This is a genomic window from Aliiroseovarius sp. ABM4_368, from assembly GCF_056161205.1.
The window spans coordinates 224,270-280,653 of sequence record NZ_JBSWYR010000003.1 but is presented as its reverse complement, the minus strand read 5'-3'; the positions used below and the strand labels follow the sequence as shown (position 1 = coordinate 280,653).

Sequence of the window (56,384 nt, the reverse complement as noted above, 5' to 3'; positions counted from 1 at the left end):
TCGCCTGCTGACCCGTCTGGGCTGCGAAGTGGTCGTGGCCAAGGGGATGGGCTGTTGTGGCGCGCTGACCCACCACATGGGTAAAGAAACCGAAAGCCACCGACAGGCAGCAGCAAACATCAACGCATGGATGCGCGAGAAACGCGGCGATGGGCTGGACGCGATTGTGATCAACACCTCTGGTTGCGGCACCACGGTGAAGGATTACGGCTTCATGTTCCGAAATGATCCGCTGGCGGACGACGCGGCAGCGGTGTCCGGCATGGCGATGGACATAAGCGAATTGTTGATGACGCTGGATGTACCTGCGGCGGAAATGGGTCAGCGCGTGGCCTATCACTCGGCGTGCAGCTTGCAGCACGGCCAGCAGGTGAAAACCCACCCGAAAACCCTGTTGAAACAAGCTGGGTTCGAGGTCGTTGAACCTGCCGATCCGCATCTCTGCTGCGGCTCAGCTGGGACGTATAACCTGATGCAGCCCGAGATCTCGAAAGAACTGAAGAAGCGCAAAGTGGCCAATCTGGAAGCCAAAACGCCACAGATCATCGCGGCGGGCAATATTGGTTGTATGATGCAAATCGGGTCGGGCACTGGTATCCCCGTGGTGCATACGGTCGAGCTGTTGGATTGGGCCACCGGCGGGCCGAAGCCTCGGAAATTGTCCGCGCAGACCTAAAATACCTTTTGCTTGCCCCTTTTTTCGCCTTAAATATGTGTCAGAGGGTGGATTAACCGCCCCGATAAGGCAGTTGAGCATGAAGCGAGTTATTACACTTTTGGTGGCAGCCGTGTGGCTGGCCGGGCCGTTGGGGGCTTCCGACCCTTCGCCGTTGCGCACCCTGATGACAGGGGATGACAGCAAGGGCTGGGAAGGTGTGGGGCGTGTGGACGTGGGCCGGGGCAGCTTTTGCACTGGGTCACTGATCGACGAAAACCTTGTTCTGACGGCGGCGCATTGCCTGTATGATCGCGACAGCGGTGAGCGGTTCAAACTGTCCGAGATCCAGTTCCTGGCTGGTTGGCGCGGCGGGCGGGCGACGGCCTATCGTGGGGTGCGGCGCGCCGTAGTGCACCCAGATTACAAGTTCGATCCGAACAAGAATGCCAAGTACATCGCCAAAGATCTGGCGCTGCTTGAGTTGGACACACCTATCCGCAACATATCGGTTAAGCCGTTCAAGACTTTCTCGCGCCCGCGCAAAGGGGCCGAGGTCGGCGTCGTGTCTTACGCGCACGACCGCACCGACAGCCCGGCCATTCAGGAAACCTGTAAGGTGCTGGCGCGCCAAAGCGGGTCTTTGGTACTCAGCTGCACGGTGGATTTCGGATCGTCTGGCGCGCCGGTCTTCGTGCTTGAGGACGGAGAACCGCGCATCGTGTCGGTGATCTCGGCCAAGGCGTCGGTGCGCGATATTCCGGTGTCTTTGGGGACGGACTTGGAAACCCCTCTTGCCGAAATGTACGAGATGTTGGCGAATGATGACGGCGTATTCACGCGGGTTGAAGCGGTAAATACCCCGAAGGTGCGTCAGTTCGGAACGGGTGCAGCGGGCCCCGGAGGGGCGAAGTTCGTGCGTCCGTAACCATCAGATTCTATGAAGTATATTCGTGCCCTTCTGACCCTCTTGTTGTTCGCGACCCAACCTGCCACTGCACAGGAGAGTAGCGGGATGAAGCGCCTGACCCTGCGCAGCGACCTTCTGGGGTTCGAAGCGGTTGGGCGGTTGGATATGCCCGGCGGTTTCTGCTCGGGCGCTTTGATTGCCAGCGATTTGGTTCTGACGGCAGCTCATTGCATCGAGGACGCAGTGGCGAAGGGATCGCTGGACGGTGTGCGTTTCTTTGCAGGTCTGCGGGACGGAGAGTTTGTCGAGGCCAGCGCTGCGAAACTGGCCGTGATGCATCCGAAATACGACACCGGTCCGAACCCGGATTTCCGCAACATCCAATACGACATCGGGCTGGTCGTCCTGAAATCTCCGATCTCGACCGCCACGGCGGCCCCGTTCGCCGTCGAAAGCCTGGCACGCAACGAAAGCCAGATTTCAATCGTCAGCTATGCGCGCGGCCGGGCCGAGGCTTTGTCCCGCGAGGGTCGCTGTTCGGTGATCGACCGCGACCGTGACCTGATCGTGTTTGACTGCGATATCTATTTCGGATCCTCGGGCGCACCGGTGTTCAATACCTCGGGGCGACGGCCGCGGATCGTGTCTGTGGTGTCCGCCGTGACCAAATATCGTGGGAAGAAAGCCGGGCTTGGTATGATGCTGCCTGCACGTCTGGCCGAGGTCAAACAGGCGCTGCGTGCGGGGCGGGGCGTGGTCGGCGGCGCGCCGGTTGAATCGCGCCGTATCGGCGTAGGGGATCGCAGCGGATCGGGCGCGCGGTTTGTTAAACCTTAAGGTCTTGAACCCGCCAAAACCTTACATATCTCTATTCCACGGATGCCGCCGGGCGGGTCCGTAGATCGCCTGTCCCCTATGGGAAGGCCCCACATATGTCGCTTTGTGAAAGGACACCCAATGCGTAATTTTGATATGTCGCCCCTGTACCGTGCCACCGTTGGCTTTGACCAGATTGCAGACCTGATGGACCGGGTTCTGACCAATGATGTCAGCCGCGACAGCTATCCCCCGTATAATATCGAGAAAACCGACGAAGACGCTTGGCGCATCTCGGTTGCTGTGGCTGGGTTCACCGAAGACGAACTGTCGGTCGAGCTGCGTGACAAAGCGTTGTTCGTCTCGGCCAAGAAAGCCGCGGAGGACGAACGCACCTATCTGCACCGTGGCATCGCGACACGTGCGTTCGAACGTCGCTTCCATCTGGCCGATCACGTCCGTGTCTCGGGCGCGACCCATGAGAACGGCATGCTGCATATCGACCTGATCCGCGAAGTGCCAGAGGCGCTGAAACCGCGTCGGATCGAGATTGCTGGTAAGAATGACGTCGAAGCCAAGGCCATCGAAGCCTGATCTGACACCTCAGATGTACCGAAGGGCGCGGAGCTTTCCGCGCCCTTTTTGTATCAGGTCGCTTGGCGTCGTTCCTGTTCCAACAACCAGAAGCTGGCCGCCAGAATGACCGCCGTACCGACCCACATGGACCCGGTGGGCAGGAAGCCAAAGACGGCGAACCCCAGCAGCACGTTGAACACCAGTTTCAGGTGGTCAAATGGTTGAAGGAACGCCGCATCCGCCATCGCATAGGCGCGGGCGAGCACGTGTTGGGCAAAGGCCGTCAGAAGCCCGGCGCCGACCACCAGCCATATGGCGTTCGGGGGCAGGGCGAACCCGGTGCCAAGCGCCAGACCCGCGTTGATCGGGCTGAGCAGCAGCAGCAGGTAAATGGTGATCGTTTCGGTGCTGTCGCGATGGGTCAGGAATTTCGTCACGACCGAGCTTGCCGCCCACAGTGCGGCTGCCCCCACTGGAAGAAGGGCGGCCAGTTGGAAGCGATCCGACCACGGTTCCAATATGATCGCCCCGCCGATGATGCCCAGAACAACGGCGCCCCAACGATGGATGGACACATGCTCGCGCAAGACCAGCCCCGCGCCGAGTGTCACAAAGAACGGTGACAGCAGGATCAGCGCTATCGCCTGCCAGATCGGCACATGGGCCAGTCCCAGCGTCCAAAGCTGTACGCCACCCGCTGCCAAGGCGACCCGCAGCACGTGTAGCCACACCTGCCCGGTTTTCATCACCGCCGCGCGGTGGCGAAACACCCATGGTAGGTAAAAACCAAGCGCAATCAGATATTGCCAGAAGGTTACGGCAGGGGCCGACGCGCCCTTGCCCATGGTTGCCGATTGCAACCCGGTATTGACCAGCGCAAATGTAGCGCCTGCCAAAACCATAAGCCCCGCCGCGCGGGCAGGTTGAGTAAGATAAGTTGACTGAGTCATGCGAGTTGTCCTTTCTTCCTTACGCAATGACCCAAGGCAGAAGGACAGGGCACACGGATCCCGTGTACCCTAACCCATTCTCTTCCATCCGGACTGTAACCGTCGGCTCTGGAGTCGCACCAGATCTGCTGTCACCCCCCAAAGGGGGCCGCTCGCGGGCTTGAAACGCATAACGCTCCTTTACCGCCGGTGGGGAATTCCGCCCCGCCCTGAGAATGTCACTGCCCCGGTTGGGGCAGCGTCGAGGAAAGTAGGGTGGGGGAGGGGGAGGGTCAAGAGTGTCGCGCCTTTGCTCCTGAAACTTGCTTGGATGCCAGCAATGGTTTTTTGTGGTGTATGGGCGCTGATCGTTCGCAAATGAACTTGAGCTAGGTCACAGAAGTTGAGCACAAATCCAAACGAAGACAGAAAACTGCGCGACGCAGTGATAGGCATGGTTGCTGTGTGCATTTCGCTTCCGCTTATCACTCTAGATTTTCTTCGCGTGATCGAGCCTTTCAGCTTGGATTTCCTGTTAAACGCACTAGGCGTGTCGCAGGGATGGAGTATGATCCTCACCGTACTTGTGTATTCCATTGGCGTTGCGACAGTGATTGAGCTGATCTGGCCAAGATCTGGGCGCAAGTCAAAGAACCCTGATCCGTAAAAAGACACGAGGGAGCCGAAGCCCCCTCGCGTTGGATGCCAAGCACCCTTACTTGGACAGGCTTTCCGCAAGGCGTATCAAGGTGACGGCCTCGGCGCGATAGCCATAGGGGTCGTCGCCTTTGGCACCATTGGCCAAGGCGATCGCGTCAGCATAGCTCCAGTCGCCCAGATACTTATCCTCGCGCAGCAATTGGCCAAAGCCTGCGATGGCGGCCGCAAACCTTTGCTCTGGGTTCGCATCAAACGCGCCTGCGACAATCGGTGTTTCGATCAGCGTGCTGGTATCTTCACCCGGCTGTTTATAGCGCAGCTTCAGGAAGCCCAGTTCGTCACTGTCTGTGGCATCCGGCGCGGGCGCATAGCGCAACGCGTCGGTCAGTACGGCGTCCGACCCGACGGGCGTCACCTCGTAAATTGCGGTGACTTGGTGACCGGCCCCAATCTCGCCTGCATCAACCTTGTCGTTGTTGAAATCCTCGCGCGCCAAGGCGCGGGTTTCATAGCCGATCAGGCGGTATTCAGCGACTTGAGCGGGATTGAACTCGACTTGAATTTTTACATCATTCGCTAGCGGGAACAACGCGCCGGACAGCTGGTCCACCAGCACTTTTCGCGCTTCCCCAAGCGTGTCTATATAAGCCGCCTGACCATTGCCGTTCTGTGCTAGCGCCTGCATCGTCGCGTCATCCAGATTGTCGCGCCCAAAGCCGAGGACGGAAAGATAGGTGCCGCTGTCGCGTTTCTTCTCGATGAAATCCTTCAACTGTTCGGGGTCATGAATGCCCACGTTGAAATCGCCATCGGTGGCCAGAAGCACCCGCCCCACATCGCCGTCGTCATACATCTGTTCAGCCACCTGATAGGCCAGCGCGATCCCTTCCGCGCCCGCGGTTGAGCCTCCGGCCCCCAAGCGGTCCAAGGCGGACAGGATTTTCGTGCGCTCGGCGGCTTTCGTCGGCTCAAGCACCTGACCCGCGCTGCCCGCATAGGCTACGATTGCGACCTCGTCCTCGGGGCGCAGTTCGGACAGCATCAGACGCAGGCTTTGCTTCAAGAGCGGCAGCTTGTCGGCGTCTGACATCGACCCGGATGTGTCGATCAGGAAGACGAGATTCAGGGGCGGGCGTTCGGTGACCTCTTGCCCTTGAATGCCGATCTGTACCAACTGCGTTCCGGCGTTCCACGGGGTTTGCATCGTCGTGACGGTCGGCGCAAAGGGATGCGGGCCGTCGGGGGCGGGGTAGGCGTAGGGGAAATAGTTCACCATTTCCTCGATCCGCACCGCGTCGGGGTTCGGCATATAGCCCGATTTCAGATCACGCCGAACAACTGCATAGCTGGCCGTGTCCACGTCGATAGAGAAGGTCGAGACTGGCTCTTCCGACGTGATTTTTAGGGGCGAGGGGGCTTCGTTGGCGTATTCTTCGCCGCCCGCGTCACCGGGCATCGGCAAGATCGATATTTCCTCTTCAAAGATCATGCGGTCCGAATCCGCAAATGACGACGCATCGGCCTCCATCAAAGGTTCCGCAACGACAGGCGGGGCGGGTTGCCCGGCTTGCGCGCGCAATTCAGAAGAGCTGTCTATGCGGGTGCGCGCAGTATGATCGGCGACTTTGCCCAACGTTTTTGGGGCAGGCGTCGCGACAATCCCTTGATCGACCAACGTATCGTCCACGGGCTGTGCAGGGATCACTGTCACGTCCGGCATTTCCACCTGATCGACATTCGGCACCATCACCAAAACCGTAAAACCAACGGCAACCATCGCCGTGGTGGCGGTTAGCCCACCGCGTGTGTTCAAAGCACTCAACATTTTCGAAACTCCTTTTCCAATCACCCCAAACGTTGGGGCCTCGGAAATAGGACGTGCGTCAGACCGCGATCCTTGGAGGTTGTCGAAGTTTTTCATGGCCAGCGCCAGATCGGCCTCTTTTTGCGAGGCGTCCGGGGTGGGCGGGGCCGCGCGCAGGGCGGCTTTCAGATCGTCCAGATCATCGCTCATATCGCGTCCTCCTCGGCCCGCATGGCTCGCAGGCGGTTCTTTACTTCGGACATGCGCCAGGCAATCGTGCCTTCTGACAGGCCCAGAATTTGCCCGGCTTCAGCCTGCGTCAGGTCTTCGCCCAGAACCAGTGCAACAGTGTCGCGCAGGTCCTCGGGCAAGGCGGCCATGGCTTGGGTAAGCCAATCCTGCGCCTCGGCGTCCTCGCGGATGGCTTCGCGCCGGTTCACTTCCCAATCGCCCCAACCATCGGCTGCTTTCGCGCGTGTGGCACTGCGGCGGCGGCGATCATGGGCGGCGTTCACGGCGACGCGATACAGCCAAGTGGTGAACCGCGCATCCCCGCGAAATCCTTGCAGTTTTGCTGGCAGGGCTGCGCAAATATCCTGTGTCAGATCCTCGGCATCGGCACGGTTGCCCGTCAAGCGAAACGTGAAAGCGAACAGCCGATCATAATGGCGCGACAGCAAGGCAGCAAAAGCAGCCCTGTCCCCTGTCGCCGCCGCTGCGGCCAGTTCCTCGTCCTGATGCGTCATCATCTTCACATAGAGTAAGACGCGCCTCAAAGGTCAATCCTTGGAAGCGGGCAAACAAAAAATAAGAGGGGACCAAAGCCCCCTCTTACATACCAGATTTGAGGTGTTGATCAGTTCACCTTGGCATCGTCGATCTTGCCGATGTTGAAGAACATCGTCTCGCCGGAATGGTCGTCTACACCGTCATTGTCGGTCGACACCCAAGCGGTGCCATCAGCCGCGATGGCCAGACCTTCGATCTTGTCCAGAACGTAGCCTCCGGTCGCGGTCAGGTCGGGCAACAGGTCGCGCACTTCTTCTTTGGAAACGACCGGAAGCTCACCGCCAAGGTACGCAGGGACCATGTCAGCAGCCGGAATGCGATAGATCTTTTTGGTCACGGCGCGGTGGTCGTGCTGGTTGTCGCGCTCGACCACATAGAAGTAATCGCCGTGGGCCACGATTTCCGACAGTCCAACCCAACCGGTGGCTGGCTCGGCTTTGGGATAGTGCACGGCGCCCCATTCCTTGGTCTCAAGGTTATAGGCGACCAGCTTCACGTGGTTCTTCGGGTCGTCATTCCATTCGCGCTGCACGGCCATCCACAGGGTGTCGCCCACCTTGGTGATGCCCTCAAAGCCAAAGCGTTTCTCGACCGCGGCAAGCTCCGGCGGGATGCCGATCTCGCCCTTCAGGTTCTTGATCGAGCCGTCTGCCTGCACGTGATAGATCGCGTGCGGGATCAGGCGTTCGGTGCGACCTTCCGAGGCGACGTAGAAGCCACCTTTGCCGTCCAGCGTGATGCCTTCAAGGTCCAGCTTTTGCGCAGGCGCGCCGTTGCGGGTGATGCGGATCACGTCAGTGATGCGGGCAGGGGTGGTGTTTGTGTCGATCTTGAAGATCGAGGGCTGGAAGCCATAGAAGCTGTCCGAAACTGCCCAGACAATGCCGCCTTCGTCAGAAACCATGCCCGAAATAGCGCCCCAGCCGATCAGTTCGTCCGCGCCAGCCGAGGTCAGCATTGGATAGCTGGCAGGGGCGTCCTGAAGCTCGTAGACCATGACATGCGCACGCGCGCCGCCATCTTCAATCAGATCTGATTCGTTGGCCGACACCAACAGGTTGCGTTCTGGGATGGTCACATAGCCTTCCGGCCCAACGCCCGAGGGCAGCAGCTGTTTCAATACCGGATTGGCCAGATCTGCGACGTCATAGACGCCCACGATCGAGCCGCGCTCGGACCCGACAAAGGCCAGGTCCATGTCGCCATAAGTGGCAGCGGTCACGCTTTCGGGCTCGACGCCTTTGGCATCCGATCGCTTGTCAGGATAATGGCCGATCTGCACGATGGCGCGCTCGAAATCGGTGCCGTTTTCGTACACAACGGTGCCGTCTTGATGGAAGATCGTCCAACCGCGTGACCCGCCCTCGTAATCGCCTTCGTTGGCGGTTGCGAAGTGGTCATTATCCAGCCATTTCACTGCGTCGGGCTCGCGTTTGCGACCCTGCTGGCTTTCGGTGAAGATCAGCGCGCCGCGCTCATCCGTTGCGTCGATGCCTTCCAGATCAACTGCCCCGGCCGAGAAGTGGCTCAGCAGCTCACCATCTTTCGAGACAACCGCGATGTGGTTGTTTTCCTGCATGGTGACGACGATCTCGCCTTCAGCGTTGATGTCGACGAATTCGGGCTCGGGGTCAGACGGGGCCACTTCGGCCAGACCGGTCAGGTCGACGCGGGTGATGCCGCCACAATCCAGCATGCCGTTTTTCAGTGACGCCAGAACCAGATCGCCAGCCGGACCTTGCGGGATAATGCCGTCATTCAAGTCTTCGTCACGTTCGTTTTCGATGGCGACGGCGATGAAGCTGCCGTCTTTTGCCTTGGCGACACTGTCAGGCTGACCGCCCAGATCGCAGGATGCCAGCACTTCACCTGACGCCACGTCGATGGCGTTCAACATACCCGACGGCGCGGTGTAGCTTTCCGAGGTGTTCACACCAACAAACGCGGTTTGCCCGATCACGGCGACCGAGGTTGGCTCGCCTGGCAGTGTGATATTGCCCAATGGTTTTGGGTTGGCAGGGTCAGTAATGTCGATGCGGCCCAAAACGCCCAGCGGGCTATCGGTGTAAACCAGCGTCATGCCGTCGGCGGTGACGTCGATGATCTCGGGGCTGGTTTCGCGTTTGGTGTCTTCGCCTTCAGCCATGTTCATGACGACAGGGAAAGAGGCGATACGGTTAAAGTTCTTCTCAGCCTGTGCGGTGCCCGCGCAAAGCGCAATGGCAGAGGTCAGGCAAAGGGTGCGATGCAGCATGGGATGCTCCTGTCAGTTTGGTCCCGGACATCATCGCGATGGGTGTAATGCGAGTTTGACAGTTTTGTTAAAGAAACATGACAATTGAAACGCAAAAGGGAGGGGCGAACCCCTCCCTTTCCTGAATGCAGGTCGAAATCAGACCGACATGCAGATGTATTTCATCTCGAGGAAGTCCTCGATCCCGTGGCGCGAGCCTTCGCGGCCAAGGCCCGACTGTTTCACACCGCCGAACGGTGCAGTCTCGGTCGAGATGATGCCCGTGTTCACGCCGACGATGCCGTATTCCAGCGCCTCCGCTACTTTGTAAACGCGGCTTAGGTTGTTGGCATAGAAGTACGAAGCCAGACCAAAGATCGTGTCATTGGCCTGCTCGATTACGTCATCTTCATCCTTGAACTTAAACAGCGGCGCCATCGGGCCGAAGGTCTCGTCCGTGGCGACGTCCATGTCGCGGGTCGCGTTGGTGATGATGGTTGGTTCGAAGAACAACCCGCCCATCTCGTGCTCTTTGCCGCCAAGGATCACCTCGCCACCCTTCGATGTCGCGTCGGCTACATGCTCGCGCACTTTCTTAACTGCGGCGTCCGAGATCAGCGGACCAAGCGCGATACCTTCGTTCAAACCGTCGCCGACGGGCAGGGCGGAAACAGCTTTGGCGAAGCGTTTGGCGAATTCGTCATAGACGCCTTCCTGCACATAGATCCGGTTGGCGCAGACGCAGGTCTGGCCGTTGTTGCGGAACTTACAGGCAATCGCGCCTTCGACGGCAGCGTCCAGATCGGCGTCGTCAAAGACGATGAAGGGCGCGTTGCCGCCCAATTCCATCGAGCATTTCAGGACCTGATCCGCGGCCTGACGCAGCAGGATACGGCCCACATTTGTCGAGCCGGTGAAGGTCAGTTTGCGTACCAGAGTGTTTTCGCAGAACTCTTTCCCGATCTCGGATGCGTTCGAGCTTGGAACGACGTTAAAGACGCCTGCGGGGATGCCTGCGCGTTCGGCCAATACGGCCAGAGCGGTTGCGGATAGCGGCGTCAATTCGGCCGGGCGACCAACAAATCCACAACCCGCAGCGATCGCAGGGCCACATTTGCGGGTGATCATCGCGTTCGGGAAGTTCCACGGCGTGATCGAGGCGACAACGCCGATCGGCTGGCGGATTACCATCAAGCGCTTGTCGGGCTGGTGGCCAGGGATGGTTTCACCATAAATGCGTTTGGCTTCTTCGCCGAACCATTCGATGAAGCTGGCGCCATAGGCAATTTCACCCATGGCTTCGGCCAAGGGTTTGCCCATTTCTGCGGTCAGGATGATCGCCAGATCGCCCTGATTTTCCATCATCAGTTCAAACCACTTGCGCATGATGTTGGCGCGGTCCTTGGCAGTGCGCTTGGCCCATTCGCGACCCGCTTTGTCGGCAGCTTCGATGGCCACGGCCACTTCTTCACGCGACAAATCTGCCACTTGGGCAATCACGTTGCCGCGCGCAGGGTTGGTGACGTCGAACGTCGCGCCGTCTTTGGCATCCACCCATTCGCCATTCACATAGGCGCGGGTTTCGACCAGCGACGGGTCTTTCAGAAGTTTCTTCAGCTCGGTGGCGTTTGCGGCCATGTCATGTCTCCCAAGTTGAGTCTTGCCAGATGAGTAATGCACAATCGTAATTAGTTAACAAGGCAAATAACTTTGAGGGGTGTGAATCCCTGCTTCGACTCGGGCATAGCCCAAAGATGCGTGAAATTCATCCTGTTTGGCGACTGGATTTGATCATTTTTTAGAACTGGCTGTATAGGACTGTCGTTCCGACACAACTTTCTTCCAGAAAGACGAATGCGGGCAGATAGGCCACCCGCATCCTTTCCATCTGGCGCAAGGATCAGCGCCCAAAATCTTCCAGCCCGCGATGGTCGATTGTTTCCAAAACGGATTTCATCACCTCGACATCTGCGCCCGAGGCCTGGATCAAGATCCGCCCATCTACGATGCCCGACAGCTCGCCATCTTGGTTCAGGTATTTCAGACGTCCAACACGTTCCAGCTTGATGCCCATAAGGCTTGCGTTTGACATCATGCCCGACAGCGCGCCGACCATGGGATTGTCTGCCATGATGGTGATGGTAAAGCTGTCGTCGCCATTGCTATAGGTCGCCTCGGACCCGGACCCACCGCCGAAAATCGCCATGCCCGCGTTGATGTCACCCGATATTTCGCGCGTCCAGCCATCGGGTGCTTCGGGCAGAAACTTCACCAGATCGGCGGTCTTCATTTCCTGCATCAACTGCTTGGCATATTCCAGCTCTTCCAGCGCATAGGACAGATCACCTTCCTCATAGGCTTCCAGCGCGGATTTCAGCGTGTCCGAGACCTCGTCCGCAAAGGCAAATCCCGGCGTCAAAAGCGTGGCGGCAAGCGCCAAAGTACGAAAATAGGACATGCGTCCCTCCTTATCGAAATGAGCCGAAGCCCGTCATGAAAACTTGTCCGCCCAGGTGGGCAAGGTGTCCCCCGGATGGGCGCGCGCGGCAATGACCCCACGGGCCACGGCGCGGGCCAGACAGGTGGCGGCGGCATGGCCAAGGCGCAGCGCGTCAAAGCCGGGGTCAGACAAGGCCACCTGCCCGGTGGCCGCTGCAAAGATCAGATCGCCGTCAAAGGGCGTGTGGCTGGGGTGGATCGCGCGTGCCATGCCGTCATGGGCGGCAGTGGCCAGCCGCGTGGCCTGCGCCTGATCCAAATCCGCATCGGTCGCGATGATGGCGATGGTGGTGTTTTCACCCAAATTCGCCTCGGGGCGGGGCTCGATGCTGGGATCATGTTGCCCCATGCCGCGCCCGCCGAACTCGTCCCCCATTTCCCACGGAGCGGCCCAAAACTCTGGCCCGTCACCCATCGTCACAGATCCCAAAGCGTTCACAGCGACCAATGCCCCCACAGTCACGCCATTGTCCAACACCAGCGATGCCGACCCCAGCCCGCCTTTCAGCTCAGCGGTGGTGGCTCCGAACCCGGCGCCGTGACTGCCGATCAGAAAGTCATCCGATGCCGCCGCATAGGCCGCACGTCCCAAACCCTTATAGGGGTTCTGCGCCCAACCTTTGTCGCCGCCGTTCAACAGGTCAAACAGGATCGCGCCGGACACAATTGGCACATGCTGATCGCCCACCTGAAACCCGCGCCCTTCCTCTCGCAGCGCATCCGCCACGCCGGACGCGGCATCCAGCCCAAATGCCGACCCGCCAGACAACACCAACGCGTCCACTTGCTGAACCAGCTTGTCCGGGGCCAGCAAATCCGTCTCGCGCGTGCCGGGCGCGCCGCCCATCACATGCACGCCCGCAGTGAAGGGCGCATCGCCGACCAGCACCGTCGCCCCGGTCTTGATCACGGCATCATCGGCATTACCCACGCGCAGTCCCGCGACATCAGTGATCAGGTTCTTCGGTCCCGGTTTCATACGACCCTCATTTTCTTGTCATAAATACCTCACGGGGGTCCGGGGGTGTGAAACCCCCGGCGCTCAGATACAGCGCCCGCCATCCACTTCCATCGCCACGCCCGTCACCATGCTCGCCTCGTCCGAGCACAGGAAACAGGCCGCATTGCCCATATCTTCGGGCGTAGAAAACCGCCCGATGGGAATGGTCGAGACAAACTTCTCGCGCATCTCGGGTGTATTCTCGCCCATGAAGCTGGACAAAAGCGGCGTTTCTCCCGCCACCGGACAGATCGCGTTCACCCGCACCCCATGCGGGGCAAGTTCGACCGCCATGGTCTTGGTCGCGGTGATCATCCAACCTTTCGATGCGTTGTACCAGTTCAGGTTCGGTCGCGGACTGAGGCCAGCGGTCGAGGCCACATTCAACACCGCCCCAGTTCCGGCCGCCTTCATACCGGGCACGAAATAACGGGCGGTCAGATAGACGGATTTGGCATTCACAGCCAAGACGCGGTCAAACTCGCCCTCGTCGACCTCTTCCAGCGGCTTGGGCAGATGGGTGATGCCGGCGTTGTTCACGACGATGTCCACATGGCCCCAAAGCTCATGCGCCGCGCGGGCCATCTGCGCCACGCTGTCGCCCGAGGACACATCCACATGATGCGCCACCCCATCGACTTCGGCAGCCACTTCGCGGGCCAGCTCGTCATTTAGATCGGCCACCATCACCCGCGCGCCCTCGGCGGCCAACTTGCGAACGATCCCGGCACCAAAGCCCGATGCCCCGCCAGTTATGATGGCTGTTTTGTTGTGAAGCCGCATAGTCATCTCCTGATTGCAGGGTCAGATTGCGCCCAATTCGGCCCGCGCGCAAGTCAGGCGCGTGTGACCTGCCACTCGATTTCCGACAGGCCCGCAAACCGCGCGAAGCGCCCCAGTTCAGCGTCGAGCTTCGTATACCGCGCGGCACCCCAACGCGTGCCGGGTTCCGGCCAGAAACCGATGACGGACAACTCACCTGTTTTGCGATCCGCCTTCAACTCGATCCGGCCCACAAAACGATCCCCTTCTAGCAGCGGATAGACGTAGTACCCCCAACGGCGTTTGTCTCTCGGGATAAACATTTCGTTGCGATAGTCAAAGCCAAAAAGTTTCTCGAGCCGCGCTCGGTCACGGATGGCTGGGTCGAACGGATTGAGGATCCGCAGGCGTGTGGTCGGGGCCGAGAGGGTGTCCAGACGTACCTCGATATCGGCAGGGGCAAGGGCAGAGTAACTGCCGCCATCTGCTGTCCGAACCTCGACCGGAACCAGTGCAGCCCCTTCGCACCAGGCCTTCGCTTCGCGCGCGGACATCGCGTCCCAGAAGCGCCCGACTTCTCCTGTGGTTGCAAAAGACAATCGATCAATTGCGTTTTCGCACAGCCAGTCTACAGCCTCGCGATCTGGCACAGGATTATGGGTCGGAAACACCCTCTCGCCCAGATCATAGAACTTCACAAAGTTCTTGCGGTGGCAAGTCGCAAGCTCGCCCGCATACCACATCTGATCCAGCGCCTTCTTGTGCGGAGGCCGCGCCCACATCTCGCGCTTCTCAACCTTGGTATCGAAAGCATGGGTGGACAGCGCCCCTTCGCGCGCGATGCGGTCGCGGATCTCGGAGATCTGGGTTTTGGCCAGCCCAGATTGATACCATTCGCTGCGGCCTGCGTGCGTGCCAAGCCGATCAAACTGCCGCTTCCAATATGGCAGCACGCGCATGTCAATCAAGCTGGCGTCATGGGTGAAATGCTCGAAGAGTTTGCGACCAGACAACTGCTTCCAAATCGCACCTTCGCTGATGTTCTGATTGCGGCTCCACAAGATGTGATTGTGCGCGCGGGTGACGTTTCGGATCGTGTCGATCTGCACAAATCCCAACCGCCAGATCATCTCTTGCAGGTCAAATGCTCCGGTGGGCGTGGCGGACAGAAGATTTGTGTGCAGCCAAAGATGCCGCGCCTGCCGGTTCGAGATTTTAAGCACTGCCCCCATATTTAACTTTCGACCAGAAAGGCTTGCATCTGGGTTTTAAGACCCTCGTCGATCACCGTAGCCTTTCGGGCATCGAGATCCATCAAGACGCATTTGGCGGTCACGTCGAACAGCAACTCGTCATCCGCACCGCGATACATCCAGTGCTGGAAGGTGGCCGAACGACGGCCGACCTCGGACACGCCGGAACGCATATAGACCCATTCGCCCGCCAGAACCTCGCGGTGATAGGTGGCGTCGGAATGCACCATGGCAAAGGCCTGACGACGCCCGCCGGTCAGCTGGTCGTGCCCCAGTCCGAAGGCGGTCATCAGGCCCAGACCTGCATCCGAGACGCAGCCGAAATAGCGGCTGATATTCATATGCCCCAGCATGTCACAGTCAGTTGGGTCGATCACCCGGCGGAAGGTTTCGATGATGGCCATTTGTCCCTCGGTCAGTCGTGTTTGGCGGCGACGGTTTTTAATTGCGAGAACCCGTAAAGCGCTTCGAAGCCTTTTTCGCGCCCGTGGCCCGATTTGCCAACCCCGCCGAAGGGCAATTCGACGCCGCCCCCCGCACCGTAATTGTTGATAAAGACCTGTCCCGCGCGCAGCCGTTTGGCCAGCCGCATTTGACGCGCGCCATTGGCGGTCCAGATGCTGGCGACAAGACCATAGTCGGTGGCGTTGGCGATACGGATTGCGTCCTCTTCCGTGTCGAAGGGGATGATGACCTGCACCGGCCCGAAGACCTCGTCGCGCGCCAAGGGGTGATCTGGCGGGACATCGGCAAAAAGGGTGGGGGCCACGTAATGCCCGCCCTCGGGCGTGTCGGTGATCTGGCCGCGCCCGACGGTTCTCAGATCCGCGCCTTGGGCCAAGAAGCCCTCGACAATCTCTTTCTGTCTGGCCGAGATCAGCGGACCCACATTCAGGTCAGCCTTAGCTGGTCCCACACGCAGCGCATCATAGGCCGCGCCCATCCGCGCGACGACCTGATCATAGACCCCGCGCTGCACCAAGATGCGCGAACTGGCGGAACAGGTCTGGCCCGCGTTCTGGATGCATGCGCCGACAAGGAAGGGCAGCGCGGCGTCAAGATCAGCGTCGTCAAAGACAAGCTGAGGCGACTTGCCCCCAAGCTCCAGCGTCACAGGCACGACGTTTTGGGCGGCTGCGGCTTGCACCAGACCGCCTACAGGGACCGAACCGGTGAAGCTGATGTGATCGACGTCTGGATGGGCAGACAAGGCCGCGCCGGCTTCTTCCCCCAGCCCTGTCACCACATTCAACGCGCCTTTGGGCAGGCCCGCTTCCTCGGCCAGACGGGCGAAAGCTAGTGCGGTCAGGCAGGCTTCCTCGGCGGGCTTCAAGACACAGGCATTGCCCATCGCTAAAGCCGCCCCGACCGAGCGCCCGATAATCTGCATGGGATAGTTCCACGGCACGATATGGCCCGTGACACCATGCGGCTCGCGCAGGGTGTAAACCGTGTAGCCGTCCAAATAGGGGATGGTTTCACCCATCACCTTATCCGCCGCGCCGCTGTAGAATTCCATGTAACGCGCCAGTGCGATGGCATCGTTTCGGGCTTGGGTCAGGGGTTTACCGACATCGCGAGCTTCCAACGCCGTCAGGTCGTCGATGCGCGTCTGCACCAACTGTCCAATGCGGGTCAGGATGCGCCCGCGCTCGACCGCTGTCATGCGGCCCCAGTCGCTATCCAGAGCCGTGCGAGCGGCTAAGACCGCCGCGTCCACGTCTTGCGCCGTCCCGCGTCCAATGCGCGCGAATTCTTTGCCGGTCGAGGGGTCTTCCACCGGCAATGTGGCCGCGGTCTTCTGCCAAGCTCCGCCAATCAGAATTTCCGTGGGATCAAACCAAAGCGCGTCCATCAAGCCGTCCTCCAAGCGGGCGGAATGACCGGCGCCGCGTTTATCAGGTTACGAGTATATTTGTGTTGCGGGTGAGTGAAGACTGTCTCGGTCTTACCTTCTTCCACGATCTTTCCGGCACGCATCACCAGTACGCGGTCGGTGACATTGCGCACGACGCCAAGGTCGTGGCTGATGAACAGATAGGCTAGCCCGTGCTTTGCCTGCAAATCCGCGAGCAGATCCAGAATATCCGCGCGGATCGAGACATCCAGCGCCGACACAGCCTCGTCCAGCACGATCAGTTCCGGGCGTAAGATCAAGGCACGGGCGATGGCGATGCGCTGGCGTTGGCCGCCGGAAAATTCGTGCGGATAACGGGTCAGGGCACCGGCGTCCAGACCGACCTCGGCCAATGCGTCACGGACGCGATCGCGCGAGTCCGCGGGCCGTTGTCCAAGTAGATGGAAGGGTTCGGCGACCAGTTTTTCGACGGTCCAGCGTGGATTGAAGCTGCCATAAGGGTCTTGGAAGACGACTTGCAGCCCGGCGCGGCGGGTGGGATCCATGTCGGGTGTGATGGGGGCTCCGTTCAGCAGGATCGCTCCGCCCTGAAGCGCCTCAAGCCCCAGAATGGCACGGCTGAGCGTGGACTTCCCACAGCCGCTTTCGCCCACCAAGCCAAGGCTTTCGCCTTCGTTAAGCGTAAAGCTGACGCCATCCACAGCGCGAAACTGTCGGGCGGGGCCAAACAGGCGCGTGCGGGGCAGGGGATAGTCGCGCACGGCGTCGCGGACTTGCAGAAGGGGTGCTGTGCTGGGCTGCGCAGTGCCACCGGGTGCGTGGCTGGAGGCTTCCAGCAATTGCCGCGTATAGGAGTGCGACATGGTGCGGAAAAGCGTTTCGGTCTCGCCCTGTTCCACGATCTCGCCCTTGCGCATGACTGCCACATGATCCGCCATCCCGGCGACCACGGCCAGATCGTGGGTGATCAGAAGCAGGCCCATGCCCTCTTCCGCAACGAGTTCCTTCAACAGATCAAGGATCTGCGCCTGCGTGGTGACGTCCAGCGCCGTGGTGGGTTCGTCCGCGATCAGAAGGTCCGGGTGCAGCGCGATGGCCATGGCGATGCAAACCCGCTGGCGTTGACCACCAGACAGCTCGTGCGGATAACGGTCCAGCGGAAAGCGATCTTGAGGCAGACCCACACGTGTCAGTTTCTCGGCGGCGATGCGCAGAGCGTCAGATTTGGAGGTTTCGGTGTGGATCAGCAATGTCTCGGCCACTTGATCCCCGATGGTTTTCACCGGGTTCAGCGCGGTCATTGGTTCCTGAAAGATCATCGAAATCCGTCGCCCGCGAATGTCGCACAGCGCGGGTTCTTCCAGCGTCGCAATGTCCGTGTCATCGAGCATAACCTGACCCGAGACTTCAGCCCCGCGCGGCAACAGCCCCATCAACGCCAGCGCAGTCATAGACTTGCCCGACCCGCTTTCGCCCACCAATCCGACGACCTGACCGGGTGCGACGGACAGGTCCACATCCTGCAGGATGTGGGTGTCGTGAATAGACAGCGAGAGGTTTCGGATGTCGATCATTCGCGCGCCCTTCTGATCCTTGGGTCCAGCAGATCACGCAACCCGTCCCCCATCAGGTTCAGCCCCAGAACCATGACGACAATCGCCAGACCCGGCGCTATGGCAAGGCGCGGCGTGGTATAGATCATGGTTTGCGCGTCGGCGAGCATCCGGCCCCAGCTGGGCGTGGGCGGCTGCGCGCCAAGGCCCACATAGGACAGGCCCGCTTCGGCTAGAATACCCAACGAAAACTGGATGGTTCCCTGCACAATCAACAGGTTGGCGATGTTGGGCAGGATGTGTTCGACGCTGATACGGGCCTTGCCTTTTCCCGCGACCCGCGCGGCCATGATAAACTCGCGCGTCCAGATGGTGAGCGCGCCACCGCGGGCGACACGGGCGAAAACCGGGATGTTGAAGATACCGATCGCGATGATCGCGTTGGTGGCGGACGGGCCGAATGTGGCGGTGATCAGGATTGCAATGACAAGCGAGGGAAAGGCGAAGATCAGGTCGTTGCCACGCATGATGACTTCGTCCAGCCAACCACCGCGATTGGCGGCGGCCATCAGACCAAGGGGCACGCCCAGCCCCATGCCGATTCCAACGGCCAGCACGGCGACGGCGATGGAAATCCGTCCGCCCTCCATCAGCATGGACAGAAGATCCCGGCCAAAGTGATCGGTGCCAAGAAGGTAGTCTGCAGAGGGCGCTTTTAGCTTCCCCGAGATGTTTAGCGCGGTGACGTCATAGGGCGTCCATAGGAATGAGATCAGCGCGGCGGCAAGAAGCACAACGCTAAGCACAGCGCCGATCCAAAGCTGAGCGGGCAGGCGGGTCATGTGCGCCTCCGCAGTCTTGGATCGACGACCGCATAGGCCACGTCGACAAGGAAGGTCACAAGGATGACGGCGAAGACTAAGAGCATCACGACACTTTCGACGACAACGAGGTCGCGCTGGGTGATCGCCTGGAAGATCAGCCGCCCAAGGCCGGGCAGGAAGAACACGTTTTCGATGATGATCGCACCTGCCAGAAGGAAGCTGAACTGCAACCCGATGATGGTCAGAACCGGGATCAGCGCGTTGCGCAACGCGTGGCGACGGGTGGCTTGGGCTACTGAAAGCCCCTTGGCGCGGGCAGTTCGGATATAATCTTGATGTAGCACGTCCAACAGCGACGAGCGCATGACGCGCGCAAGGATCGATGCTTGCGGCAGTGCCAATGCAATGGCGGGTAGGGTCAGCGCTTTGATCGCCGGACCAACGCCCGCGTCCCAGCCGGGAAAGCCACCCGCCGAGAACCAGCGCAACTGCACCGCGAAGACCAACACCAGCAACATGGCAAACCAGAAATTCGGGACCGCAATGCCCATCTGGGTCGCCCCCATGATGGTGTAATCTGCCATCTGCCCGCGACGTGTGGCGGCGATCAACCCCACGGGAATGGCAATCAGCGTGGACAGAAGCAGGGCGAACAGGGCGAGCGGCAGGGACACTTGCAGACGTTCCAACACCAGCTCGGACACCGGAACGCGATAGGTATAGGAGGTTCCGAAATCCCCCACGAGCAGCCCGCCGATCCAGTTGAGATACCGCGCGGTCAGTGACCCGTTCAGGCCCAGATCATCACGCAGAGCGGCCACAGTCTCGGGCGAGGCGTTCAGTCCCAGCATGAAAGATGCAGGATCGCCGGGGATCACCTCGATCATGGCGAAAATCACCAACGAGGCCACAATCAGGCCGGCGCCAAGCGACAGGGCGCGTGTGATGACGAAACGCAACATGGGCCGAGCCTAGCCCCCGATTATGCCAGCGAAAAGAGAATTCCGCGCCTGATCGCGTAGTGCTAGATTTTGACGTCAACACCCGGCAGCTTCAGGGCCTTCATCAGCTCGCGCAGCTCTTGGCGGGCGGCCACGTTCGAGATGTTCATCTGCCCCAGAACCCCGATATCGCGAAGATCCAGCAGGGTCAGGCCGCGCGGGAATAGCTCGCGGAAGATGACACGCTCGTTAAAGCCGGGAGCCACGCGGAAACCGATGCGGCGCGACAGTTCCTCGATCGCGTCGCCCATCTTCTTCTTGTTGTGCATCATCTGGGCGCCCAGACGGTTGCGCACGACGATCCAATCGACGGGCTTCAACCCGGCCTTGGCGCGCAACTGGCGGGCGTTCCATACCATTTCCGAATAGACCGACGGGCCTTTGACCTTGTTGGTGTTTGGGTCGATATGCGCAAGCAAATCGAAATCCACGAAGCTGTCATTCAGCGGCGTGATCAGTGTGTCGGCCAGTGAATGCGCCACTTGGCTAAGACGCGTGTGCGAGCCAGGGCAGTCGATCAGGACGAAGTCCTGACTGTGCTCGAGCGAGGCAATCGCCATCGCCAGACGGCGGTCATAGGGGTTTTCGCCATCCTTCAGATCGGCTTGGTCAACCTCGGGCAGCTCATGATATTCGGGGGTGGGCAGGTCGGTTCTCTCACGCTCCATCGTGACTTTGCGGTTTTCGATGAAACGGCCAAAGGTTTGTTGGCGCAGGTCCAGATCCAACACGCCCACGCGATGCCCCATCCGCGACAGCGATGTCGCCACGTGCATCGACACGGTCGACTTGCCCGCACCGCCCTTTTCGTTCCCGACAACAATAATATGTGCCACGTTACCATCCCCGGTATCTTGAGTGTTTTTTTGTTGCAGCCACTATATGTCGCATAATTCGCAGGGGGAAGGGGCGCAAATCCAATTTGTACAACTCTTTCGCGTAGGCTGGCTATATGGTCGCAGGAAAGCTGCGGTAAGCATGGTCACAACCAAGGGAAATCCGATGGAAAAGAAACGCGTACTTGTGGAATTTGGCATGGGAACATCCCTGCGCCGAGAAGACTATACCGAGGCCGCCGCCCGCGCGATCCGGGACGCGCTGTGGCATAACTCGGTCAACATGGCCGAGCTGTTCGGGTTCGAGAAAACCGACATGATTGTGGATGTCGAAATCGCCGTGCAGCAGCCCAATCAGGTCGATACCAGCCAGCTGGCTAAGGATTTTCCCTATGGCAACATTTCGTTCACCGTGAAGCATGGCGGGTTGGATATCGACAAGCCGCACGGGGGCAAGACGCTGATCGCAAATGTCGCCATTGCCGTGTCCTTCATGATGGAGGCCGCATAATGGGCGAGAAACGCATGATCCTTGAGATGGGAATGGGCAACGACCTTTATGGGCAGGATTACACCAAAGCGGCGTGCCGCGCGGTGCAGGATGCGCTGCATCATTCGTCGATTACCTTGTTTTCAACGTTGGGGCTGGATCACCAAGACATGCGCGTGTCCGTGACCATCGGTGTGGCCGAGCCCGAGAATCTGGACGTAGAGGTCGTACGCGCCGAGCTGCCCCGTGGCCGCGCCGAAGTGTTCGCGGTTAAGGGCGGCATGAACACGGACAGCGCCGGGCAGGTGCATGTGATTGCCACCGCCGCGATCGAGGCATGGTTGCCGGATCAGGCGGGGAAGTGGCGCACAGCTTCGGAATAAATTGCCAGAGCGCGTCCTTGGTGGTAATTCGGGCAAAGCAGAACGCCGGGTTCACGGCGCTGTTTACCTGAAAGACTGACTATGACGCTTATGACGTTTGCTGCTTACGAGCAGCCGTTGAAGTGGATCGCGCTTGGCCTTGGTTTGGCCAGCACGGTCTCGATCGTACAGGGGTGGCAACTGGCCGCGATGTGCCTAAGCCTGCCCTTTTGCCTGATCTGGATTTATTGCGCTTGGCTGCGCACGGAAAGGCAGTTGAAATACATCAACATCCTATTCGCCGGGCTTTACGTCTATGGCATCGCAAGACATTTCATTCTTGCGCCAATCACCTGAAACAAAAAACGCCGCTTCAAATGAAGCGGCGTTTTCCGTTCGAAAGAGGCGTGGTTTAGAAACCAAAGCCTTCGTATTTCGATTTGAACTTCGACACGCGGCCGCCGGTGTCCAGAAGGCGGGTGCTGCCGCCGTTCCAAGCCGGGTGTGCCGAGGGGTCGATGTCCAGCGCCAGAGTGTCGCCTTCGTTGCCCCAGGTCGATTTCATCTGAACGATGGTGCCGTCGGTCATTTTGACGTCGATCAGGTGGTAGTCGGGATGCAGATCTTTTTTCATATCGACGCTCCTCAGGCTTTCTTGGCTTTGTATGTGGTGTCTTCGGCGATACGTGCCGATTTACCGCGACGCGAACGCAGATAGTACAGTTTGGCGCGACGAACGCGGCCACGACGTACTACGGTGATCGAGTCAATGTTGGTCGAGTGCAGCGGGAACACACGTTCCACGCCTTCACCGAAGGAAATCTTGCGAACGGTGAACGAGCCGGCAATGCCTTCGCCGTTCTTACGGCTGATGCAAACGCCTTCATAGTTCTGAACACGGGTGCGCGAGCCTTCGGTCACCTTAAAGCCTACGCGAATGGTGTCGCCGGCTTTGAAATCGGGGATGTCTTTCCCCAGGGCGGCAACTTGTTCCGCCTCTAGCTGTGCGATCAGGTCCATCTGATCATCTCCTATTTTCGCTTGCGGTTGTTCCGCAAAGTTGGTGCCGTACAAGAGCTCCGCGTCTTCACCGGGTCCGTTTTTCACGCCCGCGGGAGGGTAGTCCGTCGTTTCTTAGTCTATTTCCTTGCGCTGTATGGTTGCCGAAGAAAGGCAACAGCCCAAAGGAAAATGGCCCGTGCGACTCGGAAGAGTGCCGGACGGGCGGTGTATAGGCGAGAGATGAAAGCAGATCAAGGGGGTTGCAGGTACGAAACCCCCTTATTTCTTGTGCGATCAGGCGGTTTTCTTGATTTCCACCGAATGCGGATAAGGGATCGATATGCCACCAGCGTCGAAGGCCTCTTTCACCGCTTTGGTCAGCTCGAACTTCACATTCCAGTAATCCGCGTTGTCGCACCAGACACGGGTGGTCAGATCAACGCTGCTGTCACCCAGATTGGTCACACGTACCCACGGGGCGGGGTCGGCATGAACGCGCGGGTCGGCCGCTGCAAGGTCCGTGATGATCTGCATGGCTTTGTCGATGTTATCGGCATAGTCGATGCCAAAAACCATATCGACGCGGCGCGTGTCATGATGCGAGAAGTTGCGGATGATCGAGCCCCAAGCCTGCCCGTTGGGCACAATCACCTGTACATTGTCAGCTGTCACCAGCTCGGTCACGAAGAGGTTCAGGTCTTTCACTGTGCCCGAGGTGCCACCAATATCGACGAACTGGCCAAGTTTATAAGGGCGAAACAGGGTTAGCATGAACCCGGCGGCGATGTCACTGAGCGTGCCCTGAAGCGCCAAACCGATAGCCAATGTGGCCGCGCTGAGCATGGCAACAAGGCTGGTCGCTTGAATACCAAAGATGCTGAGAACAGCAGCCAGGACCATCAGAAGGATGACCCATTTCACCATCGAGGCAATGAAGTTCCCAAGAGTGGGGTCGATATTGGGACTGCTGTTGACTTTGCGGCGGGCCATCGATCCGGCGGCACCGGCAATGATCCAGCCTATGACGAGCGTGGCAAAGGCTTTCGCGACGTTCAAGATCAAGGGTCCATAGTCTTGGACCTGTGCAAGAAGGGCTTCCATTTTGGTTCAACCTTTTGAAAAATTTGGATGGTGTGGATCAGGTGTCGTCCTGATTATGTGTGTGGTCTGCCCAAAGGTCAGGCCTGCGCTCACGCGTGATCTTTTCGCTCATTTTCCGCCGCCATTCAGCGACCTTGCCGTGATGGCCGGATGTCAGAACGTCCGGGATCGTGCGCCCGCGCCATTCGGCGGGGCGGGTGTATTGTGGGTGTTCCAGAAGACCTGCGGAAAAGCTCTCTTCCTCGGTCGAGGCTTCGTTTCCCAAAACCCCCGGCAGCAAGCGCACAGTGGCGTCCAGCATGGCTTGGGCGGCGATTTCTCCGCCGGTTAATACGAAGTCCCCAAGGCTAATTTCTTCGATGTCGTACTCTTCCAAAACGCGTTCATCCACGCCTTCGAAGCGACCACAGATGATGGTCATGCCCGCGCAATCGGCCAACCGGCGCGCAGTGGCCTGATCCATCGGTTTTCCGCGCGGGGACATATAAACGATGGGCCACTTCTTACGATCCGAAGGCACGCCGTGCTGTGCCAGGTCGATGGCACGGCCCAGAATGTCGGCGCGCAACACCATGCCTGCGCCGCCGCCAGCCGGTGTGTCATCCACGTTGCGATGCTTGCCTTCGCCAAAGATGCGCAGGTCGATGGGCTCCAACGCCCAGCCACCGTCTTTCAACGCCTTCCCGGTTAGGCTTTCCCCCAGCACGCCGGGGAACGCGCCCGGAAACAGCGTGATCACCTTAGCCGTCCACGTGCCTGCAATGCGGGGTGTGTCCGTTACCAGCTCGCGCGGTTTGAAGGACGCGGAAACGGCAATGCGGCCATGGGAGCGGGGCTTTTTGTCGGGTGTATCGGTCATGATGCTGGCTTATCCGTATGGGGCAGGTTTGCCCAGGCCTTTACTCGGGGAACACGCCCTCGGGCGGGTCAGCGATGATCCGACTCGAAGCCAGATCCACCGTAGGTACGGCGTCCAGTGTGAAGGGCAAAAGTGCGGTGGCAGAGCTGCCAGGCAGTCGGATTTCAAGAACATCGGACGCGCCGTGATTGTGCACGGCATGGACGACGCCCAGTTCCTCGCCGCCGGTGTCCAGCACCGTTAGACCAACCAAATCAGTGTGATAGTATTCGTCGTCCGGCAAAGCGGGCAGCGCGTCACGGCTTACATAAAGCTTCACGCCTTTCAGCGCGTCGGCCTGTTCCTTCGTCGCCACGCCATCAATTCGCACGGAAAACCCGTTCTTGATCGGGCGCAGCAGGGTCAGGGAAAACGCGTGCTTGCCATCTTCTGACGCCAACGGGCCGTAATCTGCAATCGCCGTGGGTTCGGCGCAAAAGCTTTTCACGCGCACCTCGCCTTGCACGCCATATGCGCCACCAATGCTTCCCACACAAATCCGGTCATCACTCATTTCGCACCTATTTTGCACCTATGCAGACAGCTTGTTCCATTTGGCCACCGCGGGCCTCGCATTTGTCGCCCAAGACGCCGCGTTCATAGATCATGCCCGCCGCAAATCCCGCGCTGACAAGTATGATCAACTTCACTGGATGAAAAAGCAAACCCATTTGGCGTCACCTTATCTGGATAGGAAGCGAGCCGCGGCGGTGTTCCCACCCGGCCTTTTCCAATTCGGGGCTGTCGGCAGCTTCTTCCGGCCAGCCGAGGCAGAAATAGCCAACGAGGCTCCAATCCTCGGACACATCCAGATCACGGCACAGCTGCGCGGGATCAAGGATCGACACCCAACCCAATCCAAGTCCACGCGAACGCACGGCAAGCCAGAACAGCATGATGGCTGACACGACGGAATACCGGCGCATTTCAGGCATGGTTTTCGCGCCAAGACCCGCGCCCTTGTCAGTCGCCTCGTCGCAAAAAATCGCCAACTGGACGGGGGCTTTTTCCATCCCGGACAGTTTCAGACCGGAATACAGCTGCGCCTTGTCGCCCGAATAGCCCGACAGGGCATCGGCATTGGCAGCCTTGAAATTCTCAAGCGCGGCGGCGCGCGCTCGGTCACTTTGGACCCGCACCACCCGCCACGGTTCGGACAACCCCACCGACGGGGCCATCAAAAACGCGTCGAGGCACTGCGTCAGCAATGCCTCGTCCACAGGATCCGTGCGAAAGCGGCGCACGTCGCGCCGCCAACGCATCAGATCTTCTAGATCCGACTGAAACTCGTCTGAAAAGGCGTGCATGTCAGATCCAATCCGAAGGATTTATTCCTCGGCAGCAGCTTCTTCAGCCGGAGCTTCCGCAGCTTCTTTAGCAGCAGCAGCTTTTTCAGCTTTCTCTTCAGCACGATCCTTGGCTTTCTGGCCCGGCTCGGCTTTTTTCATGTTGGCGCGCTCTTTCTTTTCTAGAACGCCAGCGGCTTCCAGGAAGCGGCTTACGCGGTCCGACGGCTGAGCGCCTTGGTCCAGCCAGTACTGAACGCGTTCCATGTCCAGTTTTACACGCTCTTCCGAGTCTTTCGGCAGCAGCGGGTTATAGGTGCCCAGCTTTTCGATGAAGCGGCCATCGCGCGGCATGCGGCTGTCTGCAGCTACAACGCGATAGAAGGGACGTTTTTTCGAGCCGCCACGGGCGAGACGAATTTTCATAGCCATGAGAGTTTTCCTTTTTTCTAGCTATTTGAAGGGCTTGCGCCCGTTCATTCCTGATGTTTTTTGTGATGCCTGATGACCTCATCAATGATGAAGTTCAGGAATTTCTTGGCGAATTCGGGGTCCAGATTGGCGCGGTTGGCCAGATCTTCCAGACGTTCGATTTGTTTTGCTTCTCGGTTCGGATCGGACGGGGGCAGGGCGTGTTCGGCCTTCAGCTTGCCCACGGCCTGCGTGTGTTTGAACCGCTCACCCAGAGTATAGACCAAAATCGCGTCCAGCCGGTCGATGGACTCGCGGTGTTCTTTCAGCAGATCTGCTGCGCGGGTGGATGCGTCGGTCATGCGTAAGCCTCCGGGCTACCGTCTGTGTTAGGGGCCGGGTGGCGCCAGACGTGATAGGGCGTGTCTTCGCCCATTTCTTCGTCATCGTCAAAGCGCGGGGCATCCGGGTCAATCTCGCAACCCAAGCGCTGGGCCAGAGCCGCCGAACGGGTGTTTGCTTCGTCGATATAGCTGACGGCGGTCGTCCAACCCAGCTCGGCGAAGGCCCATTCGCGGGTTGCCAATGCGGCCTCATAGGCGAAGCCTTTGCCCTCGGCACTTTGTGTCCAAACTGACCATGCGATTTCGTGCTCGGGCCAACCTTCGGGATACCAAGGGCCGGCCGAGCAGACCTGCGTGCCGGTGGCTTTCTCCACACCGATAAACAAGCCGAAACCACGCAGTGTCCAATGGCCCACCATGTGACCAAAGCCGCGCCATGCGTTCGGACGCGTGTAAGGGCCACCGATGAACTGCGCACGATCCGACCCTAGGAAGGCCGCTATGGCCTCCCAGTCGCCCATTTCGGGCTGGCGCAACACAAGGCGCGGGGTTTCGATCGTGACACTCATTGGGGCTTACTTCTTCTTGCCGAAGCCGGACAGGCCGGGCGGCAGACCGCCGCCGCCCAGACCGGGCAGGCCACCGGGCAATTTGCCACCCATTGCTTTCGCCGCTTGTTCCAGCGCTTTCGGGTCCATCGACGACGGATCCATTCCCGGGGGCATATCGGGCATACCGCCCTTGCCGAACATGCCACCCATGGCTTGTTTCAGCATCTTGCCTTTGCCCATTTTGCCCATCTTCTTCATCATGTCCGCCATTTGGCGCTGCATTTTCAGAAGTTTGTTCAGGTCACTGACTTCCATGCCGGCACCAGCAGCAATACGTTTCTTGCGGCTGGCTTGCAGGATCTGAGGGTTCGCACGCTCGCGTTTGGTCATCGACTGGATCAGAGCAATCTGCTGTTTCAGCACCTTGTCGTCCATGCCAGCGTCTTCGGCCTGTTTGGCCATTTTCTTCATGCCTGGCATCATCCCCATGATGCCTTGCATGCCGCCCATCTTGATCATCTGCTCAAGCTGCATCTTCAGGTCGTTCATGTTGAACTGACCCTTCTGGAAGCGCTTCATCATGCGCTCGGCTTGCTGGGCTTCGATGGTCTCTTGGGCTTTCTCGACCAAGGCAACAATGTCGCCCATGCCAAGAATACGGCCTGCGATGCGGTCGGGCTCGAAGGTTTCCAGCGCGTCCATTTTTTCGCCAAGACCGACGAACTTGATCGGCTTGCCGGTAACCGCGCGCATCGAAAGTGCCGCACCGCCGCGTCCGTCACCATCCATACGGGTCAGAACTACGCCCGAGATGCCGACCTTGTCGTCGAACTCTTGCGCGACTTCGACAGCGACCTGACCGGTCAGGCCATCGACGACCAGAAGGGTCTCGCGCGGGTTCACCACGGCCGAGACTTCCTCGACCTCGCCCATCAGGACTTCGTCAATGTGCAGACGACCTGCGGTGTCGAGCATGTAGACGTCATAGCCGCCCATCGTTGCCTGCTGCTTAGCTCGTTTGGCAATGTCGACGGGTTTCTGGCCGGGTACGATCGGAAGGGTGTCCACGCCGATCTGCGTGCCCAACACGGCCAACTGATCCATAGCGGCTGGGCGGTAGATGTCGAGCGAGGCCATCAGAACCCGCTTGCCCTCTTTCTCGGTCAGGCGCTTGGCCAGCTTCGCGGTGGTTGTGGTTTTACCACCACCTTGCAGACCGACCATCAGGATCGGGGCAGGGGGGCTGTCGACCTTCAGCGCGCCGGGTTCGCCTTCGCCGGTCAGAACATCGACCAGCGCGTCATGCACAATCTTGACGACCTGCTGGCCGGGTGTAACCGATTTGGTCACAGCCTGACCGGTCGCCTGTTCCTGCACCTTCTTCACAAAGTCGCGGGCGACAGGCAGTGAGACGTCCGCCTCGAGCAATGCCACACGGACCTCGCGCAGCGCGGTTTTTACATCATCTTCGGACAGCGCACCCTGTTTCGTCAGGCGGTCAAAGACACCGGATAGGCGATCTGACAGGCTCTCAAACATTTCGCGGCTCCTTTGCCGTTTCATTTACCCCAAGATAGGGGCGGGTTTGCGCTTTTCCAAACGCCCAAACCACGATGGCCCCTGTGGGCGTAACACGCTGACAGGGGGCGATCCCGGCATTGGGCCATGGGACCGGAAGTTTCGCACTTCCGAGATTTGGGGCGGAGTTACGGGGTTTGTGTCTTCGAGTCAAGCTGCATTGGGTTTTGATACGCTTTGTACCACGCATTAATGGCATCTGCGGTGCGACGCGGACCGGACCCGTTGGTGTAATAGGATACAACGGGCAGATTTTCCTGCCCATCCATCAACAAAACTGGGCGATACATCGTCGATCCATCGCTGCGAGATTCCTCGAGCTTGGCACCGCGCAGCGCGTCCAGCGGATAGACGTCTTGAGCATAGCCCAACACGGAGCGCTTGCGTTTTACGATCTGACCGGCGCGCGCGTCAAAGATCAGCTGCACGCGCTTGGTGAAAACTGCAAAACACAGCCCCCAGGTCAGCATCCCGATCCCGCCAAACATCAGACCAAAGACCCATTCGCCGTTCAGCAGGGCGTTCCCTCCGACGGCGAGAAAGATCAGCAGCCCGGCAATCATGCTTAGAGACAAAAGCCACGGCTTGTGATCCAGAACCAGTAACTCAGGCGTGTTGGTCAGCGTTTTCATGGCCTCAACGTAGAAAGGAAAGCCTGACAAGAAAAGAGGAGTATTTGACCTGTGTCATGTTGGCAGGATCCTTCGCGCGTTATGAAAGACCAAGACGAATTGAAGCCCAGGAAGGAGCTGACCCATGTATAAGAACGTTCTGGTGCCCATCGCGCTTGACCACGACCGCAACAGCGCTGAAGCGCTTGAGATCGCGCAGGCTATTTCCGAAAAAGGCGCAAAAATCACCGCGCTGCACGTCATGGAAGAGGTGCCCGCTTATGTCGCCCAATATCTGCCGGAAGGACAGTTGGAAGACAATGTGAACGAGCTGGAACGCCGTTTGCAGGACGAGCTAAAAGACCTGCCGGGCGTGGCGACCGCAGTGATTTCGGGCCATGCTGGCCACGCTATTGTGGACTTTGCCAAGGACAACAACGTCGACTGCATCGTCGTCGCCTCGCACCGTCCTGGCCTGCAAGATTTCTTCCTAGGATCGACCGCTGCGCGCGTTGTGCGCCATGCGCCCTGTGCGGTTCACGTGTCGCGCTAACTTCCTTTCCCCTTATGCGTGACCGATTGGCGGGCCTCTTGTGGCCCGCTTTTTCGTGCCTACATGATCCTCAGAACAGGAGGAACCAAGATGAAATGTCCGGTGGACGGAACCGAGCTTTTGATGACCGAGCGCCAAGGGGTCGAGATCGACTATTGCCCCAAATGCCGTGGGGTTTGGCTGGATCGGGGCGAGCTGGACAAGATCATCGAAAAAGCGACCCCCGCGGTCGAACTGGATGATCCGGATCCTTATATCGCGCCTCCTCCGCCCCCGACCGAGCCTGTTCGCCAAAGTGAACCCAAGCACATGCGCCCGCGCGAAGAAATGGAGCGTGAGGCCAAGCGATACTCGGAAACGTCCAAGAGGCGTCGATATGACGATGATGACTATGACGACGACGATTATCGCCACGCCAAGCGTTATAAGAAAAAACGCCGCAAATCGGTCCTGTCCGAGCTTTTCGACATTTTTGACTGACCCTAAGGCAAGATCACATATTCATATGTGATCCAAATGCGGCTAGGCTTCTTCCTACAAGGAGGAAGCCATGCCAAAAATCAGCAAAGCCCCCGACTATCAAACCGTTATCACCACGTTCGAGATGACGCCCGGCACCTGTCAGGATCTTCTGGACGCGCTGACGGATGCCTATGAAAGCTTCATTTCGAAGCAGCCGGGGTTCGTCGGTGCGGGTCTGCACGTGAATGACGCCCAGACGCGGATTGCCAATTATAGCCAGTGGACCCGGCGCGAGGATTTCCAAGCGATGTTGCGCACTGAGGAAATGCGCGAACGTAACCGCAAAATCGCCACCCTTTGCAAAAGTTTCGAGCCTGTAATGTATGACGTGTTCGAGACGTTCAATTGATTTCGACACTAGGAGCTCTCATGAAATCCATCTTGATCGCGGCGGCCTTGGGCCTGTGCGCCGCCCCCGTTTTAGCAGATGTAAACATCACGCCCGACATGCCTTGGGCCACCGTCCCGACCGCAGATGGCGAGGTCGAGATTTCGCGCATTGATGATCCCGCGCACGAGCTGTCCGGCGAATGGGCGCGCACTTCGCGCAACTGTCCGAATTTCTGTGTGCAGCCCATGGTGCCCGCACCAGGTGTCACCCCGATTGGTGAACTGGAACTTATCGAGATGCTGCAAAACCCCGAAACGATTGTCGTCGACAGCCGGGTTGCCGCAGACCACGAAACCGGCACCATTCCGGGTGCGATCTCGATCCCCTATAACGAAGTGACCGACCGTCTGGACGAGCTGGGGTGCGAGTTGGATTTCGATGGATTCGTCTGTGAAGAAGCCAAGTCTGTTGCGCTGTTTTGCAATGGCAACTGGTGCGGGCAATCCCCAACGGCTGCGCGGAGGATGATCGAAGCGGGCTTTCCTGCTGAAAAAATTCACTATTATCGTGGCGGAATGCATGCATGGCGCATGCTGGGTCTGACCGTGACGGTTGATAGTTAAGCAACGGTCAGGCAGGCCTCCATTGACGTGCGCGCGCGTGATCCCCATTCTTAGGGCACGCCGCGGATCGGCTTGGGTTAGGAATGGGTATGCGTCTGTGCTTTCATCCTCTGAAGACAGCCATTTTGGCGCTGGGCATGGGCCTTGCGTCACAGGTCGCTGTGGCGCAGGAACAGATCGGGTCATTCACCGTGTTTGTCGGAAAGCCCGACCTGACCAACGCTAAAGGGGGCGCCTTGGACGCCCCGTGGAAGGTGCTGCGCCGGGACCGCACGAATTACCATCGGTATGGCGTAAGCCAGCCGGGTGATGAGTGGGATCCTTATTTCGGCAGCAGCCAAAGCCGCAAAACTCTTCAAGGCCTGTTGGCAAGCGGCAATATCGGCCCCAAAGCCGCCGAAAGGTTGAAAAACGGGGGGATTGTCTTGATCCGCGTGTTCGGACAAGGCGGCAATCCCACTTCGATCAAAGTGTCCGTTCCCCAGTAAGCCCGATCCTATTCAGGATAGGCCCGGATGCACGCCGCCTGTGCGGTTTTTGCTGCAGGTTCAAGTTTGCTGCGATGCGCCTTCAACCGCGCCAATTTGCTACGCACGTCATCCATATCGACGGATACGGGCGTTTCGATCGTGCGGAAGCGGGTTCGGTTGCAGGGAATAGGGTGCTTCTTTCCCTTCACGTGACAAAGACGGGTTTCCGTATAGGGAACCCTTTGTCGGTGCAGCGCATAGCCGCGCGCCAACGTCACTTCCAGTTCTTTTATCTGAGCCGACACAGCGCGGTATTCCGCAGTTTCGCGCGCAATGCACTGCTTTTGCGGCGTGGCGCAAGAGGCCAATAGGATCAACGCGATCCCAGCGACGGGCAGAGACAGTTTTGAAGTTCTGAACATGATACGCACTCTAACTCAGCAATCCTTGTTCCTACCTTAACCGGGATACGTCCCCCATAAAAGAACAACGACGCGTTACCCTTTGTCGCAATGGCTCAATGCGCCTTGTGTGGAAAGGGTGGTTTCGGTATCCGTGCACCAAAGGAGCAGTTCACATGGCAAGACAGGCAGGGGCGTCCAGCGTCGAGATGGACGAACGCGAGAAATCCAAACGTATTGGTGCACTGTCGGGCCTGTGGCCATTCATGCGGCCCCATCGCTTGTGGATCTTGGCCGCCTTCGTCGCACTGGTGTTCACCGCTGGGATATCGCTGATCCTGCCGATTGCAGTGCGTCGCGTTGTGGACGGGTTTGGAGAAGCCACGCCCCAGCTGCTGGACAAGTATTTCTTGGCCGCCCTTGGGGTTGCCTCGCTGCTCGCTCTGGGGACGGGGCTTCGGTACTACCTTGTCACCCGGCTGGGCGAGCGGGTTGTGTCGGACATCCGCAAAGCGGTCTTTGATCGCGTTGTGGGCATGAGCCCTGCCTTCTATGAAAAGATCATGACCGGCGAGGTGCTGTCGCGCATTACCACCGATACAACGTTGATCCTGTCGGTCATCGGTTCGTCCGTGTCCGTGGCCCTGCGCAACATGTTCATCTTTATCGGCGGCATCATCCTGATGCTGTTCACCTCGGCTAAATTGACCGGGCTGGTCTTGCTGATCGTTCCTGTCGTCATCGTGCCGATCATCGTCTTGGGTCGCCGCTTGCGTGTTCTGGGTCGCGAGAACCAGGAATGGATCGCCAAAAGCTCGGGCAATGCCTCCGAGGCGCTTTTGTCTGTGCAAACCGTGCAGGCTTTCACCCATGAAGACCTCAGCCGCAGCGAGTTTTCCCGCCTGACCGAGGAAAGCTTCATTTCGGCCAAGCGCCGCATTCTAACCCGTGCGATCATGACAGTGATCGTGATCTCTTTGATCTTCTCGGGCGTCGTGGGCGTCTTGTGGATAGGGATGCGTGATGTGACATCGGGTGAAGTGTCGATCGGCGCGCTGGTTCAGTTCGTGATTTATGCGGTGATGGTTGCTGGCGCTGTCGGTGCTCTGTCCGAGATTTGGAGCGAAATTCAACGCGCGGCAGGTGCCACCGAACGTTTGGTCGAACTTTTGAACGCTGATGATCAGGTGAAAGATCCCGCCCATCCCGTCGCGATCACTTCGCGCCCGACCGGCGCGCTGTCCTTTGAAAACGTCACCTTTCACTATCCCGCGCGCCCCAATCAGGCCGCGTTAGAGGGGGTTAGTCTGGACGTTCCTGCCGGCGAAACCGTGGCCCTTGTCGGCCCCTCGGGCGCGGGCAAGACCACCATTATTCAGCTGATCCAGCGTTTCTATGATCCTGAAAGCGGGGCGGTGAAGTTGGATGGGGTCGACCTGCGCGACATGCGTCGCGATGACTTCCGAAAATACGTCGCTTTGGTCCCGCAAGACGCGGTGATTTTCGCCGCCTCGGCCCGCGACAACATACGCTTTGGCCGTCCTGATGCCTCGGACGCCGAGGTCGAAGCCGCTGCAAAAGCTGCCGCTGCGCATGACTTCCTGTCGCGCCTGCCTGAAGGCTATGACACCTATGTGGGCGAACGCGGCGTGATGCTGTCGGGCGGTCAGAAACAACGCATCGCCATCGCCCGAGCCATTCTGCGGGACGCGCCGATCCTGCTGCTTGATGAAGCCACATCCGCGCTTGATGCGGAAAGCGAGCGTCTGGTACAAGGCGCAGTGGACGAGCTAGCCCAAGGCCGCACGACACTGATTGTCGCGCACCGTCTGGCGACCGTAAAGAAAGCCGACCGCATTGTGGTCTTTGATGAAGGCCGGATCGTCGCGCAAGGCACCCATGACGAGCTTGTTGCCCAAGATGGCCTTTATGCCCGTCTGGCGCGACTACAGTTCACCGAAGGGCAGATTTAAGCAATCGCGGTGATAATCGCGCTTCTACGCGGCGTCACTTACCTTCCGTAAACGTCAATTCCACGTCACGTCAGACTTGCGAGAACGGGCATTTACGCTCATTCTCAACCCTCAAATACGCCCGGAAATCGGGCACAGGGAGGAAGTAGGATGTATGAATTTGGCTCGATGCAAGATCGGGATGCTGTCGAAGCAGAAATGAGCTGGGAGGCGCGTGACAAACCCCAAACGCTTTACCAGATGATTGAACGCACGGCGCGCGCATTTCCTGACCGTCCTGCGGCGTCGTTCCAGATCACGTCCGGCCCCACGGATCCCAAGGAAACTGTTACTTGGAATCAGGTGTTTGAGCGGTCTTGCCAAGCAGCGAACTTGTTTCGGTCGCTGGGTGTCGGTGAAAACGACGTGGTGGCGTATCTGCTGCCCAACTCGAACGAGACGATTTATACCCTGATGGGCGGCGGCATTGCCGGGATCGTGAACCCGATAAACCCTCTTCTGGACGCCGAACAGGTGGCCGGGATCCTGAAGGAAACAGGGGCCAAGGTGCTGGTCACCCTGAAAGCGTTCCCAAAATCCGAAGTCGCCCAGCTGGCGAACGAGGCCGTCGCGATGGCTCCGAACGTCAAGACGGTGCTCGAGATTGATCTGAACAAGTACCTGAAACCGCCCAAAAGCTGGATCGTGCCGCTGATCCGTCCGAAGAACCCGGTGAAGCACAACGCGAAAGTGCTGGATTTCGTCACCGAGATGAAGCGCCAGAACACCACTCTGGATTTCGAAGACAAGACCGATGATCGTGTGGCGGCTTATTTCCACACAGGCGGCACGACAGGCACGCCTAAGGTGGCGCAGCACAAGTACTCGGGCATGGTTTACAACGGTTGGCTGGGTGCGAACCTTCTGTTTGACGAAAACGACGTGATCATGTGCCCACTGCCCTTGTTCCACGTTTTTGCCGTTCATGTGATCTGGATGGCCTGTCTGATGTCGGGCGCTCATTTCGTGCATCCAACGCCCGCGGGCTATCGTGGCGACGGCGTGTTCGACAATTTCTGGAAACTGATCGAACGCTACAAAGTCAGCTTTATGATCACCGTGCCGACCGCCATTTCGGCCCTGATGCAGCGCCCGGTGGATGCGGATGTGTCGAGCCTGAAAACCGCGTTCTCGGGTTCGGCCCCTTTGCCGATCGAACTGTATAACCGTTTTGTCGAGGCAACCGGCGTGAACATCGTCGAAGGTTATGGCCTGACCGAGGCAACCTGCCTTGTGGCCTGCAACCCGCCGACTGGTGCGAAAAAGGTCGGGGCGGTCGGTGTGCCGTTCCCCTATACCGACGTGAAAATCCTGTCTTGCGACGGCAGCGGGGCGGTGTTGAAGGAACACGGCGTGGACGAGGTCGGCGAGATCTGCCTGACCAACCCCGGCGTGGTCACTGGAGCGACCTATACCGAAGAGGCTAAGAACGCTGGGCTGTTCGCACAAGACACCCATCTGCGCACCGGCGACTTGGGGCGTTTGGATGAGGATGGCTATTTGTGGATCACCGGTCGCGCCAAGGATCTTATCATCCGTGGCGGCCACAATATCGACCCTGCCGAAATCGAAGAGGCTTTGGCCGGGCACGAGGCCGTTGCCATGGTCGGCGCGATCGGCCAGCCCGACAGCTATTCTGGCGAATTGCCCTGCGCTTATGTGGAACTGGTGGGCGGCGCTCAGGTCACCTCGGAAGAACTTTTGGCCTATGCCAAAGAGCATATCCACGAGAAAGCCGCCCTGCCCAAACATATCGAGATCTTGGACGAGCTGCCCAAGACTGCCGTGGGCAAAGTGTTCAAACCCGACCTGCGCAAATCCGCCATCGCCCGCATCTATGACAAGGCGCTGGCCGATGCAGGCCACGCGGCCCATGTCGCCGAGGTTCTGGATGACAAGAAACGCGGTCTTGTTGCGCGTCTGCAAGCGACGGGTGATGTCGACTATGAAGCGGTCAAACACTGCCTTGGTGAATTCACCCGGCCGTTTGAATGGATGGACTAAGCGGATTTAGAAACTGGAAGGGGCGGCCAACAAGCCGCCCTTTTTGGTGAGAACTCTCCATCCACCGGATCAGCACATCCAACGCGCATTGCGTCCCCGTTCCGCAAGTGCAAAATTCGCAAATAGCGGAATCGCCCCACTAAGGTCAGGAGCTTTTGACGATGGATATCACTAATTTTCTTGTCGAAGAGGCGGCGGGCCTGATCGGTGGGGCTGTGTTTTTCGGATCATGGTTGCTGCAGGCATGGGAATCGCGCAAGGCGGGGCAAGCCGTTGTTACAAAAACCTTTTTCACACTGCGCGCGCTGGCATCGGCTCTTCTTACATTCGAAGGCGTACGGGTTGGATCCGTCTCGATCTCGTTGATGATGGGGGCGACGTTGGTTTTGATGCTTTATAACATCCACTTGATACGAAGCCGCGAGAAACAGGCGGCGCAGGATCAGACTTCGTAAGAAACTGCTCTGACCTGTTGGGACGCAGCAGATAAGTTGTCAGCCTTCAAAGCTAAAAAGAAGCGCACCAACCGCACGATCTTCGCTTAAGCGAAGCGACTCGATTTGTTGCCAGGGCGCTACGTAAGTGTTGATCAAGAACCGATGAACTCATCGATGACGTATTTGTCGCGTTCACGCAGTCCGGACGCCTGTAACAGCTCTGCCACAAGGCCAACGCCAAGGATCTGCGTCCCCGTCACGGTGAACAAGATACCGATGAACAACAGCGGGCGCGTCCCGATTGGCCCCATGCCCAGAAGCCAAAGGACGGTCAGGTACGAGATGAAGGTCAATCCGATCAGCAGAAGCGGAAGGCCGATCATCGCGAAGAAATGCAAGGGACGTGATTGATATCGCGTCAGAAGTTTCACCGTGCTTAGATCAAGAAAGCCTTTGACCATCCGCATCACGCCATACTTGGATTGGCCGTGCTCGCGGGCGTGGTGCTGGACGACGATCTCGGTGCAGTTGAAGCCAACGGCGTGCAGCAGGGCAGGGGTGAAGCGGTGCAGCTCTCCGTACAGGTTCAGACGTTTCGCTGCGCGCCGTGTATAGGCTTTGAACCCGCAGTTAATGTCGTGAATGTCGATATCAAACATCTTGGCGGTCATGCGGTTGAACACGCGCGAGGGTAGGGTTTTCCCCAGCGGGTCATGACGCGTTTGTTTCCAGCCAGACACAACATCATAGCTTTCCGAGATCCGTTCCAAAAACCGCGGAATTTCCGTGGGATCATCCTGAAGATCGGCGTCCATCGTGACAATGATGTCCCCATGCGCCTGCGCAATCCCCGCGGATAAAGCCGAGGCCTTGCCAAAATTTCTGGTAAACCGGATCAGTTTCACTTGCGCGATACGTTCGGCCAGTTCCTGAGCCACCTTATCCCCGCCATCGGTGCTTCCATCATCAACGAAGATCAGCTCCCATTCGCGGTCCATGGGGTCCATGACGGCTTGGATGCGGCTGCAAAGAGTCTCGAGCGTCGAGACCTCGTCCAGAAATGGCACGACCACGGAAACGCTGGCTGTCTCAGACGTAACGGGCGGCTGAATATCAACGGTTTCAATCAGGGATGTGCGGTTCATTTGCGAGCCTTCTGGCCAGTATTGTTCAAGCTATTGGTTTTGTTATAAGGTCAATCAAATCAGAATATAAAGCCTTTTTCTTCACAGGACATCCTATGCAAAAACACGACAGTCGAGTGGCCGCTTGGTGGACTGTGCGAATTCTGGTTGCGATCCTTGTCCCGGTCATAGGCTCGTATACGTTGCTTGAACCCTTTGGCCGTGATCAGGGGATACACGCCACAATTGCCTTTGCGTTGGATGAAGGTCTTGTGACATATCGCGATGTCTTCAACATGAAACCGCCAATGACGACGGCAATGCATTGGCTGTCGCAAGCCGTATTCGGGCACAGCTTGATGGCCATCCGCGCACTGGATCTGGTGGCGGCAACGTTTGTGGCACTGGGCTTGATCGAGATCGGAAAGCAGCTGGGCAGAACACCCGTTTTCGGCATCGCCAGCGCCATTGGTTTTGCGGTTTTGTATTACAGCTTTGGGTTTTGGGAGCATTCGCAAACGGATGGCTGGGCGGGGTTTTTGGTCGTTCCAGCGGTCATGCTGATGCTGTGGGCATGGGCACGCCCAAACGGACGATCGCGGTTTGCAGCGATGTTCTGTGCCGGGGCGATATTAGGCGTAGCATTCTGCTTCAAGTATACCATTGGCGGTATGGGGGCATTGGTGTTCACCCCCTTGATCGCCAATCTGTTGGGAAAAGACGATATCCGCTTTTACCTGAGAGACTTTTGGGCCTGCGTCATGGGGGGCGCGGCAACCCTTGTTGTAGTTGTAGGAACACTTGTCATCGTTGGTGCGTGGCCGGATTACACCCAGATCCAGGAGTTTGTGATGGGCTATGTAGGGTACAAAACCCCCAACACGCTCAGGCTTGTGACCGGTTTTATGCTGCCTGGAATGCTGTCAACATTTGCGATTGGTGCCGTGTTTGTCGGGGTGCTGTGTGTTGTTGCGGAATGGTCCAGATCCAAGCAGGCCATTGTTCTCGTCATGTGCGTTCTGTGGATTCTTGCAGGCTGGGTGTCAGGTGCTGTGCAGGGAAAGGGATTTACCTATCACTATCTTCCTTTGGTGCCGGTTTATGCAATTTTGATCGGCGTCACGGTCGAGTATTTTTCCAAACTTGCTGACAATCGCCAACGGTCATACGGGATTGCATTTCTGTTGTCGCTATTACTTTTCGTTCCAAGCAGAGCAGCCGAGATGAACGCAAGAGGGATTAAGGCATTTGCCGCAGAAAGCCGGGATGGTGTGTACATTGCCAATCTGGCAGTCACATCAGATTTCGACTTCTTGGGAACCGTTGAATTCGCGAAAACGCTGAAAAAGCACCACGCCCCAGATGACACGCTTTTTGTCTGGGGATACGAGACCATGTTGTACTTCATGGCAGAAACTCCACCGCGCTATAAGTACCCGTATTCTTGGCCGTTCCTGAACAGCCATTACGAAGGGCAATATGACCAGGACCTGATCAGCAGGTTGAAGGCCGTGCCACCGACCCACATTGTCGTGCAAACCCAGGATGCAACGCCTTGGGTGACTGGTAATCCCAGTTCATCAGAGGAACACCTGCTGCAATTCCCCGAACTGAAAGAGTTCATTGACGCGCGCTATCGCCTGATCGAACAGCATCCAAGGTTCAAATTACTCGAACTGACTGGAGCGAAGTAGGGCAAGCAGGGTGTCATGCGCACTAACGCTTTGACAGCCTTACAGCACCTGCGGATGCAGTGCTGCTTCACAACAATGGGCCTTCCACCATTTCCCATGTGTGCTGGGCGGTTTAGCCTTCGGTCATCTCTTCATCGGCGATGACACCGCTGATCAGATTGGCTCGCATCAGCCTTTGTTCCAGCGTGCCTTTGGGTTCGGAAATAGCGGCAAGATAGGCATCACGAAGCGGCGCGGTGTCGCGGGTGATTTGCACGGCGTCTTTTGGGTTGATGGCCACAAAGCGCACCAGATCCCCGGCGCGTTTTTGGCTGAGCCGGTCCACGTCGCCCGAGATGACAGTGGCGATTTTCGGGTATCCGCCGGTGGTTTGGTGATCGGACAACAGCACCGTCGGCACGCCGTCGCCTGCAACCTGAACCGAGCCTCGGGTGATGGCTTCTGACGGGATGGACAATGCGCCGTTCAGCGACAGTACCGGCCCGGACAGGCGCGCACCCATGCGGTCGAAGGCGCTGGTCAGGGCGAAGGGTTCGGATTGAAACGCGGCAATAGCGGCGTCCGAAAAGTGGCGATCTTGCGGCCCCATGACCACACGGATCTCGTCGCTTTCTGGCAGGTAATCAGGGCGCTCGATGCTGCCATGGCGGTCTTCATGGACCCGTGCGTCCAAGACCTTGATATCCTGACCTGGAACAAGCTGACCGCCCCCAAAGCCGGACGTCGAATGGGTCGAGGCGCTGCCCAACCACCTGTTTGCCCGAAGGACACCCGCGACCGCCAGATAAGCCCAACTGCCGGACTTGCCGGGGCGGATGGTCAGCTTGTCGCCCTGTTCCAGCGCAAAGACGCTCCACCCGTCCAGTGCCTCGCCCGCGCGGTCCACCGAGAACGCGCCCCCGGCCAGCGCAACCGATAGTGCGCCCGAAGTGCATTCCAGCATCATCCCACCCATCGAGACCTCGATCAGCGTGGCGTCTGGCGTATTGCCCAAAGCGATATTAGCAGCGGCAGCAGACAGACGATCCATCGGGCCGGAATTGGCAACGCCGAACCGCATTTGGCCAAACCGGCCGCCGTCCTGAATTGTCACCAAAGGACCTGCGAAACTGACGCGCAAAGTGGCTTCGGTCATGTCGTGCCCCCTTTGCGAAGGGCTTCGTATTGCGCCCGGTCGATGCGTTTGAACTGAACGCGGTCGCCCACGTCGAAAAGAAAGGGCCGGTCTGGATCGTTACGCAGGATTTCGGTAGGCGAGCGGCCAAGGATCGACCAGCCGGTCGGCATGATCAGGGTCGTCACCAGACATTGCGGCCCGGCGATCATGACGCTGCCTGCCGGAATGTCGCGCACTGCTGCGGTCTTGCGCGGCACCTGAAGGTTTTCGGGAACGCCGGACAGATAGGCATAGCCCGGCGCAAACCCGTACATGCCGACCTTGTATTCTCCGGACAGATGCGCGTTGATCACGGCATCCGCGCTCATGCCTGTTGCCTTTGCTACGGCCTCCATATCCGGGGCCAGATCCTCGTCATAGCAGACAAGCACGTCGTGCAGAGTTCCTTTGGCCGTTGCGGCGGCTTCAGCATTCAACCGTGCCCGGACGGCCTGTTCCATGTCGCTGTGATCGGTGACCAGCGGGTCGAATTCGACCAACAGGTTCACGAAGGCGGGAATGGTCTCGCGCAGGCCCAAGGGCGCGTCATCGTTGATCGCCTTGTCCAGCATCTGGACGCGGGCCGTCACCGCGTCCGAGATCGTGTCGGCGAACTGCACCAGCAGCGCGTGATCCGCGACAAGAATGAAGGTAGGCGCTTTCATAGTCACGGGGCCAAAAAAGCGGTCAGCTGCACGCCTTCGGCTGCAAGTCGCGCGCGGATTTTACGGGCCATGTCGACCGCGCCGGGGCTGTCTCCGTGTACACAAATGGATTGGGCGGCAAGGGGGATTGGGTCACCGTCGATGACAGGCATCTTACCGGTTTTTAAAAAGTCTATCAGGCGCGTGGCGGCCTCGCCCGCGTCATGGATCATCGCACCCGGCTGCCCACGCGGTACAAGCTGCCCAGAGCCAAGATAGCCGCGATCGGCAAAGATTTCCGAGAAAGCCGAGACACCCACATCACGGGCGGCCTGTTCTGTGCAGGTGCCTGAAATCGCAAGAATGGCCATGTCAGGATCAATTTTCTGAACCGCCTTTGCAATGGCCACGGCGACGTCCATGTCACGTGCGGCCAGATTGCCAAGCGCCCCATGCGGCTTCACATAGCGCACGTGGGCGGGAACCAGCTTTGCCACCGCGACCAGTGCTCCGATCTGTGCAGCCACCATGCGAGCGATTTCTTCGGGTGACATCGGTATGACACGCCTGCCGAATCCCTCGCGATCATTGAACCCGGGATGCGCCCCAATGGTGACGCCGTTCTCTGCCGCCAGCTTGAGCGTTTCAAACATCGTCTCGGGGTCGCTGGCATGACCGCCACAAGCAACATTCGCGCTGTTGACCAAAGCCAGCATCGCTGCGTCATCGCCCATCTGCCAGGGGCCAAAGCTCTCCCCAAGGTCTGAATTCAGATCAATCTGCATGGCGTTCTCCTTATCGGGGCAATCTCGTACTGAACTTTCATTGGAACGATATAGCTCAGTCCCCGACATCTGCCGTCAGGATAGATGGTTTCACCGGTTATGTAAGATGCATCATCGCGTGTCAGGAAAGAAACATCCGCAATGGTTTCTTCTGTCTGACCATAACTCACACAAATCGAGGTAAAGATACCGTAGGCCGGGGCAGGCCCGACGTTTGCGGAGCCGTTAAATGTCGAATTCGGTGCCTTTAAGGTGATGCAAATCTGGCTAAAAGCTGATGGCGCACCACAGCTGTTCAATGACCGTCAAACCGTCAACGCATTGCTTTTATTTTAGAAAAATGGTGCCCGGGGGCGGCACCACTGACATAAATTTACCTTATTTTTCTCAGTGACTTAGTGGCAAAAATGGGCGATTACGGTCGACGAACTGTACATAGAAATGTCTATAGGATTGGCCCATTTGACCCGCACCCTGCACAAATTGAAAGATAGCGCACTGCGCGCCGCCATGAACAAGGATGTCACTCTTCATGATGGGGGTGGCCTGTACTTCGTCAGCACCGCGACAGGTGCTGCGTCATTCCATTACCGCTATCAGATCAATAAGCGTACAACCAAGATGGGCTTGGGCCCCTATCCAACCATGTCGCTCGCTGACGCGAGGGAGCAGCACAAATACTGGCGCCGGGTAAAGAGTATGGGGCGAGACCCAAAAGCCGTCAGAGACGCAGAGAGGGCAGGTAGTGTGCGAAGCTACCGAACGGTGGCGAATATCTTCAAAGAGTTCTTCAAGACCCATAAGCGCTCGCTCAAGGGCGAGGGGGAGGCTGGACGATGGTGGTCGCCAGTCAAACATCATGTTCTACCGCACCTTGGAGACGAGACCGTCGAGACCTTAACAGTCGACAAGATTGTGGCAGCATTCGAACCGATTTGGACCTTAAAGAAAGACACAGCTCGTAAGGCCTTCAATCGGTTCCGCATGGCAATGGAATACGCAAGGGCAGATGAACCGTTCGATCTCCAGATTATGGAAGACGCCCTAAGAAAGCTTGGTCCACAAGGAAAGCACAAGCGCGTGTCTGCGCGCGCGCTGCACTGGGAAGAATGGCCCCCTGTTTATGCGGCGCTATCCAATTCCATGACCCACACTGCATTGAAGCTGATGGTGCTAACCGTTGTCAGAACATCCAACATTCGTTTCATGCGCTGGGATCAAGTTAATCGCCGTCAGGCGATTTGGACGCTCGCGGAAGAGGATACCAAAACAGGTCAACCATTCCGGGTCCCATTGCAGAAGCAGGCGATTACCCTGCTGAAACAGGCCGAACAGTGGCGGGATGCCTCTGGATACGTATTCCCTGTACCCAAGAACAGGAAGGGTGTTCTTTCGGAGAATGCGTTTCTCCAATATTTCAAGAAGCAGAACATCGACACAACGGGCCACGGCATCCGCTCAACCGTGACAGACTTTCTTCGTGAGACCAATCGTGCGGACCAAGAGCTCTCAGAACTGGCGCTTGCGCATCAAACTAAGAAAGAAGTTACCGCCGCATACTTCAGAAGCGATCTCTTGGAACAGCGCCGCGCGATCATGCAGGAATGGGCGGATTATGTAACGCAAGACGCGGTCATCAAGAGTCTCAATGCCCAACAGGACAAAGACACCGACCGCTACCTGCGCTTTTTGGAATCCTTAGATGAAGAAGCCCTTAGCAAAGTAGAAGCTGGCTTACCTGCCTACGACGTAGATAAATGGTATCGTGAAGGAATTTCCCCGGATGATTTGGCTGAGGACTTGCCTGAGTAAATCTTGAAGGCAAAGGGACCCACATGGGGAGCACGTAGCGAAAGATTCTCCCCTACAGCGGCTGTCGGCCTGTGCAACTGCAACTCTCAGAAAGTTGCAGTCGTTATGCGCTGCGACAACTGTTTGCAATTTGGAAACGCTGTGTTCGCTAAATTCGCATTGCCCTGTGAATAGTCCGACTCTAATTGTCAGATAACGAAACCGCCGTACGCTCCGGTACAAGACTTCATGAGCGAATTCAGGAGACGTCACATGACGCATTCAGTTCAAAATCGTTGGAGACCCTTCCTGTAAGTTTCGAGGTCTCCGCATAGAAAAGGAGACCTATCATGGCATTAGACCATACCAAGAACAGCCTCGACGAAATTTTCGCTGAGATCGAAGAACAACGCGCCTTCGAATACGACACGGGAGAGTGTCCCGAACTAGTACCCGTGGACCTCAGCTCAACTTCTGGCCTCAGCGGGATGGCTGAAGATGAATGGGCGGACTTGGAAGAACTCTTGCGAGCGCCCTCCAGCGATCCTCGATCGGACTGGGAGCTTGCTGCGGCATGTCTCACCGACCATGAACTCTTTTCAAAACATGGGTTGCATGTCGATCTGACCTGTCAAAACTGGCAACCGACCAAGAAGCAAGCCGCGATCCTGATCGACTTTGTGGAAAAGAGGTTTTCTGACTGGCCTACGGGCGATAAAACTTTGGCATTCGCATACCGCGATGCACGCTGCATCCTTTTCCAGAAAAAGTTGGAGGTCTATGATCGTCAACGATTGGCTGAAGGTAAATCAAAGCAGCCACGAGCCAAGGTTAAGAAACCGACGGCCTTCGCGCAGATCGACAAAGCCCTTGCCGGGGTCAAGGCGCACGTCGACTCTCTGGAACTCGACGCCCTCATCCGCCGCCTGTGCCGGTCGATCAACTTCAAAACCGACCTTCAAGCGCTGAACTACCTTGTGGATCGCTTTGTTGAGAGCAATCACGTCCACTTAGGTAAGCGCGATGCGCGAAAAGTTGTAAATCGAATTGTAGCCGAACAGGCCTCGGCAGACCGCCCAAAGCGCGGAGCGGATACAATCCCTGTGGTGAACGAGTGGTCTGACCATGAAATGGCTGAGTTTGCACAGGATCGGCTTGGCGACGCAGTAGATGCGAATGGTGATCCTGTTATCTATGTGTTCAAGGGCGATGTATGTGATCTGCACGAAGGTAGTCGCAGGATGCTCAGTGAGGCGCAATTCGGCACAATTCTCGACTCAAATACGCAGTGGCTTCGCAGGAAGGGCGAGGATGACAAGAGGATTGAATTCGCCCCTAAGCAGATTGTAAGGCACAACTACAATCGGCTGGACAAAGAATATGCCGTCCTTGCTGAGGTGAAGTCTTCGCCCTTCTTTGCTTCGAATGGACGTCGGGTCGACACTGCTGGATATGACAAGTTATCCGAGACGTTCCTTGACTGTGAGTTAGATGTGCCAGCCGTCAGCGCTGAACCTTCGCCCAAGGAAGTCAACGAGGCAAAGCAGCTATTGATCGAAGAAATGATGGGCGATTTCCCCTTTGAAGGGATTGTTGACAGCCGCGAACGCATGAAACGCGGTTTGCACAATGAGCCCGGCAGCCAGCCAATGCCTTCTATTGCTCACGCAGTTTGTATGTGTATCGAACGTTCCGTTCGCGATCTAATCGCTGGCCCAACTCCTGTTTACGCTCCGACAAAGCCTGCACCGGGGACCGGAGCTGGCCGACTGGTAGGCGCTATTACACTCGCAGCGACGGGAAGAAAGGCAGCGGCAGAGCCTATGCCTACATCAGACGAAGAGTACGCCAAGGTGATGGGCGCACATATCAACCATTCTTCCGAGTTCACCTTCTTCGACAACATGAACGCAGCAATCTCTCTGGGTTCATTCGCGTCAAACGTGTCTGAGGGCAGGGTGCGGACGCGCCTTTTGGGGTCCAGTCGCATGGTTGAGGCAGACGTTCGCCATACATGGGTCGCCGCCGCAAACAACATCAAGGGAACTAGCGAAATCCTTCGCCGAATGGTCATGATTGAACTCGACGCGAAGACGCCGAACCCTGAAAACAGGACGGGCTTTCGTCATCCTGATCTGGAAGCTTGGACTCGGGAAAACCGACCCAAACTGGTTTGGTCGATCCTGACATTGGTTCAGAACTGGGTCGCCAAGGGGATGAAGCCATGGACCGGGAGGCCGAAGGCGAGCTTCGAGGCATGGAGCCGCGTTATGGGAGGAATCCTTCGCGACGCCGAAATCCGAGGGTTCTTGGAAAATGAGGCGCGTCTCCGCTCATATGGAGCGACAGGTGGCGACAGTGGGGTAGAGATGTTCATTCAGCACCTTGCATCTACCCATTGCGATGGAACCTTGTTCCGGGCTGGCGGCACTTCTGAGGTACGCGGACGCAAGGGAGTGGCAGTGTTTAGCATTAAGGACGAGTTGAACGTGGCGGATGACGGCAAGCCTCTCCTGTTAGACGGCTGGGGCTACAATCGTGACGACGGGAGCTACAATCATGCGCGCGGCATCGTTACCGCCTTTCGCGAGACTGCCCGCCGTGCATATGAGGCAACTTCGTTCGAGGGTAATCAGGAAGTGCGGTACGCGATCAGTTTCATGGAGGCTCCCGACCCGCAGTCTCAAAACCAATACTTCTGGAAAATGAGCAAGCATCGGATCGACTGATGTCCCATACTTGCCACCTCCCGCGTAAGCGGGGGGAGGGCGATCATGTACCGTGTTGCGGAGATGATCTGGCAAATGCGGGGTTCTGCGGGCTTGAAGGTCCGCAGCCCCGCCCCCCTGTTTTCCTTGGTTCTGTTGTATCGAAGGACCCCTTTGCGGGCTTGCAGTTCGTTTTAGGTATTCTTCCGAATTCTGATTTCTTTCAGTGCTTCAACAGAACCTAGGATCGCTACGATACCCACGAGGAACGAAGCGATCAGGCGAAAATATACTCACATCCGCCCATAGGCTCTGGTGGAAAATAGCCCGCAGCCCGCAGGATTCGCCCAAGCCTATGAAAGAATTAATTTTTCTGATGCGGGCATGTGCCCGCACACCCCCGCGACTAGCCTTCGCTTTCGTATAGTTGGAAGTGCGAAGTTAGAGGCTCTCTCTGCTGAAGGGTGCTCAGAGCACTGTGTCCGATTTGAGTATACGCTAAACTGACATCAGAAAATCGTTCACATGTGTCAGATTAGACTTAACGAATCATTTATCTGACAGTACGGTAATTCCAGATAGTCAAATCGGACACTGGAGTTCAGCAGATGGGTGAAGTGATAGGCTACGCACGGGTTTCTAGCGCAGGCCAGAAACTGGATGTTCAGAGCGCCGCCCTAACGGGCGCAGGTTGCGAACGGATATTCGCGGAGAAGAAGAGCGGAACGAAAACGCAGGGGCGCGTCGAATTGGAACGCATGATGGACTATGTCCGGAAGGGCGACACCGTCGTCTGCGTCCGTTTGGATCGTCTCGCGCGTTCAACACGCGATCTGCTGCAAATCGCCGAGACACTGGAAGAGAAAGGCGTGAACCTCAAAGTGCTTGAACAGGAAATCGACACCGGCACCCCAGCCGGTCGTTTGTTCTTTACGGTGATCGCGGCAATAGGTGAATTCGAAACAGAACTTCGCAAAGAGCGTCAGCGCGAAGGAATTGATGCAGCCTTGGCCAAAGGTGTCGACAGCCCGTTCAGGGGACGGCCTGCCAAAATTCGACTAAAAGACGTTCAGGCAGCACTTGAAGCGAATAATGGTTCCAAAGCCGCCGCTGCTCGCGAACTGGGCATCAGCCGAGACAGCGTTTATCGGATAGTTCGTGAACAGTAGCTTTGGTCGCGGGTGTTGGAGTTTCCAGATGAGCATAGTACCTCCAACCTCAATACTCCTGAGAACAAAACCAATCTGACCTTGCAAGCGCTAAGAACATAACCCTTCGCCAGTTGTTTATTGGAAGAGCTAGGGTTTGGCTCTTTTCCAATAGATAGTTGGAGAACTCATCGGCGCTGAAGTTCAGCAAACTCGTTGCGCGAGTTTGGATAGTCTCTGGAAGATCAGCGGCAGCTTCAGTTCCAAACTTTTCGGCTAGACCATACTCTTGGAAATGCGCCTCAACCCTTTGTTGATCAACAGCCTCCCAATGTTCCGGTGCTTGAACAAAGAACTCCACCACGGGTGGGCTTGCCTCGATAACTTGTGCAAAGACCCATTGTTCTGAGAAGTACTTCTGGGCGTCAAAGTACGGATGCAACACCTGCGCAGCCATCTGATTGGGGTAGGAATTGAGCTTGTCGGAATTGCAGTCACGGCAACAAGGAACCAGATTTCCGGGTACGACCGAATAGATTGGAAAATTCGCTTTAGGAACGAAGTGATCGAGAGTTCTTACGTGACCGATGCCGCCGCAGAAAGGGCACTTGCCATTGGCGCTGACTTTAATCTGTTGGTAGATGTTCCGTCCGGGTTTTCCTTCCGGCCTTAAGTACCGTTCGTACAGATTGATCAAGTGTGACTTTCGCAAATCTCCAAATACCGATTGATCGACACCTTGAAGAGACGGAATTCTTGGAAGCAAGTACAACTCGCCTGCAGTGGCTTTCGCAACGTAGTCATGCTCAATGGGGGCACATGGCGGTAAGTTGTCTCGATACCGGCTCTCTATCGCCGCAGGGCCAACACCCTCCATGCAAGCCTCAAAAGCCTCCTCGAAGCTAATCTCTGGTGCCACAAGTCGCTTCATTATTGGTTCTGCCGACTTTTCTCGTGCAAAAGAGATCGAAGGATTGCACGTCCTTCAAATCCTATTTGTTCGTCAAAGACATCCAGTATGCCCGCATAGGAACTGCTAGTTTCAGCTTCTTTTTGCAGAAGAGCATTGAACCCTGACTTTGCAACCTCCAGTCCGAACACCTCTCTCGTAAGCAGGCCAACATTCTCACCAAAGGTTTCAACATCGGGACGCGACGACGACGAAGCAAGTCCCGAACGCGTTATTTTCCAGACGCACGATTTCGGCACCTCTTGAAGTACAACCGGGGAGTGCGTTGCAATTATTGCCACGCCATTCCGGTCGTGCAGCAATTCGCTCAAGCTTCTGACGAGTGCAGACAACAGAGGGGGATGCAAATGGCTTTCAGGCTCGTCAAACAAAACAAGTGTCTTTTCTTCTACCCGTGATACCAGCTTGGTAATCGTTAGCAGAACAATTGCATGACCAGAGCTCATAGTTTGAATGCGTTCGAGGGCTTCATCAGCGAGTGTTCTCCCGCGAAGCTCCGATAGCTCTTGGAGCGCTTTCTCTGCAAAGTTGTCATCCGATGCCAACGTCTGAACGGCTTTGAGCCAGCGTTTCTTTTTTCCCGGTTCACTCAAGCAAAGCTTCAGGCTTTCGACGAATTCAGTATGCAGGTCAGAAATCGGCTTTAAAAGTGTCCCGCTTTCATCCTCATCGTCCTTAAGACCTATGTAAAAATAGCAAGTCCCTTTCTTTGGGTCCGGTTGCTCCGGTGGGGGACCGAATGGATCGAAAGCACTGAACGAAACTGAGACTAGACTACTGAAAAAATCATCACCGATGGGCTCGTTCCCGAACAGGTTCCTCTCTTGAAATTCCCCCGCCGTATTTCCTTTCTCTACAATCGAGTGGATCATTTGGTTCAAGAGCGTGGTCTTACCCACTCCATTTCTGCCGATGATTGCGTGAATGTTCGAGCTAGGTTTAGAATTAGCTTTCACCTTAAATCCAAGTTTGTAGCCAGCGAACTCTTCGTCATCTGGCAAAACGAAACGAAAATCGAAGTCAGTGACCGGGACACCACCTGCAAGCACGCGCCGAAACTGTTCCTCGATAGTGTTTATGCTCACACTTCGCAGATGGGAGGTTTGAAATACGGACTCTTCTGAAGCGAGCTCCAAGAGTTTTGCGTTGTGTACGACGTCCTTCAAAGCCTCAAGGTATTCCACCCTGAACTCTTCAGAGTAATCCCTCGCAAGTTCATGATAGTAGTCGACGTCCGTTCCCAACGAGAAATAGCCTTCAGGAAGCTCAGTAAATGGCTCATCAAGCGTCGAGTGAGTTGAGGTTTCTTCCGTTTGCCCAAGAAAGCCAATCTTTACATTGCTGAGCTGGTTTTGCTCTCCGTTTTCGTCGAATACGTAGACCTCAAACATCGTCACGAACGAATAGTCGTTCCAATGGTCGACCTTCAGGTAGACCGTGTTGACCCCCTTGGAAGGAACCGGCGTTTTTCTTGAAATAACGCAAAACTGCATGGCTCAGTCGATATCCAACGGCGGGAGGCCGTTCACGATCTTCATCGTCTCAAGGCTGACGGTGATCACCCGTTGGAACAGCTCCAGCGGGTACTTGGGGTCGCCGACCGTCTCGTTGGCGTAGTCATTGGCGTCGTTGACGATACCACTCTTCTTGTCGGTCTTCACGACCTGTCGTTCCATTACCCACTCCAGCGCGGGTTTGCCGTTTACGACGTAGTCATAGGCCTCAAGCGGAATGTTCTGGATCGTGATGTTCTCGTTATAGATGACGGTCGTAAGGTCCTTCTCCTTGCCCTTGCCGCCCCACTTCCATTTGTTGGTGTGCTTGACGCGGTAGAAGGCGACAGGGTCGCTCTGGGCCTCTGGGATAAGCCGATGGTCGCCTTCTTTGAACGTAACCATATACGGCTCTACGCTTTCGAAGTTCACATGGAGATCACCCAGCGCGCGGCCTGCGTCACGGAAAGCGGCGAAGTCTTGATAAGTCTTGACCGCCGGGATGCGGGGGAGTTGTTTGGCGAGGTTGTTCTTGAACCGCTCGCGGTAGTCGGGCGAGTGCAACAAGCCGTAGATATAGTAAAACAGGTCTTCCTTGCTGATCTCCCCCCCCGGATAGGCGGCATGGAAATGCGAGAGACCTTCATCAGTGATAGCATCGCGGCGGCTGAGGTCTGTTGCCTGATCCACTCTCGTTGAAAAGAGATCCTCATCTGGTTGGACCTCCTCGTAGAGGTGGAGGGGAAAGCACTGGGTGCCGTGGTTTGGTTGAAGCGAGAAAATATTGTCAGTCATGTATGGGCTAAACTCGCCCCCCCCGCCGACTCCCTTGACGCATATCGTTCTATTTTCAACGTCCGCAACGGGGAAGATGCGCGGCATTTGATAACGTCTTTCATTGAACGTCTTAGAGTAGTAGAGCCACGACTTATCAAAGGGTCTATAGGTAGACGTGATCAACTCACCATTTTCGAACTGTTCTTGCTGCCCTTTTTTGACACCAGCAAAGAGGGCATCGCTCCAACTGATTCTTTTGGCGTCATAATCGGCGGACTTCTTTATGGAGGTTAGGTCCATCGTCGATAGGCGATCCACCTCTCGGTTGTAGAAATCGATCATCTGGCGCATGTTCTTGGCGAGCTTGCTTGGTGATGAGTTATAGGCCCATGCGTCCCGCTGCGTTTTCACTCCACTCGAATAGTTTTCGAACAATCCTTTTTCTTCTCCACGTTTGGCACCGAGGATTGGGAACTTGTCAAAGCTGCGATCAACCTGATTCAGCCAATCGTTGTTTTCATCTGGTATGATTTTTTTCCAACCATTGGCTTTCGAAATGCCATCCACTGACCCAAAACCCCGGATGATCGTCAGCTTTTTCTTCTGGTCGAGATAGTCTCCAATGTCGTGGAAATGGACGCGCCCGCGCTCGGTAGTATCTGGATTCTTGACGAGAACAGAAATTGCAATCGGAGCGCGGCTACCCGAGCCAAATATCTTACCGCCTTCTTTTCGGGAAAGTTCGCCTGAGGTGCGTTGATTGCCGCGCAGATGGAATATGTAGAGGTCGCTGAACTCCTCGGTGAGACACTTACGCATACCATCCGCCGAATTACCTTCTACCCAACCGGCGTTGGTGACGAAGGCCATGATGCCTGCATCACCAATACGCTTACTGGCCCAACGGAAGGCCCGGATATAACTGTCATAGAGCGAATTCTTATTGGTAGCCGTCGAATATGCGGCGTAAGTGTCGCGGATGCTTGTATCCAATTGCGGATACGCAATGTTGGCAGCATTGTCATTGGCGCTGTTTTGACCAGACGAATAAGGTGGGTTGCCAATAATGACGCGTATATCCAGCTCTTTCTGCTTTGTGCGGCGTTCGGAGTTGTCGGGCAGCAAGTTCGCGATCATGTCGCGTTCCTGCTCGTACATTTGGAATGTATCGGTCAGCAGAATGCCTTTGAATGGCTCATAGGGGGCATCGTCGCTCAACGCACCCTGCGCCAGTTCGTGATAGACTGTCTCGATGTTGATCGCGGCGATGTAATAGGCCAGCAGCACGATCTCGTTGGCGTGGATCTCTTCGCGGTATTTGTGCGCCAGCTCCTCGGGCGCGATCAGGCCCGATTGCAGCAGGCGGGTGATGAAGGTGCCGGTGCCGGTGAACGGGTCGAGGATATGGACGCCCTTCGACCCCAGCGTCTGGCCGAACTGCGCCTTGAGCACGTCATTGACCGAGTGGATGATGAAATCCACCACCTCGACCGGCGTATAGACGATGCCGAGCCGTTGGGTCAGGATCGGGAAGGCCCCTTTGAAGAAACTGTCGTAGAGCTTGAGTATCAGCTCTTGCCGCCCGTTTGCCGTGACCACGTCCGCTGCACGCCTCTCGACGCTGGCATAGAATTTTTCAAGGCTTTCGGATTCCTTGGACAGGTTGTGTTCATGAAGCTGTCCCAAGACGATTTCCATCGCGCGAGAGACAGGGTTTTCCGTGGTGAACTCGCTGCTTTTGAACAGGGCGTCGAAGACAGGTTTGGTGATGAGGTGCTGGGCAAGCATCTCAATCGCTTCGTTTTCGGTGATCTCGGGGTTCAGATCGTCTTGGAGTTCGGCAAGGAATGCGAGGAAGGCTTCGCGTTCTGGCCTTTCCTGCGCGACGATGGTTTTGATGCGCGTAATGTGGGTCTGGGCGATTTCTGCGATGTCCTTGGCCCATTTGTCCCAGTATTCCCGGGTCCCGCATTTCTCGACGATCTTTGCCATGATGGCACGAGTGAACTCATCGAAGACAAAGGCTTGTTGCGCGTCAGCGTCATCTGTCCGGCGGGGCGCTGGGCTTTCCTTGCCGATCTCAGAGCCGGGTTTGCTGCGCTTTTGCTTATTGGTGTCGAAGTCGTCGACGACGGCTGTCAGCTCCCTTAGTTCGCTCTCCGAGGAAATGCTAACCAGTTCCACTTTATCGCTGATATCCTCGCCTAGCTCCGCTTGGTTGATGCGGGCGTCCAGACGCTCGTCATGGGCGCGGAGGGCGTTAAGGATTTGCCAGACGACCTTGTAGCGTTCATTGTCGTTGAGGGCGTCCTCTGGCTTCGTATTGGGCGGGATGGCGACGGGCAGGATCACATAGCCCAGCTTCTTGCCTTCAGCGCGCCGCATAACGCGGCCTACGGACTGGACGACGTCGATCTGGCTCTTACGGGGATGCATGAACATGATCGCGTCCAGAGCGGGCACGTCGACGCCTTCAGAGAGCACCTTGGCATTGGTGAGGACGCGGCACGTGTTGTCGCCTGCGTCCGCTTTTAGCCAGTTGAGCATTTCCTCGCGCGAGCTGGCGTTGTAGCTACCGTCAACATGGCGAACTTCGGTGCTTAGATGGCTGTCGTCGTCGATCAGGTCGTTGCTAACGTATTCGTCCACAACTTGCGTGAACTCATCTTCGATGATCTCGGATTTTTTGATACTTTGGCAGAAGGCCAGAGCACGCTTCATTGGGCGCGGGTCAAACTCCAAATCCTTCGCTAGGTCGCTTTTCGTCAGCGCCTTGTAGCACCCGATGATCTTCGTCGCGTCATCCAGCGTCAGCTCTGGGCCGTCTTTGAGGCGGTTCTGAATGGTCTGCGAAACCAAGCCTTCATCAACGGCGAGTACGACGACCTTGTAGTCCGTGAGAAGCTGGTTCTCCACCGCCCAACCAAAGCCACGATGGAAGAGGTCTTTGCCGAACTTGGTTTCGTCATCCATAGACGCCAAGCGGGCGTCGTAGTCGTCTGCCTTGCGCTTTGCCGTATCGGCGAAGATACGAGGCGTCGCTGTCATATAGAGGCGCTTCTTTGCTGCGACATAGTTGTTGTCGTGGATGCGGACAAAATTGCTGTCATCCTCGTCCTTCAGCGTCACACCTGTGGTTCGGTGTGCCTCGTCACATATCACCAAATCGAACTCTGGAAGCTCGTAGTTCTTTTGAGCGCGCGTGAGAACGTCAATCGAATGGTAGGTCGAGAAGACTACCGTCATCTGATCTGAGGGTGCGGATAGGACTTGACGAGCAAGCTTTTCAGGGTCTGTTGTCGCCGGGAAGGCCAGATCATGCACGTTTAGGTCAAGACTGTCAGCGTCAGTTCTCCGCCCAACCTTTGAGTCAGAACAGGCAGAAAACGCCGTGAATACGCCTTCGCTGTCGTTCTTCCATTCCCGGACAGTTTGAGACATCAACGCAAGCGATGGAACCATGAACAGAACGCGCTTTCCCGGCCCTGCCAGAGTTTCCGCAATGCGTAGACCTGTGAAGGTCTTACCCGTCCCGCACGCCATGATCAGCTTGCCGCGATCTGCGGTTTCCAGCCCTGCCTGCACTTCGCGCAAGGCGTCTCGCTGGTGATCCCGCAGTTGTTTCTTGGGTGCTAAACTAACAGTACCAGAGCGAATAAACTGGGACCAATCAATGCGACTTTCCTCAAGTTCGGCAATGCTAATTCGGTTCCAATCCTTTGATAGCTTATCCAGCGTTTCCCGCGTGTTGCGGCCTAACTCCTTAAGAGTTGTATCCGCGATGACCAACCGGGTGAACAGATCATTGGATGCCGCCGAAATGAAACTATCTATATCAGGTTTCTGAATGCTGTGATTGGGCGCGTAGAACTTGCATTGAATCGCCGCATAGCCCGACCCGTCAGACAACGTTCCGACAAGATCGATACCGGTGTCAGCGTTGCTCCAGCCTTGCGACGTCGCCCAATCGGCGAATGGCTCAACCTTCGAATAATACTGACGTTGAGTGTCGTCGTTTTCCATAAATACCCGAACAAGGCGTTCAAAATAGTCGCCCTTCTCGCGTTCGGTCCGCGCCGAAGCGCGATACTCATCCAAAATGTCTTGTAGAAGCACCTGCAACGACCTCAATTTATTGATTTTGTTGTTCCGATTATTCGCCTTTCCACGACCCTAGTGCGAGTTGGGCGGGCCGTCTAGCGAAACGAGACAGCGGGCGACATGAATGCTACCGAAAGTTGCGGGTGGCGAACTGTACATAGAGCCGTACATTGCAAGAGTTGACGGGCAAGCTAAGCCATTGTTTTGTAGGGTAAATTTTTTGTTTAATGGTGCCCGGGGGCGGAATCGAACCACCGACACGAGGATTTTCAATCCAGAATTAATTATTACTTTACAGCCGCTTAGCTCCGCTCAGACTGTCAAACCGGCTACCAAACATCAAAGACTTAGCCGCTGTTTGTCAAACCTACCCACACGACAATCTGGCCAAAGAAAAACCGCTGAGGTGGCGGCCACCCACCTCAACGGCATTACAAATCTTTCTACTTCATCAGCCTACCAAAATGATCACCCACCCGCAATCGCGGGAGGTACACATGCCTAAGCTTAATCGTTTTGAATGGTTGAAGGCTGTTCTTCAAAGTGCAGACCTCAATTCGTCAACGAAGGCAGTTGCCTCTGCGCTCTCTGTACAGTTTGCCAATGACAAGACCGGGCAGTTGAACCCTTCTCTTAAAACTCTGGATGAGTTCCTAGCGGGCATGTCGCTTGCGACAATCAAACGCTGCCTGAAGCAGCTTGTTGAATTCGGTTGGCTGTTTCGCTCGGAAGGACGCGGCGCTGGCAATCACACCGAATATGACCTTCGCGCTCCCGCCAAAATCATTCCGTTTCGCCCGAAGAAAAAGAGTGCACCAGTGAGCCTTTCAAAAGAGCAAAAGGGCTCATCGGCGATAGGAAAAGGGCGCATGGGTGATCTTTCCTATATAAAGATAGAACAATCCAAAGAACAAACCCCCGCGCTTGAGCCGGATCTGCCGGATGGAGGGCCATCCGGCTCGGCGCGCGGGGGCGGTACGTCAGCCGTTTTCGTTTCGCGTCAATCTTTCGGTTGCCGCCAATGGGAACAGTTCACCGAACGAATGTT

At 57.2% G+C, this 56,384-nt stretch carries 55 protein-coding genes and 1 riboswitch (2 of these 56 running past the window's edge); of the genes, 20 read left to right on the top strand and 35 right to left on the bottom strand.

The features are described from left to right. From glcF to ACXAH3_RS10710, 4 genes are all read left to right on the top strand, one after another. On the top strand, positions 1-676 hold the 3' portion of the coding sequence (glcF, locus tag ACXAH3_RS10725) for a glycolate oxidase subunit GlcF (protein WP_474862076.1). It extends 614 nt beyond the left edge of the window; 676 of the gene's 1,290 nt are visible here — the last part of the coding sequence; its start codon lies off the left edge, out of view; its stop codon occupies positions 674-676. 79 nt (positions 677-755) lie between these two features. After that, a complete protein-coding gene (locus ACXAH3_RS10720) occupies positions 756-1,583 on the top strand; it encodes a trypsin-like serine peptidase (RefSeq protein WP_474862075.1) in 828 nt (275 codons plus the stop codon). 12 nt (positions 1,584-1,595) lie between these two features. Then, positions 1,596-2,402, top strand: a complete 807-nt coding sequence (locus ACXAH3_RS10715; RefSeq protein ID WP_474862074.1) for a trypsin-like serine peptidase — start codon at positions 1,596-1,598, stop codon at positions 2,400-2,402. 120 nt (positions 2,403-2,522) lie between these two features. Continuing rightward, on the top strand, positions 2,523-2,975 hold the full coding sequence (locus ACXAH3_RS10710) for an Hsp20 family protein (RefSeq protein WP_474862073.1): 453 nt from the start codon (positions 2,523-2,525) through the stop codon (positions 2,973-2,975). Between the two features lie 53 nt (positions 2,976-3,028). On the opposite strand, the gene ACXAH3_RS10705 is transcribed toward ACXAH3_RS10710, so the two are convergent. The 15 genes from ACXAH3_RS10705 to ACXAH3_RS10635 form a co-directional block, all read right to left on the bottom strand. Beyond that, positions 3,029-3,907 carry a DMT family transporter gene (locus tag ACXAH3_RS10705; RefSeq protein ID WP_474862072.1) on the bottom strand — a complete coding sequence of 293 codons (879 nt, stop codon included), beginning with the start codon at positions 3,905-3,907 and terminating at the stop codon, positions 3,029-3,031. A 72-nt stretch (positions 3,908-3,979) separates the two neighbouring features. After that, a riboswitch (FMN riboswitch) is annotated at positions 3,980-4,128 on the bottom strand. Between the two features lie 473 nt (positions 4,129-4,601). Beyond that, positions 4,602-6,560 carry a vWA domain-containing protein gene (locus tag ACXAH3_RS10700; RefSeq protein ID WP_474862071.1) on the bottom strand — a complete coding sequence of 653 codons (1,959 nt, stop codon included), beginning with the start codon at positions 6,558-6,560 and terminating at the stop codon, positions 4,602-4,604. Then, positions 6,557-7,096 carry an RNA polymerase sigma factor gene (locus ACXAH3_RS10695; protein ID WP_474862320.1) on the bottom strand — a complete coding sequence of 180 codons (540 nt, stop codon included), beginning with the start codon at positions 7,094-7,096 and terminating at the stop codon, positions 6,557-6,559. Before ACXAH3_RS10695 ends, ACXAH3_RS10700 begins: the two co-directional genes overlap by 4 nt. A 110-nt stretch (positions 7,097-7,206) precedes the next feature. Further along, positions 7,207-9,393: an esterase-like activity of phytase family protein gene (locus ACXAH3_RS10690; RefSeq protein ID WP_474862070.1), complete on the bottom strand. Its 2,187-nt coding sequence runs from the start codon at positions 9,391-9,393 to the stop codon at positions 7,207-7,209. Positions 9,394-9,531: 138 nt separating this feature from the next. Further along, positions 9,532-11,010, bottom strand: a complete 1,479-nt coding sequence (locus ACXAH3_RS10685) for an NAD-dependent succinate-semialdehyde dehydrogenase (RefSeq protein ID WP_474862069.1) — start codon at positions 11,008-11,010, stop codon at positions 9,532-9,534. A gap of 262 nt (positions 11,011-11,272) precedes the next feature. Continuing rightward, entirely contained in the window at positions 11,273-11,830 is a 558-nt protein-coding gene (locus tag ACXAH3_RS10680; protein ID WP_474862068.1) for a hypothetical protein, read from the bottom strand. 33 nt (positions 11,831-11,863) lie between these two features. Beyond that, positions 11,864-12,850, bottom strand: a complete 987-nt coding sequence (locus ACXAH3_RS10675) for a P1 family peptidase (RefSeq protein WP_474862067.1) — start codon at positions 12,848-12,850, stop codon at positions 11,864-11,866. Between the two features lie 63 nt (positions 12,851-12,913). Next, complete coding sequence (locus tag ACXAH3_RS10670; protein ID WP_474862066.1) at positions 12,914-13,654, bottom strand: SDR family oxidoreductase; 741 nt, start codon at positions 13,652-13,654, stop codon at positions 12,914-12,916. Between the two features lie 53 nt (positions 13,655-13,707). Next, the gene (locus tag ACXAH3_RS10665) at positions 13,708-14,865 is read right to left on the bottom strand and encodes a winged helix-turn-helix domain-containing protein (protein WP_474862065.1); all 1,158 of its coding nucleotides are present in this window, start codon (positions 14,863-14,865) and stop codon (positions 13,708-13,710) included. Positions 14,866-14,867: 2 nt separating this feature from the next. Next, positions 14,868-15,290, bottom strand: coding sequence for an acyl-CoA thioesterase (locus tag ACXAH3_RS10660; RefSeq protein ID WP_474862064.1), 423 nt, complete (start codon positions 15,288-15,290; stop codon positions 14,868-14,870). A gap of 11 nt (positions 15,291-15,301) precedes the next feature. Then, positions 15,302-16,741: an aldehyde dehydrogenase family protein gene (locus tag ACXAH3_RS10655; RefSeq protein WP_474862063.1), complete on the bottom strand. Its 1,440-nt coding sequence runs from the start codon at positions 16,739-16,741 to the stop codon at positions 15,302-15,304. After that, on the bottom strand, positions 16,741-18,318 hold the full coding sequence (locus ACXAH3_RS10650; protein WP_474862062.1) for an ABC transporter ATP-binding protein: 1,578 nt from the start codon (positions 18,316-18,318) through the stop codon (positions 16,741-16,743). The genes ACXAH3_RS10655 and ACXAH3_RS10650 overlap by 1 nt, the downstream gene beginning before the upstream one ends. Further along, on the bottom strand, positions 18,315-19,139 hold the full coding sequence (locus ACXAH3_RS10645; protein WP_474862061.1) for an ABC transporter permease: 825 nt from the start codon (positions 19,137-19,139) through the stop codon (positions 18,315-18,317). Before ACXAH3_RS10645 ends, ACXAH3_RS10650 begins: the two co-directional genes overlap by 4 nt. Then, entirely contained in the window at positions 19,136-20,083 is a 948-nt protein-coding gene (locus ACXAH3_RS10640) for an ABC transporter permease (RefSeq protein WP_474862060.1), read from the bottom strand. The genes ACXAH3_RS10645 and ACXAH3_RS10640 overlap by 4 nt, the downstream gene beginning before the upstream one ends. A 62-nt stretch (positions 20,084-20,145) precedes the next feature. Next, complete coding sequence (locus tag ACXAH3_RS10635; RefSeq protein ID WP_474862059.1) at positions 20,146-20,958, bottom strand: division plane positioning ATPase MipZ; 813 nt, start codon at positions 20,956-20,958, stop codon at positions 20,146-20,148. 166 nt (positions 20,959-21,124) lie between these two features. Between ACXAH3_RS10635 and ACXAH3_RS10630 the strand changes: the two genes are divergently transcribed. From ACXAH3_RS10630 to ACXAH3_RS10620, 3 genes are all read left to right on the top strand, one after another. Continuing rightward, the gene (locus tag ACXAH3_RS10630; RefSeq protein WP_474862058.1) at positions 21,125-21,469 is read left to right on the top strand and encodes a Lin0512 family protein; all 345 of its coding nucleotides are present in this window, start codon (positions 21,125-21,127) and stop codon (positions 21,467-21,469) included. Continuing rightward, positions 21,469-21,831, top strand: coding sequence for a Lin0512 family protein (locus ACXAH3_RS10625; protein ID WP_474862057.1), 363 nt, complete (start codon positions 21,469-21,471; stop codon positions 21,829-21,831). The genes ACXAH3_RS10630 and ACXAH3_RS10625 overlap by 1 nt, the downstream gene beginning before the upstream one ends. A gap of 81 nt (positions 21,832-21,912) precedes the next feature. After that, positions 21,913-22,167, top strand: a complete 255-nt coding sequence (locus tag ACXAH3_RS10620) for a peptidase (protein WP_474862056.1) — start codon at positions 21,913-21,915, stop codon at positions 22,165-22,167. Between the two features lie 55 nt (positions 22,168-22,222). Here the strand turns inward: ACXAH3_RS10620 and rpmE are convergent, their stop codons facing one another. From rpmE to ACXAH3_RS10560, 12 genes are all read right to left on the bottom strand, one after another. Next, positions 22,223-22,444: a 50S ribosomal protein L31 gene (gene rpmE, locus ACXAH3_RS10615; RefSeq protein ID WP_474862055.1), complete on the bottom strand. Its 222-nt coding sequence runs from the start codon at positions 22,442-22,444 to the stop codon at positions 22,223-22,225. Positions 22,445-22,455: 11 nt separating this feature from the next. Then, positions 22,456-22,830: a 50S ribosomal protein L19 gene (gene rplS, locus ACXAH3_RS10610; RefSeq protein WP_474862054.1), complete on the bottom strand. Its 375-nt coding sequence runs from the start codon at positions 22,828-22,830 to the stop codon at positions 22,456-22,458. 276 nt (positions 22,831-23,106) lie between these two features. After that, on the bottom strand, positions 23,107-23,913 hold the full coding sequence (locus tag ACXAH3_RS10605; RefSeq protein WP_474862053.1) for a mechanosensitive ion channel family protein: 807 nt from the start codon (positions 23,911-23,913) through the stop codon (positions 23,107-23,109). A gap of 37 nt (positions 23,914-23,950) precedes the next feature. Then, on the bottom strand, positions 23,951-24,772 hold the full coding sequence (gene trmD, locus ACXAH3_RS10600; RefSeq protein ID WP_474862052.1) for a tRNA (guanosine(37)-N1)-methyltransferase TrmD: 822 nt from the start codon (positions 24,770-24,772) through the stop codon (positions 23,951-23,953). A gap of 40 nt (positions 24,773-24,812) precedes the next feature. Beyond that, positions 24,813-25,325, bottom strand: coding sequence for a ribosome maturation factor RimM (rimM, locus tag ACXAH3_RS10595; protein ID WP_474862051.1), 513 nt, complete (start codon positions 25,323-25,325; stop codon positions 24,813-24,815). A gap of 7 nt (positions 25,326-25,332) precedes the next feature. Then, on the bottom strand, positions 25,333-25,482 hold the full coding sequence (locus ACXAH3_RS10590; RefSeq protein ID WP_474862050.1) for a hypothetical protein: 150 nt from the start codon (positions 25,480-25,482) through the stop codon (positions 25,333-25,335). 6 nt (positions 25,483-25,488) lie between these two features. After that, positions 25,489-26,118, bottom strand: coding sequence for a 5,6-dimethylbenzimidazole synthase (gene bluB / locus ACXAH3_RS10585; protein WP_474862049.1), 630 nt, complete (start codon positions 26,116-26,118; stop codon positions 25,489-25,491). A gap of 21 nt (positions 26,119-26,139) precedes the next feature. Beyond that, the gene (gene rpsP / locus ACXAH3_RS10580) at positions 26,140-26,529 is read right to left on the bottom strand and encodes a 30S ribosomal protein S16 (protein WP_474862048.1); all 390 of its coding nucleotides are present in this window, start codon (positions 26,527-26,529) and stop codon (positions 26,140-26,142) included. A 44-nt stretch (positions 26,530-26,573) separates the two neighbouring features. Further along, positions 26,574-26,870: a chorismate mutase gene (locus tag ACXAH3_RS10575; RefSeq protein WP_474862047.1), complete on the bottom strand. Its 297-nt coding sequence runs from the start codon at positions 26,868-26,870 to the stop codon at positions 26,574-26,576. Continuing rightward, complete coding sequence (locus ACXAH3_RS10570; protein WP_474862046.1) at positions 26,867-27,421, bottom strand: GNAT family N-acetyltransferase; 555 nt, start codon at positions 27,419-27,421, stop codon at positions 26,867-26,869. The genes ACXAH3_RS10575 and ACXAH3_RS10570 overlap by 4 nt, the downstream gene beginning before the upstream one ends. A 6-nt stretch (positions 27,422-27,427) precedes the next feature. Then, positions 27,428-28,942, bottom strand: a complete 1,515-nt coding sequence (ffh, locus tag ACXAH3_RS10565) for a signal recognition particle protein (protein WP_474862045.1) — start codon at positions 28,940-28,942, stop codon at positions 27,428-27,430. A gap of 167 nt (positions 28,943-29,109) precedes the next feature. Further along, on the bottom strand, positions 29,110-29,613 hold the full coding sequence (locus tag ACXAH3_RS10560) for a hypothetical protein (RefSeq protein WP_474862044.1): 504 nt from the start codon (positions 29,611-29,613) through the stop codon (positions 29,110-29,112). 124 nt (positions 29,614-29,737) lie between these two features. On the opposite strand from ACXAH3_RS10560, the gene ACXAH3_RS10555 reads away from it, so the two are divergent. From ACXAH3_RS10555 to ACXAH3_RS10535, 5 genes are all read left to right on the top strand, one after another. Further along, positions 29,738-30,145, top strand: coding sequence for a universal stress protein (locus ACXAH3_RS10555; protein WP_474862043.1), 408 nt, complete (start codon positions 29,738-29,740; stop codon positions 30,143-30,145). Positions 30,146-30,235: 90 nt separating this feature from the next. Then, the gene (locus ACXAH3_RS10550) at positions 30,236-30,625 is read left to right on the top strand and encodes a TFIIB-type zinc ribbon-containing protein (RefSeq protein WP_474862042.1); all 390 of its coding nucleotides are present in this window, start codon (positions 30,236-30,238) and stop codon (positions 30,623-30,625) included. Between the two features lie 70 nt (positions 30,626-30,695). Next, positions 30,696-31,016: an antibiotic biosynthesis monooxygenase family protein gene (locus ACXAH3_RS10545; protein ID WP_474862041.1), complete on the top strand. Its 321-nt coding sequence runs from the start codon at positions 30,696-30,698 to the stop codon at positions 31,014-31,016. A gap of 20 nt (positions 31,017-31,036) precedes the next feature. Further along, positions 31,037-31,621, top strand: a complete 585-nt coding sequence (locus ACXAH3_RS10540; RefSeq protein ID WP_474862040.1) for a rhodanese-like domain-containing protein — start codon at positions 31,037-31,039, stop codon at positions 31,619-31,621. An 89-nt stretch (positions 31,622-31,710) separates the two neighbouring features. Then, on the top strand, positions 31,711-32,109 hold the full coding sequence (locus ACXAH3_RS10535) for a hypothetical protein (RefSeq protein ID WP_474862039.1): 399 nt from the start codon (positions 31,711-31,713) through the stop codon (positions 32,107-32,109). 8 nt (positions 32,110-32,117) lie between these two features. Here ACXAH3_RS10535 and ACXAH3_RS10530 read toward each other — a convergent pair whose 3' ends face one another. Further along, complete coding sequence (locus ACXAH3_RS10530) at positions 32,118-32,513, bottom strand: hypothetical protein (RefSeq protein ID WP_474862038.1); 396 nt, start codon at positions 32,511-32,513, stop codon at positions 32,118-32,120. 155 nt (positions 32,514-32,668) lie between these two features. Between ACXAH3_RS10530 and ACXAH3_RS10525 the strand changes: the two genes are divergently transcribed. From ACXAH3_RS10525 to ACXAH3_RS10515, 3 genes are all read left to right on the top strand, one after another. Further along, the gene (locus tag ACXAH3_RS10525; protein WP_474862037.1) at positions 32,669-34,465 is read left to right on the top strand and encodes an ABC transporter transmembrane domain-containing protein; all 1,797 of its coding nucleotides are present in this window, start codon (positions 32,669-32,671) and stop codon (positions 34,463-34,465) included. A 150-nt stretch (positions 34,466-34,615) separates the two neighbouring features. Further along, on the top strand, positions 34,616-36,508 hold the full coding sequence (locus ACXAH3_RS10520) for an acyl-CoA synthetase (protein WP_474862036.1): 1,893 nt from the start codon (positions 34,616-34,618) through the stop codon (positions 36,506-36,508). 161 nt (positions 36,509-36,669) lie between these two features. Further along, positions 36,670-36,963 (top strand): hypothetical protein, encoded by a 294-nt coding sequence (locus tag ACXAH3_RS10515; protein ID WP_474862035.1) that lies wholly within the window; start codon positions 36,670-36,672, stop codon positions 36,961-36,963. Positions 36,964-37,097: 134 nt separating this feature from the next. Here the strand turns inward: ACXAH3_RS10515 and ACXAH3_RS10510 are convergent, their stop codons facing one another. Next, positions 37,098-38,090: a glycosyltransferase family 2 protein gene (locus tag ACXAH3_RS10510; RefSeq protein ID WP_474862034.1), complete on the bottom strand. Its 993-nt coding sequence runs from the start codon at positions 38,088-38,090 to the stop codon at positions 37,098-37,100. Between ACXAH3_RS10510 and ACXAH3_RS10505 the strand changes: the two genes are divergently transcribed. Further along, positions 38,078-39,763 (top strand): ArnT family glycosyltransferase, encoded by a 1,686-nt coding sequence (locus ACXAH3_RS10505; RefSeq protein ID WP_474862033.1) that lies wholly within the window; start codon positions 38,078-38,080, stop codon positions 39,761-39,763. The genes ACXAH3_RS10510 and ACXAH3_RS10505 overlap by 13 nt on opposite strands. A gap of 112 nt (positions 39,764-39,875) precedes the next feature. On the opposite strand, the gene ACXAH3_RS10500 is transcribed toward ACXAH3_RS10505, so the two are convergent. The 3 genes from ACXAH3_RS10500 to ACXAH3_RS10490 are packed head-to-tail and all read right to left on the bottom strand — an operon-like array spanning position 39,876 to position 42,348. Continuing rightward, positions 39,876-40,898, bottom strand: a complete 1,023-nt coding sequence (locus tag ACXAH3_RS10500) for a 5-oxoprolinase subunit C family protein (protein ID WP_474862032.1) — start codon at positions 40,896-40,898, stop codon at positions 39,876-39,878. Continuing rightward, positions 40,895-41,584, bottom strand: a complete 690-nt coding sequence (locus ACXAH3_RS10495) for a 5-oxoprolinase subunit B family protein (protein WP_474862031.1) — start codon at positions 41,582-41,584, stop codon at positions 40,895-40,897. Before ACXAH3_RS10495 ends, ACXAH3_RS10500 begins: the two co-directional genes overlap by 4 nt. Positions 41,585-41,586: 2 nt before the next feature. After that, positions 41,587-42,348, bottom strand: a complete 762-nt coding sequence (locus ACXAH3_RS10490; protein WP_474862030.1) for a LamB/YcsF family protein — start codon at positions 42,346-42,348, stop codon at positions 41,587-41,589. 462 nt (positions 42,349-42,810) lie between these two features. On the opposite strand from ACXAH3_RS10490, the gene ACXAH3_RS10485 reads away from it, so the two are divergent. The 3 genes from ACXAH3_RS10485 (at position 42,811) to ACXAH3_RS10475 (ending at position 48,016) form a co-directional block, all read left to right on the top strand. Beyond that, positions 42,811-44,160, top strand: coding sequence for a tyrosine-type recombinase/integrase (locus ACXAH3_RS10485; RefSeq protein ID WP_474862029.1), 1,350 nt, complete (start codon positions 42,811-42,813; stop codon positions 44,158-44,160). Between the two features lie 329 nt (positions 44,161-44,489). Further along, positions 44,490-46,868: a hypothetical protein gene (locus tag ACXAH3_RS10480; RefSeq protein ID WP_474862028.1), complete on the top strand. Its 2,379-nt coding sequence runs from the start codon at positions 44,490-44,492 to the stop codon at positions 46,866-46,868. A gap of 587 nt (positions 46,869-47,455) precedes the next feature. Then, positions 47,456-48,016 carry a recombinase family protein gene (locus ACXAH3_RS10475; RefSeq protein ID WP_474862027.1) on the top strand — a complete coding sequence of 187 codons (561 nt, stop codon included), beginning with the start codon at positions 47,456-47,458 and terminating at the stop codon, positions 48,014-48,016. Positions 48,017-48,065: 49 nt separating this feature from the next. Here ACXAH3_RS10475 and ACXAH3_RS10470 read toward each other — a convergent pair whose 3' ends face one another. Genes ACXAH3_RS10470 through ACXAH3_RS10460 form a run of 3 tightly spaced genes read right to left on the bottom strand, consistent with a single transcriptional unit; the run spans position 48,066 to position 55,351 of the window. Beyond that, positions 48,066-48,914, bottom strand: a complete 849-nt coding sequence (locus tag ACXAH3_RS10470) for an HNH endonuclease (RefSeq protein ID WP_474862026.1) — start codon at positions 48,912-48,914, stop codon at positions 48,066-48,068. A gap of 11 nt (positions 48,915-48,925) precedes the next feature. Beyond that, positions 48,926-50,458 carry an AAA family ATPase gene (locus ACXAH3_RS10465; protein ID WP_474862025.1) on the bottom strand — a complete coding sequence of 511 codons (1,533 nt, stop codon included), beginning with the start codon at positions 50,456-50,458 and terminating at the stop codon, positions 48,926-48,928. Between the two features lie 3 nt (positions 50,459-50,461). After that, positions 50,462-55,351 carry a DEAD/DEAH box helicase gene (locus ACXAH3_RS10460; RefSeq protein WP_474862024.1) on the bottom strand — a complete coding sequence of 1,630 codons (4,890 nt, stop codon included), beginning with the start codon at positions 55,349-55,351 and terminating at the stop codon, positions 50,462-50,464. 482 nt (positions 55,352-55,833) lie between these two features. On the opposite strand from ACXAH3_RS10460, the gene ACXAH3_RS10455 reads away from it, so the two are divergent. Then, positions 55,834-56,384, top strand: partial view of a helix-turn-helix domain-containing protein gene (locus ACXAH3_RS10455; protein ID WP_474862023.1) — the 5' portion only. 181 nt of this gene lie beyond the right edge of the window; 551 of the gene's 732 nt are visible here — the first part of the coding sequence; its start codon is at positions 55,834-55,836; its stop codon lies beyond the right edge, outside the window.

Excerpts from the sequence above, each read along its gene's own strand:
- ACXAH3_RS10670 (WP_474862066.1), bottom strand. The coding sequence starts at position 13,654 with ATGCGGCTTCACAACAAAACAGCCATCATAACTGGCGGGGCATCGGGC.
- ACXAH3_RS10490 (WP_474862030.1), bottom strand. The coding sequence starts at position 42,348 with ATGCAGATTGATCTGAATTCAGACCTTGGGGAGAGCTTTGGCCCCTGG.
- ACXAH3_RS10465 (WP_474862025.1), bottom strand. The coding sequence starts at position 50,458 with ATGCAGTTTTGCGTTATTTCAAGAAAAACGCCGGTTCCTTCCAAGGGG.
- ACXAH3_RS10550 (WP_474862042.1), top strand. The coding sequence starts at position 30,236 with ATGAAATGTCCGGTGGACGGAACCGAGCTTTTGATGACCGAGCGCCAA.
- ACXAH3_RS10680 (WP_474862068.1), bottom strand. The coding sequence starts at position 11,830 with ATGTCCTATTTTCGTACTTTGGCGCTTGCCGCCACGCTTTTGACGCCG.
- ACXAH3_RS10570 (WP_474862046.1), bottom strand. The coding sequence starts at position 27,421 with ATGAGTGTCACGATCGAAACCCCGCGCCTTGTGTTGCGCCAGCCCGAA.
- ACXAH3_RS10515 (WP_474862035.1), top strand. The coding sequence starts at position 36,670 with ATGGATATCACTAATTTTCTTGTCGAAGAGGCGGCGGGCCTGATCGGT.
- ACXAH3_RS10530 (WP_474862038.1), bottom strand. The coding sequence starts at position 32,513 with ATGTTCAGAACTTCAAAACTGTCTCTGCCCGTCGCTGGGATCGCGTTG.
- ACXAH3_RS10590 (WP_474862050.1), bottom strand. The coding sequence starts at position 25,482 with ATGGGTTTGCTTTTTCATCCAGTGAAGTTGATCATACTTGTCAGCGCG.
- ACXAH3_RS10720 (WP_474862075.1), top strand. The coding sequence starts at position 756 with ATGAAGCGAGTTATTACACTTTTGGTGGCAGCCGTGTGGCTGGCCGGG.
- ACXAH3_RS10675 (WP_474862067.1), bottom strand. The coding sequence starts at position 12,850 with ATGAAACCGGGACCGAAGAACCTGATCACTGATGTCGCGGGACTGCGC.
- ACXAH3_RS10480 (WP_474862028.1), top strand. The coding sequence starts at position 44,490 with ATGGCATTAGACCATACCAAGAACAGCCTCGACGAAATTTTCGCTGAG.
- ACXAH3_RS10555 (WP_474862043.1), top strand. The coding sequence starts at position 29,738 with ATGTATAAGAACGTTCTGGTGCCCATCGCGCTTGACCACGACCGCAAC.
- ACXAH3_RS10640 (WP_474862060.1), bottom strand. The coding sequence starts at position 20,083 with ATGTTGCGTTTCGTCATCACACGCGCCCTGTCGCTTGGCGCCGGCCTG.
- ffh (WP_474862045.1), bottom strand. The coding sequence starts at position 28,942 with ATGTTTGAGAGCCTGTCAGATCGCCTATCCGGTGTCTTTGACCGCCTG.
- ACXAH3_RS10710 (WP_474862073.1), top strand. The coding sequence starts at position 2,523 with ATGCGTAATTTTGATATGTCGCCCCTGTACCGTGCCACCGTTGGCTTT.
- ACXAH3_RS10495 (WP_474862031.1), bottom strand. The coding sequence starts at position 41,584 with ATGAAAGCGCCTACCTTCATTCTTGTCGCGGATCACGCGCTGCTGGTG.
- ACXAH3_RS10700 (WP_474862071.1), bottom strand. The coding sequence starts at position 6,560 with ATGAGCGATGATCTGGACGATCTGAAAGCCGCCCTGCGCGCGGCCCCG.
- ACXAH3_RS10525 (WP_474862037.1), top strand. The coding sequence starts at position 32,669 with ATGGCAAGACAGGCAGGGGCGTCCAGCGTCGAGATGGACGAACGCGAG.
- ACXAH3_RS10500 (WP_474862032.1), bottom strand. The coding sequence starts at position 40,898 with ATGACCGAAGCCACTTTGCGCGTCAGTTTCGCAGGTCCTTTGGTGACA.
- ACXAH3_RS10605 (WP_474862053.1), bottom strand. The coding sequence starts at position 23,913 with ATGGAAGCCCTTCTTGCACAGGTCCAAGACTATGGACCCTTGATCTTG.
- ACXAH3_RS10575 (WP_474862047.1), bottom strand. The coding sequence starts at position 26,870 with ATGACCGACGCATCCACCCGCGCAGCAGATCTGCTGAAAGAACACCGC.
- bluB (WP_474862049.1), bottom strand. The coding sequence starts at position 26,118 with ATGCACGCCTTTTCAGACGAGTTTCAGTCGGATCTAGAAGATCTGATG.
- ACXAH3_RS10705 (WP_474862072.1), bottom strand. The coding sequence starts at position 3,907 with ATGACTCAGTCAACTTATCTTACTCAACCTGCCCGCGCGGCGGGGCTT.
- rplS (WP_474862054.1), bottom strand. The coding sequence starts at position 22,830 with ATGGACCTGATCGCACAGCTAGAGGCGGAACAAGTTGCCGCCCTGGGG.
- ACXAH3_RS10535 (WP_474862039.1), top strand. The coding sequence starts at position 31,711 with ATGCGTCTGTGCTTTCATCCTCTGAAGACAGCCATTTTGGCGCTGGGC.
- ACXAH3_RS10505 (WP_474862033.1), top strand. The coding sequence starts at position 38,078 with ATGTGCGGTTCATTTGCGAGCCTTCTGGCCAGTATTGTTCAAGCTATT.
- ACXAH3_RS10625 (WP_474862057.1), top strand. The coding sequence starts at position 21,469 with ATGGGCGAGAAACGCATGATCCTTGAGATGGGAATGGGCAACGACCTT.
- ACXAH3_RS10630 (WP_474862058.1), top strand. The coding sequence starts at position 21,125 with ATGGAAAAGAAACGCGTACTTGTGGAATTTGGCATGGGAACATCCCTG.
- ACXAH3_RS10620 (WP_474862056.1), top strand. The coding sequence starts at position 21,913 with ATGACGCTTATGACGTTTGCTGCTTACGAGCAGCCGTTGAAGTGGATC.
- trmD (WP_474862052.1), bottom strand. The coding sequence starts at position 24,772 with ATGACCGATACACCCGACAAAAAGCCCCGCTCCCATGGCCGCATTGCC.
- ACXAH3_RS10645 (WP_474862061.1), bottom strand. The coding sequence starts at position 19,139 with ATGACCCGCCTGCCCGCTCAGCTTTGGATCGGCGCTGTGCTTAGCGTT.
- ACXAH3_RS10715 (WP_474862074.1), top strand. The coding sequence starts at position 1,596 with ATGAAGTATATTCGTGCCCTTCTGACCCTCTTGTTGTTCGCGACCCAA.
- ACXAH3_RS10695 (WP_474862320.1), bottom strand. The coding sequence starts at position 7,096 with ATGACGCATCAGGACGAGGAACTGGCCGCAGCGGCGGCGACAGGGGAC.
- ACXAH3_RS10545 (WP_474862041.1), top strand. The coding sequence starts at position 30,696 with ATGCCAAAAATCAGCAAAGCCCCCGACTATCAAACCGTTATCACCACG.
- ACXAH3_RS10665 (WP_474862065.1), bottom strand. The coding sequence starts at position 14,865 with ATGGGGGCAGTGCTTAAAATCTCGAACCGGCAGGCGCGGCATCTTTGG.
- ACXAH3_RS10540 (WP_474862040.1), top strand. The coding sequence starts at position 31,037 with ATGAAATCCATCTTGATCGCGGCGGCCTTGGGCCTGTGCGCCGCCCCC.
- ACXAH3_RS10510 (WP_474862034.1), bottom strand. The coding sequence starts at position 38,090 with ATGAACCGCACATCCCTGATTGAAACCGTTGATATTCAGCCGCCCGTT.
- ACXAH3_RS10685 (WP_474862069.1), bottom strand. The coding sequence starts at position 11,010 with ATGGCCGCAAACGCCACCGAGCTGAAGAAACTTCTGAAAGACCCGTCG.
- ACXAH3_RS10660 (WP_474862064.1), bottom strand. The coding sequence starts at position 15,290 with ATGGCCATCATCGAAACCTTCCGCCGGGTGATCGACCCAACTGACTGT.
- ACXAH3_RS10520 (WP_474862036.1), top strand. The coding sequence starts at position 34,616 with ATGTATGAATTTGGCTCGATGCAAGATCGGGATGCTGTCGAAGCAGAA.
- ACXAH3_RS10650 (WP_474862062.1), bottom strand. The coding sequence starts at position 18,318 with ATGATCGACATCCGAAACCTCTCGCTGTCTATTCACGACACCCACATC.
- ACXAH3_RS10560 (WP_474862044.1), bottom strand. The coding sequence starts at position 29,613 with ATGAAAACGCTGACCAACACGCCTGAGTTACTGGTTCTGGATCACAAG.
- ACXAH3_RS10690 (WP_474862070.1), bottom strand. The coding sequence starts at position 9,393 with ATGCTGCATCGCACCCTTTGCCTGACCTCTGCCATTGCGCTTTGCGCG.
- ACXAH3_RS10475 (WP_474862027.1), top strand. The coding sequence starts at position 47,456 with ATGGGTGAAGTGATAGGCTACGCACGGGTTTCTAGCGCAGGCCAGAAA.
- rimM (WP_474862051.1), bottom strand. The coding sequence starts at position 25,325 with ATGAGTGATGACCGGATTTGTGTGGGAAGCATTGGTGGCGCATATGGC.
- rpsP (WP_474862048.1), bottom strand. The coding sequence starts at position 26,529 with ATGGCTATGAAAATTCGTCTCGCCCGTGGCGGCTCGAAAAAACGTCCC.
- ACXAH3_RS10655 (WP_474862063.1), bottom strand. The coding sequence starts at position 16,741 with ATGGACGCGCTTTGGTTTGATCCCACGGAAATTCTGATTGGCGGAGCT.
- rpmE (WP_474862055.1), bottom strand. The coding sequence starts at position 22,444 with ATGAAAAAAGATCTGCATCCCGACTACCACCTGATCGACGTCAAAATG.